At 70.6% G+C, this 54,605-nt stretch carries 57 protein-coding genes and 1 pseudogene (2 of these 58 cut by a window edge); 23 read left to right on the forward strand and 35 right to left on the reverse strand.

Annotation, left to right across the window (positions count from 1 at the left end; genetic code table 11):
- Window positions 1-462 carry the 3' portion of an outer membrane beta-barrel protein gene (locus tag AC1KAT_RS17265; protein WP_480328198.1) on the forward strand. Its footprint begins 123 nt before the window's first position, so 462 of the gene's 585 nt are visible here — the last part of the coding sequence; its start codon lies beyond the left edge, outside the window; the stop codon is at window positions 460-462.
- A 21-nt stretch (window positions 463-483) separates the two neighbouring features.
- Here AC1KAT_RS17265 and AC1KAT_RS17270 read toward each other — a convergent pair whose 3' ends face one another.
- The 5 genes from AC1KAT_RS17270 to trpE all read right to left on the reverse strand — a co-directional run bounded on the left by AC1KAT_RS17270 (window position 484) and on the right by trpE (window position 5,171).
- Window positions 484-1,200 carry a uracil-DNA glycosylase gene (locus AC1KAT_RS17270; RefSeq protein WP_480328200.1) on the reverse strand — a complete coding sequence of 239 codons (717 nt, stop codon included), beginning with the start codon at window positions 1,198-1,200 and terminating at the stop codon, window positions 484-486.
- Complete coding sequence (trpC, locus tag AC1KAT_RS17275; RefSeq protein ID WP_480328202.1) at window positions 1,197-1,985, reverse strand: indole-3-glycerol phosphate synthase TrpC; 789 nt, start codon at window positions 1,983-1,985, stop codon at window positions 1,197-1,199. Before trpC ends, AC1KAT_RS17270 begins: the two co-directional genes overlap by 4 nt.
- 85 nt (window positions 1,986-2,070) lie before the next feature.
- Complete coding sequence (gene trpD, locus AC1KAT_RS17280; protein WP_480328204.1) at window positions 2,071-3,102, reverse strand: anthranilate phosphoribosyltransferase; 1,032 nt, start codon at window positions 3,100-3,102, stop codon at window positions 2,071-2,073.
- 11 nt (window positions 3,103-3,113) lie between these two features.
- Window positions 3,114-3,698: an aminodeoxychorismate/anthranilate synthase component II gene (locus AC1KAT_RS17285; RefSeq protein ID WP_480328206.1), complete on the reverse strand. Its 585-nt coding sequence runs from the start codon at window positions 3,696-3,698 to the stop codon at window positions 3,114-3,116.
- Complete coding sequence (trpE, locus tag AC1KAT_RS17290) at window positions 3,699-5,171, reverse strand: anthranilate synthase component I (RefSeq protein ID WP_480328208.1); 1,473 nt, start codon at window positions 5,169-5,171, stop codon at window positions 3,699-3,701.
- 364 nt (window positions 5,172-5,535) lie between these two features.
- Between trpE and AC1KAT_RS17295 the strand changes: the two genes are divergently transcribed.
- Window positions 5,536-6,162: a chalcone isomerase family protein gene (locus tag AC1KAT_RS17295; RefSeq protein ID WP_480328209.1), complete on the forward strand. Its 627-nt coding sequence runs from the start codon at window positions 5,536-5,538 to the stop codon at window positions 6,160-6,162.
- A gap of 21 nt (window positions 6,163-6,183) precedes the next feature.
- On the opposite strand, the gene gph is transcribed toward AC1KAT_RS17295, so the two are convergent.
- From gph to rpe, 7 genes are all read right to left on the reverse strand, one after another.
- Window positions 6,184-6,858: a phosphoglycolate phosphatase gene (gph, locus tag AC1KAT_RS17300; RefSeq protein WP_480328211.1), complete on the reverse strand. Its 675-nt coding sequence runs from the start codon at window positions 6,856-6,858 to the stop codon at window positions 6,184-6,186.
- 20 nt (window positions 6,859-6,878) lie between these two features.
- Window positions 6,879-7,730 carry an S-formylglutathione hydrolase gene (gene fghA, locus AC1KAT_RS17305; protein WP_480328213.1) on the reverse strand — a complete coding sequence of 284 codons (852 nt, stop codon included), beginning with the start codon at window positions 7,728-7,730 and terminating at the stop codon, window positions 6,879-6,881.
- A complete protein-coding gene (locus AC1KAT_RS17310) occupies window positions 7,730-8,836 on the reverse strand; it encodes an S-(hydroxymethyl)glutathione dehydrogenase/class III alcohol dehydrogenase (protein ID WP_480328215.1) in 1,107 nt (368 codons plus the stop codon). The genes fghA and AC1KAT_RS17310 overlap by 1 nt, the downstream gene beginning before the upstream one ends.
- Window positions 8,837-8,962: 126 nt before the next feature.
- On the reverse strand, window positions 8,963-10,273 hold the full coding sequence (locus AC1KAT_RS17315; protein ID WP_480328217.1) for a phytase: 1,311 nt from the start codon (window positions 10,271-10,273) through the stop codon (window positions 8,963-8,965).
- Window positions 10,274-10,407: 134 nt separating this feature from the next.
- Window positions 10,408-10,776: a 6-pyruvoyl trahydropterin synthase family protein gene (locus tag AC1KAT_RS17320; protein ID WP_480328219.1), complete on the reverse strand. Its 369-nt coding sequence runs from the start codon at window positions 10,774-10,776 to the stop codon at window positions 10,408-10,410.
- 10 nt (window positions 10,777-10,786) lie between these two features.
- Window positions 10,787-11,422, reverse strand: a complete 636-nt coding sequence (gene queE, locus AC1KAT_RS17325; protein WP_480328220.1) for a 7-carboxy-7-deazaguanine synthase — start codon at window positions 11,420-11,422, stop codon at window positions 10,787-10,789.
- Between the two features lie 28 nt (window positions 11,423-11,450).
- Window positions 11,451-12,137 carry a ribulose-phosphate 3-epimerase gene (gene rpe, locus AC1KAT_RS17330; protein ID WP_480328221.1) on the reverse strand — a complete coding sequence of 229 codons (687 nt, stop codon included), beginning with the start codon at window positions 12,135-12,137 and terminating at the stop codon, window positions 11,451-11,453.
- A 46-nt stretch (window positions 12,138-12,183) separates the two neighbouring features.
- Between rpe and apaG the strand changes: the two genes are divergently transcribed.
- Both apaG and AC1KAT_RS17340 read left to right on the forward strand, forming a co-directional pair.
- Entirely contained in the window at window positions 12,184-12,567 is a 384-nt protein-coding gene (gene apaG, locus AC1KAT_RS17335) for a Co2+/Mg2+ efflux protein ApaG (protein WP_480328222.1), read from the forward strand.
- Window positions 12,567-14,600, forward strand: coding sequence for a site-specific recombinase (locus AC1KAT_RS17340; RefSeq protein WP_480328223.1), 2,034 nt, complete (start codon window positions 12,567-12,569; stop codon window positions 14,598-14,600). The genes apaG and AC1KAT_RS17340 overlap by 1 nt, the downstream gene beginning before the upstream one ends.
- Window positions 14,601-14,615: 15 nt before the next feature.
- On the opposite strand, the gene AC1KAT_RS17345 is transcribed toward AC1KAT_RS17340, so the two are convergent.
- On the reverse strand, window positions 14,616-14,774 hold the full coding sequence (locus AC1KAT_RS17345) for a hypothetical protein (RefSeq protein WP_480328224.1): 159 nt from the start codon (window positions 14,772-14,774) through the stop codon (window positions 14,616-14,618).
- Between the two features lie 73 nt (window positions 14,775-14,847).
- On the opposite strand from AC1KAT_RS17345, the gene mltA reads away from it, so the two are divergent.
- Window positions 14,848-15,918, forward strand: a complete 1,071-nt coding sequence (mltA, locus tag AC1KAT_RS17350; RefSeq protein WP_480328225.1) for a murein transglycosylase A — start codon at window positions 14,848-14,850, stop codon at window positions 15,916-15,918.
- A 49-nt stretch (window positions 15,919-15,967) separates the two neighbouring features.
- Here mltA and AC1KAT_RS17355 read toward each other — a convergent pair whose 3' ends face one another.
- The 3 genes from AC1KAT_RS17355 to AC1KAT_RS17365 form a co-directional block, all read right to left on the reverse strand.
- Window positions 15,968-16,468, reverse strand: coding sequence for a copper chaperone PCu(A)C (locus AC1KAT_RS17355; protein WP_480328226.1), 501 nt, complete (start codon window positions 16,466-16,468; stop codon window positions 15,968-15,970).
- Window positions 16,469-16,491: 23 nt separating this feature from the next.
- Window positions 16,492-18,663: a TonB-dependent receptor gene (locus tag AC1KAT_RS17360; RefSeq protein WP_480328227.1), complete on the reverse strand. Its 2,172-nt coding sequence runs from the start codon at window positions 18,661-18,663 to the stop codon at window positions 16,492-16,494.
- 84 nt (window positions 18,664-18,747) lie between these two features.
- On the reverse strand, window positions 18,748-19,143 hold the full coding sequence (locus AC1KAT_RS17365; protein WP_480328228.1) for a DUF2946 family protein: 396 nt from the start codon (window positions 19,141-19,143) through the stop codon (window positions 18,748-18,750).
- A gap of 51 nt (window positions 19,144-19,194) precedes the next feature.
- Here AC1KAT_RS17365 and ruvB point away from each other — a divergent pair, with 51 nt between their 5' ends.
- Window positions 19,195-20,259 (forward strand): Holliday junction branch migration DNA helicase RuvB, encoded by a 1,065-nt coding sequence (gene ruvB / locus AC1KAT_RS17370; RefSeq protein ID WP_480328229.1) that lies wholly within the window; start codon window positions 19,195-19,197, stop codon window positions 20,257-20,259.
- A gap of 30 nt (window positions 20,260-20,289) precedes the next feature.
- Entirely contained in the window at window positions 20,290-21,423 is a 1,134-nt protein-coding gene (locus tag AC1KAT_RS17375) for a hypothetical protein (RefSeq protein WP_480328230.1), read from the forward strand.
- A gap of 39 nt (window positions 21,424-21,462) precedes the next feature.
- Here AC1KAT_RS17375 and AC1KAT_RS17380 read toward each other — a convergent pair.
- The 7 genes and pseudogenes from AC1KAT_RS17380 to AC1KAT_RS17410 form a co-directional block, all read right to left on the reverse strand.
- Window positions 21,463-22,521: pseudogene (locus tag AC1KAT_RS17380) on the reverse strand (sterol desaturase family protein); the annotation flags it as partial.
- An 82-nt stretch (window positions 22,522-22,603) separates the two neighbouring features.
- A complete protein-coding gene (locus AC1KAT_RS17385; protein WP_480328231.1) occupies window positions 22,604-23,296 on the reverse strand; it encodes a histidine phosphatase family protein in 693 nt (230 codons plus the stop codon).
- Window positions 23,297-23,333: 37 nt separating this feature from the next.
- Complete coding sequence (locus tag AC1KAT_RS17390; protein ID WP_480328232.1) at window positions 23,334-23,957, reverse strand: YbhB/YbcL family Raf kinase inhibitor-like protein; 624 nt, start codon at window positions 23,955-23,957, stop codon at window positions 23,334-23,336.
- 49 nt (window positions 23,958-24,006) lie between these two features.
- The gene (locus AC1KAT_RS17395; protein ID WP_480328233.1) at window positions 24,007-24,333 is read right to left on the reverse strand and encodes a DUF1840 domain-containing protein; all 327 of its coding nucleotides are present in this window, start codon (window positions 24,331-24,333) and stop codon (window positions 24,007-24,009) included.
- On the reverse strand, window positions 24,330-25,583 hold the full coding sequence (locus tag AC1KAT_RS17400) for a class I SAM-dependent methyltransferase (RefSeq protein WP_480328234.1): 1,254 nt from the start codon (window positions 25,581-25,583) through the stop codon (window positions 24,330-24,332). Before AC1KAT_RS17400 ends, AC1KAT_RS17395 begins: the two co-directional genes overlap by 4 nt.
- A 160-nt stretch (window positions 25,584-25,743) precedes the next feature.
- Window positions 25,744-27,846 carry a putative bifunctional diguanylate cyclase/phosphodiesterase gene (locus AC1KAT_RS17405; protein ID WP_480328235.1) on the reverse strand — a complete coding sequence of 701 codons (2,103 nt, stop codon included), beginning with the start codon at window positions 27,844-27,846 and terminating at the stop codon, window positions 25,744-25,746.
- A 73-nt stretch (window positions 27,847-27,919) separates the two neighbouring features.
- The gene (locus AC1KAT_RS17410; RefSeq protein WP_480328236.1) at window positions 27,920-29,200 is read right to left on the reverse strand and encodes a cyclic di-GMP phosphodiesterase; all 1,281 of its coding nucleotides are present in this window, start codon (window positions 29,198-29,200) and stop codon (window positions 27,920-27,922) included.
- 293 nt (window positions 29,201-29,493) lie between these two features.
- Here AC1KAT_RS17410 and pcaF point away from each other — a divergent pair, with 293 nt between their 5' ends.
- Window positions 29,494-30,696, forward strand: coding sequence for a 3-oxoadipyl-CoA thiolase (pcaF, locus tag AC1KAT_RS17415; protein ID WP_480328237.1), 1,203 nt, complete (start codon window positions 29,494-29,496; stop codon window positions 30,694-30,696).
- A 48-nt stretch (window positions 30,697-30,744) separates the two neighbouring features.
- On the opposite strand, the gene AC1KAT_RS17420 is transcribed toward pcaF, so the two are convergent.
- Together AC1KAT_RS17420 and AC1KAT_RS17425 are read right to left on the reverse strand one after the other, a co-directional pair.
- Window positions 30,745-32,238: an amidase gene (locus AC1KAT_RS17420; protein ID WP_480328238.1), complete on the reverse strand. Its 1,494-nt coding sequence runs from the start codon at window positions 32,236-32,238 to the stop codon at window positions 30,745-30,747.
- Between the two features lie 76 nt (window positions 32,239-32,314).
- Window positions 32,315-33,760, reverse strand: coding sequence for an aminotransferase-like domain-containing protein (locus AC1KAT_RS17425; RefSeq protein ID WP_480328239.1), 1,446 nt, complete (start codon window positions 33,758-33,760; stop codon window positions 32,315-32,317).
- 180 nt (window positions 33,761-33,940) lie between these two features.
- On the opposite strand from AC1KAT_RS17425, the gene AC1KAT_RS17430 reads away from it, so the two are divergent.
- Genes AC1KAT_RS17430 through AC1KAT_RS17440 form a run of 3 tightly spaced genes read left to right on the forward strand, consistent with a single transcriptional unit; the run spans window position 33,941 to window position 36,061 of the window.
- Window positions 33,941-34,267 (forward strand): DUF2917 domain-containing protein, encoded by a 327-nt coding sequence (locus AC1KAT_RS17430; RefSeq protein ID WP_480328240.1) that lies wholly within the window; start codon window positions 33,941-33,943, stop codon window positions 34,265-34,267.
- Window positions 34,264-35,619: a DNA repair protein RadA gene (gene radA, locus AC1KAT_RS17435; RefSeq protein WP_480328241.1), complete on the forward strand. Its 1,356-nt coding sequence runs from the start codon at window positions 34,264-34,266 to the stop codon at window positions 35,617-35,619. Before AC1KAT_RS17430 ends, radA begins: the two co-directional genes overlap by 4 nt.
- Before the next feature lie 34 nt (window positions 35,620-35,653).
- Window positions 35,654-36,061 (forward strand): GtrA family protein, encoded by a 408-nt coding sequence (locus tag AC1KAT_RS17440; protein WP_480328242.1) that lies wholly within the window; start codon window positions 35,654-35,656, stop codon window positions 36,059-36,061.
- Here the strand turns inward: AC1KAT_RS17440 and AC1KAT_RS17445 are convergent.
- Window positions 36,036-37,544, reverse strand: coding sequence for a glycosyltransferase family 39 protein (locus tag AC1KAT_RS17445; protein WP_480328243.1), 1,509 nt, complete (start codon window positions 37,542-37,544; stop codon window positions 36,036-36,038). The two genes, AC1KAT_RS17440 and AC1KAT_RS17445, sit on opposite strands and share 26 nt — an antisense overlap.
- Window positions 37,525-38,520 (reverse strand): glycosyltransferase family 2 protein, encoded by a 996-nt coding sequence (locus AC1KAT_RS17450; RefSeq protein ID WP_480328244.1) that lies wholly within the window; start codon window positions 38,518-38,520, stop codon window positions 37,525-37,527. The genes AC1KAT_RS17445 and AC1KAT_RS17450 overlap by 20 nt, the downstream gene beginning before the upstream one ends.
- Window positions 38,521-38,603: 83 nt before the next feature.
- Here AC1KAT_RS17450 and AC1KAT_RS17455 point away from each other — a divergent pair, with 83 nt between their 5' ends.
- The 3 genes from AC1KAT_RS17455 (at window position 38,604) to AC1KAT_RS17465 (ending at window position 41,886) form a co-directional block, all read left to right on the forward strand.
- On the forward strand, window positions 38,604-40,337 hold the full coding sequence (locus AC1KAT_RS17455) for a SulP family inorganic anion transporter (protein WP_480328245.1): 1,734 nt from the start codon (window positions 38,604-38,606) through the stop codon (window positions 40,335-40,337).
- A gap of 86 nt (window positions 40,338-40,423) precedes the next feature.
- Window positions 40,424-41,248, forward strand: a complete 825-nt coding sequence (locus tag AC1KAT_RS17460) for a hypothetical protein (RefSeq protein WP_480328246.1) — start codon at window positions 40,424-40,426, stop codon at window positions 41,246-41,248.
- Between the two features lie 191 nt (window positions 41,249-41,439).
- Window positions 41,440-41,886, forward strand: coding sequence for a hypothetical protein (locus tag AC1KAT_RS17465; RefSeq protein ID WP_480328247.1), 447 nt, complete (start codon window positions 41,440-41,442; stop codon window positions 41,884-41,886).
- Between the two features lie 17 nt (window positions 41,887-41,903).
- Here AC1KAT_RS17465 and chrA read toward each other — a convergent pair whose 3' ends face one another.
- From chrA to AC1KAT_RS17490, 5 genes are all read right to left on the reverse strand, one after another.
- Entirely contained in the window at window positions 41,904-43,250 is a 1,347-nt protein-coding gene (gene chrA, locus AC1KAT_RS17470) for a chromate efflux transporter (RefSeq protein ID WP_480328524.1), read from the reverse strand.
- 5 nt (window positions 43,251-43,255) lie between these two features.
- Window positions 43,256-43,570 (reverse strand): thiosulfate oxidation carrier complex protein SoxZ, encoded by a 315-nt coding sequence (gene soxZ, locus AC1KAT_RS17475; RefSeq protein ID WP_480328248.1) that lies wholly within the window; start codon window positions 43,568-43,570, stop codon window positions 43,256-43,258.
- Window positions 43,571-43,586: 16 nt separating this feature from the next.
- Window positions 43,587-44,054: a thiosulfate oxidation carrier protein SoxY gene (gene soxY / locus AC1KAT_RS17480; protein ID WP_480328249.1), complete on the reverse strand. Its 468-nt coding sequence runs from the start codon at window positions 44,052-44,054 to the stop codon at window positions 43,587-43,589.
- 47 nt (window positions 44,055-44,101) lie between these two features.
- On the reverse strand, window positions 44,102-44,917 hold the full coding sequence (locus tag AC1KAT_RS17485) for an HDOD domain-containing protein (RefSeq protein WP_480328250.1): 816 nt from the start codon (window positions 44,915-44,917) through the stop codon (window positions 44,102-44,104).
- Between the two features lie 253 nt (window positions 44,918-45,170).
- Complete coding sequence (locus AC1KAT_RS17490; RefSeq protein WP_480328251.1) at window positions 45,171-45,812, reverse strand: hypothetical protein; 642 nt, start codon at window positions 45,810-45,812, stop codon at window positions 45,171-45,173.
- Window positions 45,813-46,098: 286 nt separating this feature from the next.
- Here AC1KAT_RS17490 and AC1KAT_RS17495 point away from each other — a divergent pair, with 286 nt between their 5' ends.
- Window positions 46,099-47,928, forward strand: a complete 1,830-nt coding sequence (locus AC1KAT_RS17495) for an ABC transporter ATP-binding protein/permease (protein ID WP_480328252.1) — start codon at window positions 46,099-46,101, stop codon at window positions 47,926-47,928.
- A gap of 24 nt (window positions 47,929-47,952) precedes the next feature.
- On the opposite strand, the gene AC1KAT_RS17500 is transcribed toward AC1KAT_RS17495, so the two are convergent.
- Window positions 47,953-48,555 (reverse strand): DUF937 domain-containing protein, encoded by a 603-nt coding sequence (locus tag AC1KAT_RS17500; RefSeq protein ID WP_480328253.1) that lies wholly within the window; start codon window positions 48,553-48,555, stop codon window positions 47,953-47,955.
- Between the two features lie 21 nt (window positions 48,556-48,576).
- Window positions 48,577-49,002: a DUF3597 domain-containing protein gene (locus AC1KAT_RS17505; protein ID WP_480328254.1), complete on the reverse strand. Its 426-nt coding sequence runs from the start codon at window positions 49,000-49,002 to the stop codon at window positions 48,577-48,579.
- Between the two features lie 218 nt (window positions 49,003-49,220).
- On the opposite strand from AC1KAT_RS17505, the gene AC1KAT_RS17510 reads away from it, so the two are divergent.
- The 6 genes from AC1KAT_RS17510 (at window position 49,221) to AC1KAT_RS17535 (ending at window position 53,045) form a co-directional block, all read left to right on the forward strand.
- The gene (locus tag AC1KAT_RS17510) at window positions 49,221-49,520 is read left to right on the forward strand and encodes a BufA1 family periplasmic bufferin-type metallophore (RefSeq protein ID WP_480328255.1); all 300 of its coding nucleotides are present in this window, start codon (window positions 49,221-49,223) and stop codon (window positions 49,518-49,520) included.
- A gap of 52 nt (window positions 49,521-49,572) precedes the next feature.
- Entirely contained in the window at window positions 49,573-50,424 is an 852-nt protein-coding gene (gene bufB, locus AC1KAT_RS17515; RefSeq protein ID WP_480328256.1) for an MNIO family bufferin maturase, read from the forward strand.
- Entirely contained in the window at window positions 50,421-51,206 is a 786-nt protein-coding gene (locus AC1KAT_RS17520; RefSeq protein ID WP_480328257.1) for an HvfC/BufC N-terminal domain-containing protein, read from the forward strand. The genes bufB and AC1KAT_RS17520 overlap by 4 nt, the downstream gene beginning before the upstream one ends.
- The gene (locus AC1KAT_RS17525; RefSeq protein WP_480328258.1) at window positions 51,203-51,730 is read left to right on the forward strand and encodes a DoxX family protein; all 528 of its coding nucleotides are present in this window, start codon (window positions 51,203-51,205) and stop codon (window positions 51,728-51,730) included. The genes AC1KAT_RS17520 and AC1KAT_RS17525 overlap by 4 nt, the downstream gene beginning before the upstream one ends.
- 68 nt (window positions 51,731-51,798) lie before the next feature.
- On the forward strand, window positions 51,799-52,413 hold the full coding sequence (locus tag AC1KAT_RS17530; RefSeq protein WP_480328259.1) for a sigma-70 family RNA polymerase sigma factor: 615 nt from the start codon (window positions 51,799-51,801) through the stop codon (window positions 52,411-52,413).
- Window positions 52,410-53,045 (forward strand): NrsF family protein, encoded by a 636-nt coding sequence (locus AC1KAT_RS17535; protein ID WP_480328260.1) that lies wholly within the window; start codon window positions 52,410-52,412, stop codon window positions 53,043-53,045. The genes AC1KAT_RS17530 and AC1KAT_RS17535 overlap by 4 nt, the downstream gene beginning before the upstream one ends.
- A 22-nt stretch (window positions 53,046-53,067) precedes the next feature.
- Here the strand turns inward: AC1KAT_RS17535 and AC1KAT_RS17540 are convergent, their stop codons facing one another.
- On the reverse strand, window positions 53,068-53,859 hold the full coding sequence (locus AC1KAT_RS17540; RefSeq protein ID WP_480328261.1) for an exodeoxyribonuclease III: 792 nt from the start codon (window positions 53,857-53,859) through the stop codon (window positions 53,068-53,070).
- Between the two features lie 14 nt (window positions 53,860-53,873).
- On the opposite strand from AC1KAT_RS17540, the gene pyrE reads away from it, so the two are divergent.
- Window positions 53,874-54,551: an orotate phosphoribosyltransferase gene (gene pyrE, locus AC1KAT_RS17545; RefSeq protein WP_480328262.1), complete on the forward strand. Its 678-nt coding sequence runs from the start codon at window positions 53,874-53,876 to the stop codon at window positions 54,549-54,551.
- Window positions 54,552-54,605 carry the 5' end (the start) of a DUF4124 domain-containing protein gene (locus AC1KAT_RS17550; protein WP_480328263.1) on the forward strand. Its footprint extends 633 nt past the window's final position, so 54 of the gene's 687 nt are visible here — the first part of the coding sequence; the start codon lies at window positions 54,552-54,554; its stop codon lies off the right edge, out of view.

A 54,605-nucleotide genomic window follows, 5' to 3' on the forward strand; every position in this document is an offset into this window, starting at 1 on the left:
TTTGATCGATTCCTGTACTCGGACGGCACGACGAAAAGCGTCAAGGCCGGCGCGCTGATCCACTTCGCGTTCGGGCTGGACCTGAACTTCGGCGGACCGTTCTCGGCGCAGGTCAACCTGGGCTACCACACCGACCACGCGAGCGGCAGCGACGGCAAATTCACGTTCGAGCGCTACCCCGTCGAGGTGCTGGGCATGTGGCGACTGAACGAGCAGGTGCGCCTGGGTGGCGGCTTGCGCTGGGCCCAGCGCGCCGAGATCGACAGCCGGGGCAGCCTGGGCGGCCGCAACGCCGAGTTCAAAAGCTCGACCGGCCTCGTGCTGGAGGGCGAGTACTTCATCAAGCCCAACCTCGGCCTGAAGCTGCGCTACGTGAACGAGAAGTACACAGACAAGGCGGCCCCGAACCGCGAGTTCAGCGGCAACCACCTCGGCGGCTTCGCCACGCTGTATTTCCGCTGAGCCGCGGCCGCCGCGCGGCGCTCAGGCGGCCCAGTCGATGGGCTGGCCGTGGGCTGTCAGAAAACGGTTCGCCGCGCCGAAGTGGCCGCAACCGATGAAGGGCACCGGCGGGCGCCGCGCCGACAAGGGGGACGGGTGATTCGCGCACAGCACCAGGTGCGGTGCGCCGGGCGGCGTCACCGACTCGATCAGGGGCGCGAAGCGCTGCGCGTGCGCGCCCCACAGCAGGTACACACAAGGCGCCGCGCGCGACGCCACGGCGCGTACCAGCGCTTCGGTCAGGGATTCCCAGCCGCGTTTGGCGTGGCTCGCCGCCTGGCCGTCCTCGACCGTGAGGCTGGTGTTCAACAGCAGCACGCCCTGCTCGGCCCACGGGGTCAGGTCGCCAGTGGCGGGCGCCGCGCCCAGGTCACGCAGCAGCTCGGCAAAGATGTTGCGCAGGCTCGGCGGCAGCCGCGTGCCGGCCGGCACCGAGAACGCCAGGCCATGTGCCTGGCCGGGACCGTGGTACGGGTCTTGGCCCAGGATCACGACCCGCACCTGCGCGAGCGGCGTCAGGTCGAGCGCGCGCAGCACCTCGGCCGGGTACACCGTCGCGCCGGCGGCCACGCGGCCCTCCACGAAGTCGATCAGCGCCCGGCCCACCGGCGAGGCGAGCCAGCCGTCGACCACCGCCCGCCAATCGGCCGGCAGGCGATCGAACTGCTTGGGCAACGGCTCGCGCAGCGACACCGTCAACGAAACAGGTCCGCCAGGGCCGCGCCGGGGTCGGCCGCGCGCATGAAGGCCTCGCCCACGAGGAAGGCGTGCACGTTCGCGTCGCGCATGCGCTTCACGTCGGCCGCACCGAGGATGCCGCTCTCGGTGACCAGCAGGCGGTCGGCGGGCACGTTCGGCAGCAGGCCGAGCGTGGTGTCGAGCGTGACCTCGAAGCTGCGCAGGTTGCGGTTGTTGATGCCGACCAGCGGCGTCTTCAGGCGCAGCGCGCGGTCGAGTTCGCGGCCATCGTGCACTTCCACCAGCACGGCCATGCCCAGCGCGTGCGCTTGCGCTTCGAGTTCGGCCATCTGGCCATCGTCGAGGCAGGCGGCGATCAGCAGGATGCAGTCGGCGCCCATCGCGCGGGCCTCGTCCACCTGGTAGGCATCGACCATGAAGTCTTTGCGCAGGATGGGCAGCGCGCAGGCTGCGCGGGCTTGCTCCAGGTACGCGGTGCCGCCCTGGAAGAACTGCGCATCGGTCAACACGCTCAGGCAGGCCGCGCCGTGGCGTTCGTAGCTCGCGGCGATTTCGGCCGGCACGAAGTGCTCGCGCAGCACGCCCTTGCTGGGGCTGGCCTTCTTCACCTCGGCGATGACGGCGGCCTGCTTCGCGGTGATCTTGGCGCGCAGGGCGCCGACGAAGTCGCGCGTGTCTTTGCGGCCTTCGGCGTCGCGCCGCACCGAAGCGGCGTCACGAAGCTTCTTCGCCGCCGCCACTTCTTCGTGCTTGACCGCAACGATCTTGTTCAGGATGTCGCTCATGACTGCCCCTCGTCCGATGAGTGCATCGCCCGAGCCCCCAGGGGGATGCGGGCCGGCTTGGGAGCGGCCCGGCGCTCGGCCCGCTTCATGCTGCAACCTTCTGCGTGGTGGCGACGAACTGCTCCAGCTTCGCGCTGGCCTTGCCCGATGCAATCGACTCGCGCGCCTGGCCCACGCCCTCGGCCACCGAAGCCGCAACGCCCGCGCAATACAGCGCCGCACCTGCATTCAGCGTGACGATGTCGCGCACCGGGCCGGCTTCGTTGGCGAAGGCCTGGCGGATCGTCGCCAGCGACGCGGCCTTGTCGGCCACGGCCAGTTCGCTCGTCTCGCAGGTCGCCATGCCGAAGTCGCGCGGGTGGATCGCGTACTCGCGCACCTGGCCACCACTCAACTCGCCGACCAAGGTTTCGCCGGCCAGCGTGATCTCGTCCAGCCCGTCGCAGCCGTGCACGACCATCACCCGCTGCGAACCCAGGCGCTGCAGCACCCGCACCTGGATGCCGACCAGGTCTTTGTGGAACACGCCGAGCAACTGGTTGGGTGCGCCGGCCGGGTTGGTCAGCGGCCCGAGGATGTTGAACAGCGTGCGCACGCCCAGCTCTTTGCGCACCGGCGCGGCGTGCTTCATCGACGCGTGGTGGTTGGGCGCGAACATGAAGCCGACGCCGGTCTCGCCGAGGCATTGCGCGACCTGATCGGGCGTGAGGTCGATGCGCGCGCCCATGGCTTCGAGCACGTCCGCACTGCCCGAGCTGGACGACACGCTGCGCCCGCCGTGCTTGGCAACGCGCGCGCCGGCGGCCGCGGCGACGAACATCGCCGCCGTCGAGATGTTGAAGGTGTGGGCGCCATCGCCGCCGGTGCCGCACAAATCGACGAGGTGCGTCTTGTCGGCCAGCGGCACGGGCGTGGCGAACTCGCGCATCACCTGCGCGGCGGCCGCGATTTCGCCGATGGTTTCTTTCTTGACGCGCAGGCCGATGGCCAGCGCCGCGATCATCACCGGCGACATCTGGCCGGTCATGATCCGGCGCATCAGCGCCAGCATCTCGTCGTGGAAGATTTCACGGTGCTCGATGACGCGGGTCAGCGCCTCGGTGTCGGTGATCGACATGGGATCGCTCCTCAAGGCTTCAGGTCGAGAAAGTTCTTCAGCATCGCGTGCCCGTGCTCGGTCAGGATCGACTCGGGATGGAACTGCACGCCTTCGAGCGGTGTCTTCGTGCCCGCGAGTTCGCGGTGGCGCACGCCCATGATCTCGCCGTCTTGCGAGGTGGACGTGACCTCCAGCACCTCGGGCCGCGTCTCTTGTTCGATGACCAGCGAGTGGTAGCGGATCACCGTGAAGTGCTTGGGCAGGCCGGTGTAGACGCCCTTGCCATCGGTGGTGATGACGTCCGTCTTGCCGTGCATCTGCTTCTTGGCGCGGATGATGCGTCCGCCCAGCGCCGCGCCAATCGCCTGGTGCCCCAGGCACACGCCGAGGATGGGCAGCTTGCCGATGAAGTGCTGCAGGGCCGGCACGCAGATGCCGGCTTCGGCCGGCGAGCAGGGGCCCGGCGACAGCACCAGCTTGTCGGGCCGCAACCCGCTGATGCCTTCGAGCGTGATCTCGTCGTTGCGCACCACGCGCACGTCTTCGCCCAGCTCGGCGAAGTACTGCACCAAGTTGAAGGTGAAGCTGTCGTAGTTGTCGATCATGAGGAGCATTTAGAAGCCCTCCTCGACGAGTTCAGCGGCGCGCAAGAGCGCCCGCGCCTTGGCCTCGGTCTCTTTCCACTCCAGCTCGGGCACCGAGTCGGCCACGACGCCGGCCGCGGCCTGCACGTAGAGCGTGCCGTCCTTGACGATGCCCGTGCGGATCGCAATCGCCACATCCATGTCGCCGGCAAAGCTCAGGTAGCCGCAGGCCCCACCGTAGATGCCGCGCTTGACGGGCTCCAGCTCGTCGATGATTTCCATCGCCCGCACCTTGGGCGCGCCGGTCAGCGTGCCGGCCGGGAAGGTGGCCTTGAGTACATCAAGGCTGGTCATGCCGTCTTTCAGCAGACCCTCGACGTTGCTCACGATGTGCATCACGTGCGAGTAGCGCTCGATGACGAACGCGTCGGTGACCTTCACGCTGCCGGTCTTGGCGATGCGGCCGATGTCATTGCGCGCCAGGTCGATCAGCATCACGTGCTCGGCGCGCTCTTTCGGGTCGGCGCTGAGTTCGGCTTCGAGGGCTTTGTCTTGCTCGGGCGTGGCGCCACGCGGGCGGGTGCCGGCCAGCGGGCGGATCGTCACCTTCTCGCCCTCGGGCGTGCGCTCTTGCCGCACCAAAATTTCGGGCGACGCGCCGACGATCTGGAAGTCGCCGAGGTCGTAGAAGTACATGTACGGCGACGGGTTCAGCGAACGCAGCGCGCGGTACAAGCTGAGCGGCGACGCGTCGAAGCGCTTCTTCAGCCGCTGGCCGACCTGCACCTGCATCATGTCGCCGGCCGCGATGTATTCCTTTGCGCGCAGCACGGCGGCGATGTAGTCGTCTTTGGCGAACTCGCGTTCGACCGGCTGCGGCGTGCTCTTCTTGACGCTCGGCGCGGTGACGCTCGACTGCAGCTTGGCGGTCAGGTCTTGCAGGCGCTGCTGGGCGCGGGCATAGGCGCCGGGCTGCGTCGGGTCGGCATAGACGATCAGGTAGAGCCGGCCCGAGAGGTTGTCGATCACCGCCAGCTCTTCGCACTGCAAGAGCAACACGTCGGGCACGTCGATGCCCCCGGGCATCTGCGTCTTGGCGAGCTTGGGCTCGATGTAGCGCACCGCGTCGTAGCCGAAGTAGCCGGCCAGCCCGCCGCAAAAGCGCGGCAGGCCCGCGCGCAACGCGACCTTGAAGCGCTTCTGGTAGTCGGCGATGAAATCGAGCGGGTTGCCCTCGTGCGTTTCGACCACCTGGTCGTCGGTCACGACCTCGGTGCGAAAGCCGCTGGAGCGCAGCAGCGTGCGCGCCGGCAGGCCGATGAACGAGTAGCGCCCGAAGCGCTCGCCGCCGACAACGGATTCGAGCAAGAAGCTGCGCGGCCCGGCGGCGAGCTTGAGGTACAGCGAGAGCGGGGTTTCGAGGTCGGCGAAGGCCTCGGCGGTCAGCGGGATGCGGTTGAAACCCTGCTGCGCCAGGTCGTTGAACTCTTGTTCGGTGATCACGTTCGGGGGCCCTCCACGGCCCGGCAGGCCGCTCAAGGGGCCCGCGTCAGATGAGATGTCGCGCGGTGGGCCGCAGGTGCTGCGGCCGGTGGAGCCAGCGGCGGCGGGCCGATGCATCAGCCCCGCGCCAGCGGCAAACAGTCAGCGCCAACGACGCCAGGGCCAGGCTCCCCGGTCGTGCGACCCCTTGATTTGTTTGCGCGCCACGAACATCCGGGCAGTCTAGCAGCCGTGCCCGGTGCGCCCGCCTCGCCGGGCGGGCGTGACTTCCTGACGCGGGCTGCGGGTTTCCCCGGGGGGCCCTCTGTCGCAGACGGGAACTGCGGCGTACCATCGCCGCCGTTCTGCCGTGAAGGAGTCCGCCATGCGCCGCCTGTTGTTGTCTGCCCTGCTCGCCTGTGCGGCGGGCCTTGCCACCTTGCCCGTCTACGCCCAGCCGGTGGAGGTGGGCGGCGTGAAGTACGAGCCGACCGTCACCGTGGGCAACGCCCGCCTCGTGCTCAACGGGGCCGGCGTTCGCTACAAGGCGATCTTCAAGGTCTACACCGCTGGCCTGTACCTGAATGCCAAGGCGGCGACGCCCGAGGCGGTGCTCGCCAACACCGGGCCGCGGCGCATCCACGTGGTGATGCTGCGCACGATCGACGCGGGCGAACTCGGCAAGCTCTTCACGCGCGGCATGGAAGACAACGCCACGCGCGACGAGTTCTACAAGTCGGTGGGCGGCATCATGAAGATGAGCGACGTGTTCTCGGCCAAGAAGAAGCTGGTGCCCGGCGAGCACTTCAGCGTCGATTGGACGCCCGGCGTGGGCACCACCATCCTCGTCAACGGCAAGCCGGCCAGCGAGCCGATCAAGGAGCCCGAGTTCTTCGCCGGCCTGCTGAAGATCTGGCTCGGCAAGTCGCCGGCCGATTCGCAGCTGAAAGAGGCCCTGCTGGGCAAGCAGCCGACCGCCACCTCGGGCAACGACGACCCGCACAAGTTCTGAGCGCCAGGGGGCGGTCGCCGTTCAGGCGGTGATCTGGTCCAGCCGGTCGAGCAGGCCGTCGCAATCGACGCCGCCCACCGGCTCGCCGTGGTTATAGCCATAGGTCACTAGCAGCACCGGGCAACCCGCCGCACGTGCGGCCCGCGCGTCGTTGCTGCTGTCACCGACCATCAGCGTCTGCGCCGCGGAGGTGCCCAGCGCCTCGCAGGTCTTGCGCAGCGGCAACGGGTCGGGTTTCTTGCGCTCGAAGGCATCGCCGCCGAAGGTGACATCAAAGAAGCCGGCAAGGCCCTTCTTGGCCAGCAGGTCGGTGGCGAAGGCGCCCGGCTTGTTGGTCAGGCACGCGAGCCGCCAGCCGCGCGCGCGCATCGCCTGCAGGCCCTCGACCACCCCCGCGAAGACCTCGGCATGCTGGCCGTTGCAGCGCTGGTAGTGGTGCTGGTAGCGCGCCCAGGCCGCCTCGTAGGCATCGCTGGGCGCGCCGACGTGCGCCAGCGTGCTGCGGATCAGGTGCTCGGAGCCTTTGCCGATGGTGTGCTCGATGAAGCCCCGGTCCACGCGCGGCAGGCCGAGGTCGTGCAGGGCGCCGTTGAGCGCGACGTCGAAGTCGCCGAGCGTGTCCACCATCGTGCCGTCGAGATCGACGATGGCGGCGCGGATCGGGGCGAGGGTGGCGGCAAAGGTCGTGGCAGTCATCAGGACGGGTGGCGTGGCGCTCAGCGCAAAGCCTGCGCGTGGTGCCGCAGGTGGTCGGCGACGACGCTGGCGATGAAGTAGTAGCCGTGGTCGTAGCCGGCGTGCCGGCGCAGCGTGAGCGGCTGGCCCGCGCTGCGGCAGGCGGCTTCGAGCAGGTCGGGGCGCAATTGCAGGTCGAGAAATTTGTCGGCCTCGCCCTGGTCGATCAGCAAGGCTGGGGCCTGGGCGCCCGAGGCGATCAAGGCCACGGCGTCGTACCGCGCCCAGGCCGTGCGGTCGTCGCCGAGGTAGCGCGCGAACGCCTTCTCGCCCCAGGGCACCTGGGCCGGCGCGCAGATCGGCGCGATGGCCGACACGCTGCGCCAGCGGCCCGGGTGCCGCAGCGCCAGCGTCAAGGCGCCGTGCCCGCCCATCGAGTGGCCGAAGAGGCCGGCGCGGTCGGCCCGCGCGGCGAAGTGCTGCGCCACGAACGCGGGCAGTTCGTCGGCCACCCAGCTTTCCATGCGAAAGCGGGTGGACCAGGGCGCCTCGGTCGCGTCGAGGTAGAAGCCGGCGCCTTCGCCGAACTCCCAGTCGCCGGTCGCGCCGTCGAGGCCGGTGGCACGCGGGCTGGTGTCGGGCGTGACGAGCATCAGGCCCAGCTCGGCCGCCACGCGCTGCGCGCCGGCCTTGATGGCGAAGGTCTCTTCGTTGCAGGTGAGGCCGGCCAGATAGGTCAGCACCGGCACTTGGCCGTGTGCGGCTTGCGGGGGACGGTAGACACCGAAGCGCATCGGCGTGCCGGTGGCCGACGACGCGTGCTCGTAGAAGCCCTGCACGCCGCCGAAGCAGGCGTGCTCACTCAGCGTCTTGATCGCCAACGACACGGCCATCAGTAGATGACCACCGAGCGGATCGACTCGCCGCGCTTCATCAGGTCGAAGCCTTCGTTGATGTCTTCGAGCTTCAGGCGGTGCGTGATCAGCTCGTCGATGCGGATCTTGCCGTCCATGTACCAATCGACGATCTTGGGCACGTCGGTGCGGCCGCGCGCGCCGCCGAAGGCCGAGCCCTTCCATTGCCGGCCGGTCACGAGCTGGAAGGGCCGCGTGCTGATCTCGGCGCCGGCCTCGGCCACGCCGATGATGATGCTCTGGCCCCAGCCCTTGTGGCAGCACTCGAGCGCCTGGCGCATCGTGGTGGTGTTGCCGATGCACTCGAAGCTGTAGTCGGCGCCGCCGTCGGTGAGCTGCACGATGGCGTCCACCACGTTCGGCACGTCTTTCGGGTTGATGAAGTGCGTCATGCCGAACTGCCGCGCCATCGCCTCGCGCCCGGGGTTGAGGTCGATGCCGATGATCTTGTCGGCACCGACCATCTTCGCGCCCTGGATCACGTTGAGCCCGATGCCGCCCAGCCCGAACACGACCACGTTCGCGCCGGCCTCGACCTTGGCCGTGAAGATCACCGCACCGACGCCGGTGGTGACGCCGCAGCCGATGTAGCAGACCACGTCGAAGGGCGCGTCGGGGCGGATCTTCGCCAGCGCGATCTCGGGCGCGACGATGTGGTTGGCGAAGGTGGACGTGCCCATGTAGTGCAGCAGCTTCTCGCCGTTGAGCGAAAAGCGGCTGGTGCCGTCGGGCATCAGCCCCTTGCCCTGCGTGCCGCGGATCTGCTGGCACAGGTTGGTCTTGCGCGAGAGGCAGAACTTGCACTGCCGGCACTCGGGCGTGTACAGCGGGATCACGTGGTCGCCGGGCTTGAGCGTGGTGACGCCGGGGCCGACGTCCACCACGACGCCCGCGCCCTCGTGGCCCAGGATGGCCGGAAACAGCCCTTCCGGGTCGGCGCCCGAGAGCGTGTAGTAGTCGGTGTGGCAGATGCCGGTGGCCTTGATTTCGACCAGCACCTCGCCGGCGCGCGGGCCTTCGAGGTCCACGGTTTCGATGGTCAGCGGGGCACCGGCCTTCCAGGCGACGGCTGCGCGGGTTTTCATCGGGGGGCTCCTTGCGGCGGCGTGGGTGGGCGCGTGCTGCGCCCAAGGGGCCGCCAGTTTAGGGGCCGTCGATGCGCGCAACGGGGTCACCCGCCGCGCGCATCCCCCATCGTCAACGCCGGCGCTTCATTCCAGCCGCAGCACCCGCTGCAAGGGCACGAACTTGAAGTTGGTGTTCTCGCGCGCTTCGCCGTCGGCGTCGAGCGCCTCGGGCGTGTTCTCGCCGTCGTGCACGACCAGCAGGCCCTGCGGGAACAGCGGGCCGAGCGCACGCGGCGTGAGCGCGGCGCCATCGGAATGCTCGGCGCCGTCGATCGCCGCGCCCTCGCCGACGCGGAAGCCGCCCACCACCCGGTGCTGGCGGCCCATGTCGTAGACGACGAAGGTGCTGTCGCCCTGGCTGGACGCGAACAGGTACGAGCCGCCCGCCGTGTGCAGGATGGTCAGGCCTTCGGCGTCGGCGCTCAGGTGCTTGCCGGCGGACTTGCGATCGCGCGGCCGGGTGCTGTAGTCGCAGGCGTACTCTTCTTCGCTCGGGTCGTAGACGCGCTGGTAGGGCACGCCGTAGGTGCGCACGCGGTCGATCAGCTGCGGCCGCGTCGGGTCGCTGAGCGCGATGCGCCAGATGCCGACCTGCTCTTGCGCGGCGTACAGCGCGCCGCTGCGGGTGTCGAACACCATGCCTTCGACCTGCGGCTGCACGCCGTCCTCGTCCTGGCAGGGCGTCCAGCTCGCACCGCGCGGCAGCGCGAAGCTCGCCGGCAGGGCCAGGCCCTGGCGCTGGCGGTAGCTCACCGTGCCCCGGCCGGTGTCGAACAGGTCCAGCACCGACAGGCGCGTGCGCTCGCGCTGGCTCACCGCCGCCATCGCGCCGCCGCCGGGCGTGGCCATGACGGCCAGACCGTAGGCGGTGGCCTGGGCGTTCACCTCGGTGGTGTTGCGGCTGAACACCCAGGGCACGGCGGTGTCGGTGACGTCGCGCAGCGGCGGCCGGTCGGTGTAGCCGTACTGGGGGTCGATGCGGTACAGGCGCAGCGTGTCGCGGCCGCGGTCGGTCACCACCGCCAGGTCGATCAGCTCGCCGGCGAGGCGGAAGCCTTCGACGATGTCCACGTTGTTGAAGCGGCCCGGCGCATCGCCCGCACGCGGCGGCGTCGGCGCGGCGATGCGCTGCAGCGTGCGCCCGTCGAGGCCGAAGACCGCAAGGCCGCCTTCCTTCAGCGTGCCCAGCACCAGGCTGCGCGCCGGGTTGCCGGGGTGCACCCAGATCGCCGGGTCGTCGGCGTTGGCGCGCCCACCGGCGTCGTCGTCGAAGAAGGCCGCCGTCTCGTGCGAGGCGGTGGCCACGGAGCGGATCTCGGGGGCGGCCTGGGCCGGCAGGCTGACCAGCGCCACGGCAGCGGCGCCCAGCAGGGCACGAAGGGACAACAGACGCATGGGACGTTCTCGCTCAGGGGGATCGACCGGCAGGTTCGCCGGGGCCGGGCGCGAGTCTGCGAAGCCCCGGTGACCTGCGCATGAATGCCCACCCCGGCGGTGGGGGCATGGGGCCGGCCCTCCCGGCGCGGCCCTCAGCCCAGGCGCAGCGTGCAGCCGTCGCCGGCCTGCTCGCGCCACACGCGCACGCGGGCCAGGCCGGGCACGTGGGGCTGCAGCTGCTCGGCGATGAAGCGGCACAGGCCTTCGAGCGTCGGGAAGGCGAGGCCCGGCACTTCGTCGAGCAGGTGGTGGTCCAGCCGGTCGCGCACGCCTTCGATGGCGCGGCGCAGGTGGGCCACGTCGATCACCATGCCGCTCTGCGGCGAGGGCTCACCCACCACGGCGATCTCGGCCTGGTAGGTGTGGCCGTGCACGCGCCGGCTGGATTCGGTCTCGATCTCGCGTTCGAGCGTGTGAGCCGCTTCGAAGAAGAAGCGCTGGGTGACTTCGTAAGAGCTCATCGGGAAAGGGCTATCGGATGCCCGTCAGCTTGTGCATCTGCACGCTCAGGCGCCAGGCCGGGCGCTGCATGCAGTGGCGGATGGCCCATTGCGTGTTCTCGCGGGCGAGCAGGCCATCCATCGGCTGCACGAAGCGGTTCTCGAAATCGAGCGATTCGAGCCGGGCCCAGTCGAGCCCGTCTTGCGGCACCACGACCTTCAGCTCGTGGCCGCGCGTCTGCGCGAGCGGGTTGCCGGCCTTGGGGCTGACGCAGATCCAGTCGAGGCCGGGCGGCGCGGGCAGCGTGCCGTTGGTCTCGACGGCGATCTCGAAACCCTGCGCATGCAAGGCGTCGATCAGGGCGACATCGACCTGCAGCAGCGGCTCGCCGCCGGTCAGCACGACCAGGCGCTGGCCGTCCGCACCGGCCGGCCACTCGCTCGCGATGGTCGCGGCCAGTTCGGCGGCGGTCGGGTACTTGCCGCCGCGTGTGCCGTCGGTGCCGACGAAGTCGGTGTCGCAGAACGTGCAGGCGGCGCTGGCGCGGTCTTCTTCGCGGCCGCTCCAGAGGTTGCAGCCGGCGAAGCGGCAGAACACCGCCGCACGGCCGGCGTTCGCGCCCTCGCCTTGCAGCGTGTAGAAAATCTCTTTGACCGAATAGGTCATGCGATGCCCTGTCGGCCCTCGGGGTCGATCAACGCGCCAGCTCGGCGCGCATCGCGTCGATCACGGCCTTGTAGTCGGGCTTGCCGAAGATGGCGCTGCCGGCCACGAAGGTGTCGGCGCCGGCGTCGGCGATCTCGCGGATGTTGTCCACCTTCACGCCGCCGTCGATTTCAAGGCGGATGTCGCGGCCGCTGGCGTCGATGATCCGGCGCGCGGCCTGCAGCTTCTTGAGTGCCGAGGGAATGAAGCTCTGCCCCCCGAAGCCGGGGTTCACGCTCATCAGCAGCACCAGATCGACCTTGTCGATGACCCATTCGAGCACGTCGAGCGAGGTGGCCGGGTTGAACACCAGCCCGGCCTGCTTGCCCTCGCCCTTGATGATCTGCAGCGTGCGATCGACGTGCGCGCTGGCGTCGGGGTGAAAGCTCACGAGGTCAGCGCCCGCTTTGCAGAAGGCCTGCGCCAACGCATCGACCGGCTGCACCATCAGGTGCACGTCGATGGGCACCGGGCGGCCCTCGCGCGTGACCGCGTGCTTGCGCAGCGCCTCGCAGATCATCGGCCCGAAGGTCAGGTTGGGCACGTAATGGTTGTCCATCACGTCGAAGTGGATCCAGTCGGCGCCGGCGTCGATGACGCTGCGGACTTCGTCGCCGAGGCGGGCGAAATCGGCCGAGAGGATGCTAGGCGCGATGCGGTAGGTGGGCTGGCTCATCCCCTGATTTTAGGAGGCCACTGCCCGCTCCCTAGAATCGCCCGCCATGTCACAAGCCCCCCGCGCCCACTTCGATTGCCGTGTCTCGGTGCGCCACCTGCCCGAGCAGTCGCAACCCGAGATCGGTGCGCACGCCTTCGCGTACACGGTGACCATCCGCAACACCGGCTCGGTGGCAGCGCAATTGATCGCCCGGCACTGGGTGATCACCGACGCCAACGGCCGCATCGAAGAGGTGCGCGGCCTCGCGGTGGTGGGCCAGCAGCCGCTGCTGCAGCCGGGCGAGCGCTTCGAGTACACGAGCTGGACGCGCATCAACACGCCGCAAGGCAGCATGCACGGCACCTTCTTCTGCTTCACCGAAGACGCCCAGCCTTTCGACGCGGAGGTGCCTGAGTTCATGCTGGCCCTGCCGTCCGCGCTGCACTGATGGCGGGCTGGTTCGACTGGCTGCGCCGCCCCGCCGGTGCCTGGGACCTGAGCGCGCTGCTCAACGCAGCCGACCCGAACACGAGCCTGCCCGAACGGCACCTGTGGCTGGTGCGCCTGCTCGAATGGCTGCGCCACGCACCGCTGCCGCACCAACAGACGCCCACGCCGGTGCTGCGCCTGCGGCATGTGCTGAATGTGCTCGAGCGCCACCCCGAGCACCGCACCCGCGTCGCCACACTGCTGGCGCGCATGTGGCGTGAGTTGGACGTGGCCGCGCTGCTGGCGGACTTCGGCTTCCCGCCGCGCATGGACCTGAGCGGCGAGCTGGGCCAACGGCTGCGCCTGCGCGTGATGCCGGCCACGCCCGACACGCGCGACCTCGGCGACCTGTTCAACCTGTTCTTTCCCGCCGCGAGCGACGCACAGTGGCTCGACGCGCTTGACGAAGACACCGTCACGCGGCTCATCACGCTGCTGACGCCGGTGGAAGCCCACGAAGCCGGCGCGCCGGCCCCGGCCACACCCGCGCCCGACTGGCGCACGCCGTTTCTGGACGCCATCACCGTGCTGGCCAGCGCGGTGCACGCCTCGGGCTTCTCGCCTTACCTGCGCAAGCGCATGAGCCCCGAGCTGCTGGTGGACGCGCCCTTCCGCCAGCTGCCGCGCGTGGCCGAGCGCCTCCGCGAGCTGGCCGAAGCCCGCGACGCTGCGGCACTGGTGCAAGAAGCGCAGTACCTGCGCGCCGTGCTCGAAACCTGCCGGCGCTGCGCCGACAGCGTGCACGAACACCTCGAAGAACACGGCGTGTCGGTGGACGTGGTGTTCGAAGCCGACCAGCTGCGCCTGCGCACGCTGCGCATCGAAGAGCTGATCAACTGCATCCTGAGCCCGCACCCCGGCATCGAGACCACGCGCCTGCTGGCCGCGCTGGTGCGCATGGCCGACGAACGGCGCAGCGTGCGGGCGCTGTTCGCGCGCCACTACTCGCTGCTGGCGCGCAAAGTCGCCGAGCGCAGCGCCGAGACTGGCGCGCACTACATCACACGCGACCGCAGCGCCTACTGGCAGATGCTGCGCGCGGCGGCCGGGGGCGGCGCGGTGCTGGCCGGCACGACCTTCATGAAGTTCATCGTGCTCGCGCTGGGCCTCACGGCCTTCTGGGCCGGCTTCTTCGCGGGCGTGAACTACGCGGTGAGCTTCGTGCTGATCTACCTGCTGGGCTTCACGGTGGCGACCAAGCAGCCGGCGATGACGGCCCCGGCAATGGCCGAGAAGCTGGCCGACGTGTCCGACGACGCGGCGGTCGAGGGCTTCGTCGATGAGGTGGCGCACCTGATCCGCTCGCAGTCGGCGGGGATCATCGGCAACCTGACGCTGGTCGCACCGGTGGTGCTGCTGGTGCAGTGGCTGTGCACGCTCGCCTTCGGCCAGCCGCTGGTCGGCATGGACAAGGGCGAGCACGTGCTGGAATCGCTGACGCTGCTGGGCCCCACGCCGCTGTACGCGGCCTTCACCGGCGTGCTGCTGTTCATCAGCTCGCTGATCGCCGGCTGGGTCGAGAACTGGTTCGTCTGGCACCGGCTCGACAGCGCCATCGCCTGGAACCCGCGCATCGTCGCCCGCCTGGGCCCCAGCCGTGCGCAGCGCTGGGCCGTGTACTGGCGCGAGAACATCTCGGGCTTCACCTCGAACATCTCGCTCGGCCTGATGCTGGGCCTGGTGCCGGCGGTGGCGGCCTTCTTCGCGCTGCCGATCGACGTGCGGCACGTGACCCTGTCCACCGGCCAGGTCGCGGCGGCCGCCGGCGCCGAAGGCTGGTCGATCCTGCGCGACAGCGCGTTCTGGTGGTGCGTGGCCGGCATCGCGGTGACCGGCTTGCTGAACCTGAGCGTGAGCTTCTTTCTCGCGTTCAAGGTGGCGATGCGCTCGCGCGGTATCCGCCTGAACGACCGCAGCCGCATCTACCGCGCCGTGCGGCGCCGCCTGTGGCAGCGGCCGATGTCGTTCCTCGCGCCGCCGAAGAAGGCCTGAGCGGCGGCGGGGCCGTCAGTCGTCGCCGCCGTGGCCACCACCGTTTGAACCGTCCCCAGCGCCGGGCGATCCGTCCGGCCGTTCGCCCTTGCGTCGCCCCGAGAACATGGTCCACCACACGATGAGCAACAAGATCAAGAGCGCGCCCAAGGCTTCGAGAAGGATCAGGCCCATCGGTGGTGTTCTCGGTCGTGTGCGGGGTTGGGGAAGCGCGGCGATTCTAGGAGCGCTCGCCGCCTGCGCGGTGGTGCCGCTGCCGTCCCCCGCGCCCGCCCCGCCGCCGCCCACGCTGACGCCCAGCGCAGCACCGGCCCCCACCATCACCCGCGACCGCGCCCGCTGGGTCGCCGCGACCTGGGCCGAGCTGCCCGGCTGGGAGGCCGACGCCCTGACCGACTGGTGGCCCGCCCTGCTGCGCGGCTGCGCCCGGCCCGCGCTCGACTGGGCCCGCGTCTGCCGCGACGCGGCCGGCTTCACGCCGACGTCAGACGCGGCCGCCCGCGCCTGGCTGATGCAGCGCGTGCAGCCCTGGCGCGTCGAGTCGCCCGAGGGCGCGGCCGAGGGCCTGATCACCGGCTACTTCGAGCCCTTGATCGAAGCCAGCCGCACGCCGCGCGGCGCGTTTCGCATCCCGCTGCACGCGGCGCCGCCCGACCTGAGCCCCGGCACGCCCTACTGGACGCGCCAGCAGCTCGACAGCCTGCCCGCCGCGCAAGCCGCGCTGCGCGGGCGCGAGATCGCCTACGTGGACGACCCGCTCGACGCGCTGCTGCTGCAGATCCAGGGCTCGGGCCGCCTGCAGCTCACCGAAGCCAACGGCACGCGCCGCCTGCTGCGCCTGGCCTATGCCGGCCACAACGAGCACCCATACAAGTCGGTCGGCCGCTGGCTGATCGACCAGGGCGAGCTGAAGCCCGAACAGGCCTCGTGGCCCGCCATCAAGGCCTGGGCGCGGCAGAACCCCAAGCGCCTGAACGAGATGCTGTGGCAGAACCCGCGCGTGGTCTTCTTCAAGGAAGAGCCCCTGCCCGACCCTTCCCAGGGGCCGCGCGGTGCGCAAGGCGTGCCGCTGACCCCCGGCCGGTCCATCGCGGTGGACCCGCTCAGCGTGCCCTACGGCGCCCCGGTGTGGCTGGACACCACCGAGCCGCTGTCGGCCACGCCCCTGCGCCGCCTGGTGATGGCGCAGGACACCGGCAGCGCCATCGTTGGCGCCGTGCGGGCCGACTACTTCTGGGGCTGGGGCGACCCCGCCGAGCAGCAGGCCGGCCGCATGAAGCAGCCGCTGCGCATGTGGGTGCTGTGGCCGAAGGGCTGAGGGCTTGGGGCGAGTCCCGGCGCGCATCCCCGCCGAGGAACGAACCCCCTCAATGCTTGTGATCGTGCGCCGCCTCCGCCGGCTTGCCGGCTTCGGCCTTCGGCGCCTCGACCGCCAGCTCGACCTTCACCTCGCCGGCGCGTTCGAACTTCAACACCAGGGGCACGCGCTCGCCCGCCTTCAGCGGCGCCTTCAGCCCCATCAGCATCAGGTGCAGGCCGCCCGGCTTCAGCTCGACGGTCTGCCCGGCGGGGATCTCGATCGCCGAAACCTCTTGCATGCGCATCACGTTGCCGTCCATGCGCATGCTGTGCAGCTCGACCGACTTCGACACCTCGGCGCGCGCCGACACCAGCCGGTCGGCCGTCGCGCCCTTGTTGGTGAGCTTCAGGTAACCGCCGCCCACCGGTTGCCCGGCCACGGTCGGCTTGGCCCAGGGGTGGCCGATGTGGATCTCGCCCACGTCGTAGCTGTGGGCCTGGGCCCAGGCCAGGGCGGTGGTGAACAAGGCGGCAGCGGCGGCGCGCAGGAACAGGGTGCGGGAAGTCATCGGTCGGTCCTTCAAAGGGGGGTTCAGAGGTCGTAGCGCAGCTCGGCGTGGAAGGTGCGCTGCGTGTAGGGGTGGAAGGCCCAGTAGCGGGCGTTGTTGAGGTTGTCGATGCCGAAGGCGGCGCTCCATTGCTTGTCCAAACGCAGGCGGGCGCGCAGGTCGCTCACCCAGAAGCGGCTGAAGCCGGTGTAGGCATCTTCGTTCACGTCGCTGTTGTCGAGTTGCCCGTACTGCCGCCCGCTGTAGCGCGAGCCGAACGTGAACTGCCAGGCGTCGTCCATGCGCCAGGTGGCGACGAGGTTGGCGCGCCAGCGGGGCACGCGCGGCTGCCAGCGGCCCACGCTCGCGGGGAAGGCGTCGTTGCGCACGATGCGCGAGTCGGCGTAGGTCAGGCTGGCGCTGAGGTCGAGGCCGCGCAGCCCGGCGTTGTCGGCCTGGCCTGCGAGTTCGAGGCCGCGGGTGCGGACGGCATCCACGTTCTGGATGCTGGTGACGTTTTGCGTGCTGGTCTGCGTGTACAGCGCGTCTTCGGTGCGCTCGACGAACACGGTGGCACGCAGCAACCCGGTGGGCAGCGCGTGTTCGGCGGTCCACTCGCTGGTCCACGAGCGTTCGGGGCGCAGCGCGGGGTTGTGGTTGCGCACCTGGTAGGCCTCGGTCAGCGTGGGCACGCGCACCGCGCGGCCGAGCGAGGCCTTGAGCGTCCAGTCGTCGGCGACCTGGTGCGCGAGCGCGGCCTTGGGCGACAGCCAGGCCTCGTCGCGCGCGGCGAAGTCCACCGGCGAGGCCGTGGCGGTGCTCACGTAGGCCCCGTCGGTCGCCCGCCAGTGCTCGGCGCGCAGGCCCAGCACCGCGCGCCAGTCGGGGGTGATGCGCCAGGCGTCTTGCCCCCACAGGCTGCGCAGGGTGCTGCGGCCCTGGTAGCGCGTGTTGTCGGGTGTGGCGCCGCTGCGGTCGATGGCGGTGCGCAGCGCAAAGGCGTCTTGCTGCGCCCCGAACTCGACGGTGTGCGCCGCCTGGGGCCGCCAGATGCCCTTGAGCGCGAGCGTGTGCCAGCCGCTGCCGTCTTGCGTGGTGATGCCGGGCTGGGTGGCGCCGCCGCTGGGCAGGCCGGTGGTGGCCGAGCTGAGGCGGTCGTCGCGGTAGCGGTAGTGGCTGGCGGCGAATTCCCAGTCGAACCGGGCGCGGGTGTGGCGCTTCAGGCTCAGGCCCTGGGCGACGTGTTCGAGCTGGCTGCCGCTGGGCGCGAAGGCGGTGCCGGGCGTGAGCGCGGCGCCGGTGGCCGCATCGCGCAGGTACGACGTCCCCACGCGCTGGTTGTCGCTGTGCCAGTGGGCCAGCGTGTAGCTGGCCGTCAGCGAATCGCCGAAGTCATGCGCGAGCTTGAGCTTGGCGTGGTCTTGCACGGTGCGGGTCTGGCCAGTGTCGCCGGTGATCCACCACGTCTCGCCGCGCGGGTTGCGGCCTTCGAAGGCGCCGGTGCTCGTCCCGGCCGGTGGCGTGGTCGTGGTCACGAACGACAGGGGGTGGCTGCGGCTGTGCAGGCGGCTGGCGTTGACCCACCAGGCCCACGCGCCCTCGCGGCCCCCGAGCGCGGCCGACAGCGCACCGCCGCCGAAGTCGCCGCGGGTGGCGTACTGCTGGTAGCGCTGCGTGAAGCCCTGCAGCTTGAGGTGCGCCTCGAAGCGCGCGGGCATGCGGGTCACGTAATCGACCACCGCGCCCGCCGCGTTGCCGGGGTAGGCGGCCGAGAACGGGCCGTAGAGCACGTCCACGCGCTCGATCTCTTCGGGCGTGACCAGCCCCCAGCGCGGCGTGTAGCTCGCCCCGTTGCCCAGCAGGTTGGACAGCAGGATGCCGTCGGCATACACCAGCGAGCGCGCGCTGTTACCGGTGCCCGAGGCACGCGTGGCGAGTACGGCGTGGTCGTGGTCGCCGATGTAGCGCTTGCGCACCAAGAGGCTGGGCAGGTACTTCAGCGCGTCTTCGGCGTCGGTGGCGTTGACGGTGTCACGCACCTGCGCGCCGGTGAGACCTTCGGTGGTCGTCGGGATTTCAAGCGGCAGCGTGGTCGGCCGGCCACCGGTGACGGTGATGCGCTCCAGCGTGTGCTGCGGGGCGTGGTCGGCCCAGGCGGGCATGGGGGTGGGCAGCGCGGCCAACAGCAGCGCGCCCGGTGAGAGCAGTCGATTCACGAGAAACAGTCCTGAACGCCCGGCTTGGCACCGGGCCTGGCGAACGGGGCGGTGCGCGCAGGCAACACCCCTCACGGCAACGCGTCAGGACAGCGAAGGCGGGCCGTGTTTCAGCCGCGCGAGCCAGGCGGCGTCGGCATGGTGCGGGTCGGTGCGGTGCAGCACAGGCGGCGCCTGGGCCGGCGGGCGCTGCGTGAAGACGGTGGCCACCGGCCGGGGCGCATCGACCCAACCCGCCAGCGCGCTCAGCGCACAGGCCTCGCCGCCGTGGGCCTGGGCGTCGTGGCCGTCGTTGGGGACGGGCGCGCCGTCGGCGTCGAGCACGACGGTGGAAACGCCGTACACCGTGCACACCTCGACCAGCCGGAGCCCCTGCGCGTCGGCCGAGGCCACCGCCAGAAACGGCATCGCAGCCTTGAGCAGCAGCGCGAAAGCCACGGCCCAGAAGGCGAAACGGTGATGGCAGGCCCGGCGAAACATGGGGCGCGATTGTGCCTGCGTTGGCGAAGGGGCTGGTGATAATCCCAGCCCATGAGCATCCAGACCGACGACTTTTCCCCGGCGCGTCGCGTCGTGAGCGCCGCCCCCACGTCGCCGAACGAGGAAGCCATCGAGCGCGCCCTGCGGCCCAAGGGGCTCGCCGAGTACGTCGGTCAGGCCAAGGCGCGCGAGCAGCTCGAAATCTTCATCGGCGCGGCCAAGAAACGCCACGAGGCGCTCGACCACGTGCTGCTGTTCGGCCCGCCCGGCCTGGGCAAGACCACGCTGAGCCACATCATCGCCAACGAACTGGGCGTGAACCTGCGCCAGACCTCGGGCCCGGTGCTCGAAAAGCCCAAGGACCTGGCCGCGCTGCTGACCAACCTCGAGAAGAACGACGTGCTCTTCATCGACGAAATCCACCGGCTGAGCCCGGTCGTCGAAGAGATCCTCTACCCCGCGCTCGAGGACTACCAGATCGACATCATGATCGGTGAGGGCCCCGCGGCCCGCTCGATCAAGCTCGACCTGCAGCCCTTCACGCTGGTTGGCGCCACCACGCGCGCCGGCATGCTGACCAACCCGCTGCGCGACCGCTTCGGCATCGTCGCGCGGCTGGAGTTCTACACGCCCGACGAGCTCGCGCGCATCGTGCACCGCTCGGCCGGCCTGCTGAACGTGCCGACCGACACCGAAGGCGCCTTCGAGATCGCCCGCCGTTCGCGCGGCACGCCCCGCATCGCCAACCGCCTGCTGCGCCGCGTGCGCGACTACGCCGACGTGAAAGGCGACGGCCGCATCACGCAGGCGCTGGCCAACAAGGCGCTGGCCATGCTCGACGTGGACCCGCAAGGTTTCGACGTGATGGACCGCAAGCTGCTCGAAGCCGTGATCCACCGCTTCGATGGCGGGCCGGTCGGGCTCGACAACGTGGCCGCCGCCATCGGCGAAGAGCCCGGCACCATCGAAGACGTGATCGAGCCCTACCTCATTCAGCAGGGCTACCTGCAGCGCACGCCGCGCGGGCGCATCGCCACGCTGGCGGCGTTTCGCCACCTGGGCGTGGCGCCGCCGAAGGGTGGCGCGCTGGGCGCGGGCGACCTGTTCGAGGGCTGAGGGCCGAGCGAGGCGCCTATCCACACCGCCATGCACGACCCCGACCCCACCGACGACCCATGGGCTGCCGAAGCCGCGCGCGAAGCGGAAGACGCGGCCCGCAAGGCCGAGCCGCGGCCGGCGCTCGCGCCCGATGAGTTTCTGGCCTGGCGCGCACCACGCCTGGGCACGGCCAACCCCCAGCGGCTGGACCACCCGCTGTGGCACTGGCTGGTGCGCACCCGCTGGTCGGCCTACAACGCGAACAACCTCTTTCACGGGGCGTCGTCCATCGGCGAGGGGCCGATGTGGTGCTTCGACCGCTTCGGCCAGAGCGAGACCGCCCTGCCCGACGGCCGCGTGCTGCACATCGGCGGCGAGCACGAAGACCACTACGACCCCGACTTCTTCATCTACAACGACGTCACGGTGATCCAGCCGGACGGCACGATCGCCATTCACGGCTACCCGCGCGAGGTGTTTCCGCCGACGGACTTCCACAGCGCAACCTGCGTCGGCGACGCCGTCTTCGTGATCGGCTGCCTGGGCTACCTCGCGCAGCGCGTCGTGGGGGCGACGCCGGTGTTCCGGTTGGCGCTCGACTCGTGGCGCGTCGCCCCGGTCGAGACCCAGGGCGACGCGCCGGGATGGATCTACAAGCACACCGCCACCCTGTCGAGCGACGGCGCATCGATCATCGTCAGCGGCGGCCGGCTGTGGCAGGGCGATGACCGACCGAACATCGAGAACATCGACAGCTGGGCCCTCGACCTGTCGAGCCTTGCGTGGACGCGCCTGACCGCACGCGACTGGCAGCGTTGGACGTTTCGGCGCACCGACCGCCGGGCGCATCGGCTGTGGGACGTTCGGCAGGAACTCTGGAACCAAGAGCACGCCCACCTCGGCATGGAAAGCTACTGGCGCCACGACGCGCCGCCGGACTTCGAGGCCCTGGCGTCCCTGTATCGCGTCGATGACGCAGCGCCGCCGCCGACCAAGGGGCCGGAGCACAACATCTTCCGCGTGCAGATCGACGGCGTGACGGTGCGCTTCGAAGAAGAGCACGGGCAGGTCGGCGTCATCGTCGAGGGCCGCTTGCCCGACGCGCGCCTGGCCCAGCTGCAGCAGCGCACCCTCGCGGCCTTGGAGCGCCTGGAGGGCAGCCCCTGGGACATCGTCAGCTGAGCACCGCCGCGTCGCCCGCCACGGCCTTCAGCGCGCCGCCCCCTCGCTGACCCGCCCGGCCGCCCACAGGCCCAGCACGAGGGCCGCCACCGCGGCCAGCTGCGTCGGCAACGCGAGCACGTGCGCGTTCCACAGAAACAGCGTCGTGCCGCCCAGCACCGCCACGAACAGCCCCCCGGCGAACCAGGCCGACGCACCGCGCAGCGGCGGGTCGAAACGCTGCACCGCGGCGATGTCGAACGCGGGCTTCGGGTCGGCCGCGGCCACGTCGGCAGGCCGCCAGCCGGGGTGCTTGACGAACACCCGCAGCTTGTCGGTCCAGCGCCGGGTGTGCCACGCGTCGCGCAGCAGCTCGCCATAGAGCCGCAGGTTCGCGGTCAGCGGGTTCCAGCTGCGCAGCGGTGCGCGCGTGCCGTACACGCAGGGCTCGGCGTCGTCTTCTTCGGCGAATGTGCCGAAGAGGCGGTCCCACACGATGAAGATGCCGCCGAAATTCTTGTCGAGGTAGCGCTCGTTGACGGCGTGGTGCACGCGGTGGTTGCTGGGCGCGCAGAACCAGCGGTCGAACCAGCCCAGCTTGCCGATCTGCTGCGTGTGCACCCAGTACTGGTACAGCAGGTCGATCAGGCCCACCACGGCAAACACCAGCGGCGGAAAGCCCATCACCGCCATCGGCAGGTAGAACACCCAGCCGAAGAGCCAGTAGCTGCTCGGCTGGCGCAGCGCGGTCGAGAGGTTGTAGTCCTCGCTCTGGTGGTGCACCACGTGCGCGGCCCACAGCACCGCCACCGTGTGGCCGAGCCGGTGGTGCCAGTAGTAGAGCAAGTCGTACAGCACCAGCGCCACCGCCCACACCCACCACGCATCGGCTGGCAGCTGCGTGAGCGCGAAGCGCTCGTGCACCACGGCATAAAGGCCGAGCGTGAAGAAGACCGTGAGCACACCCACGAGCTGGCTCATCACGCCGAGCCCGATGCTGTTGAGCGCATCGTTGAGCCGGTAGGTGTTGCGCCCGCGCCGAAGTCCGACCCAGAACTCCAGCGCGATCAGCAGCAGGAAGACGGGCGTGGCGAGGACGATGGTCTGCGCGGGGGTCATGGGCGTGATGGTGACGCACAGGCACCGGCCCGCGCTCAGGGCCATCCCGCAGCGCGTGCACGAACGCACGCGCCCGGCGCTTTCAGGCCGCGTGCCCCACTGCCCCCGGCCGGCCCGGGGCGGTGGCGGTGTCGCCGTCGCTGAACTCGTCGCGCGGGCCGTGGTCGAGGTGCTGGGTGTCGCTCCAGCCGATCAACGAGAAGCCCTCGCTCGTGAACAGCAGGCGGTTGATGCTGGCGTTGCCCAACTGCCACGAGCGCGGCGCCTGCAGGTCGATGCGCGTGGCGGCGCGGTACAGGCAGTCCATCACGCCGCCGTGGGCGACGAGCGCGATGGTCTGGCCGGGGTGGGCCGCGGCCAGACGCTGTGCGGTGGCGACCACGCGCTCGAAGAAGCCACGCAGGGTTTCGCCGCCGGCGGGGCCGAACTCGGGGTCGCGCTTGCGCCAGCGCATCGACTGCTCGGGCCAGCGCGTTTCGATCTCGGTGAAGGTGTGGCCCTGGAACTCGCCGAAGCCGCGCTCGCGCAGGCCGGTGTCGGTGACGATGGGCACGCCGGCCGCCTGCGACACGGGCTGCGCGGTCTGGTAGGCGCGCTGCAGGTCGCTTGAATACACCGCGGCAATCACCTCGTCGGCCAGCGCGGCGCGCAACCGCCCGGCCTGCCAGAAGCCCATGGCGTTGAGCGGGATGTCGAGCTGCCCCTGGATGCGGCTGTCAGCGTTCCAGGCGGTTTCGCCGTGGCGGATGGCGAGCACGCGGGTCGCTTGCTCCATCACCGGGCACCCGGCCGATGAAGGGTGACGCGCGCCATCACGCGAGCCGCTTGTTGAGCGTGTAGACGCCGACGAAGCTGGCCTCGGCCAGCACGTGCGGGCGGATGGCTTCGCGCACCTGCGGGCCGGTGAACACGCCCTCGACCGGGGCCCTGGCCACGTCCAGCGCATAGAGCGTGAACACGTAGTGGTGCAGCAGCGAGTCGTTGAAGGGCGGAAAGCAGCCGTCGTAGCCGAAGTACTGCCCCGCGTTCTGCGGGTCGCCGGCGAACCAGCCGGTGTAGTCGTTCAGGCCATGGCGCGCGCCGTGCAGCGTGGCCGGGCCGGGCTTGCCTTTGGCGGTGAAGCCCTTCGAGAACTCGCCTTCGCGAATTTCGCGCACGCTGGCGGGCATATCCACCAGCACCCAGTGAAAGAAGTCGACGCGCGGCAGGTCGCCGGGCACTTCGCGGTCGGTCTTGTTGACGTCGTCGCCTTTGCTCGGCACATCGCGGTCGTGCCAGATGAGCGCGAACGACTGCGTGCCTGCGGGCACATCGCTCCAGGCGAGGTGCGGGCTGAGGTTGTCCGAGAAGGTGGGGCCGTCGGGGGTCAGCTTGCCAGCGGCGTATTTGGCGGGAATGCGGGCCCCATCGGCCCAGCTGTCGCTCCAGAACTTCATGTGGCGGTCGTCCTCTTGGTGGTGGTTCTTGTGGGATGGCTCGGTGCGTTCACACGCCCCACACGATGTCGTGGCCAGCGGCCTGCGCGCGCTTCATCAACTCGACTAGGGGCCAGGCGCGCTGGCGCAGCGACACACCTTCGGGCGGCGGCAGCTTGCGGCCCTCGGCAGCGGCTTCGGCCTCGGCCTGGCGGCGCGCTGCTTCTTCGGCCAGCACCGCCTGCTCAATGGCCTGTGTGGCCGCGGGCATCGCGGCGGGCTCGATGATGCCGGTGGCGGCCGGCTCTTTGCCGATGAGCCGCAGCACGGTGTCGCCGTGCGGGCCCATCATGATCACGTCGGCACCGGACTTCGATTTGAACTTGTAGAGGCTCATCGATACATGTACTCGCGGTTGAACGGGAACCGCGATTGTGCGCCGCGCATCGGGCCGTCCTGCACATTGCCACTCGGGCGCGCGGCCAGCATCTGGAAGAGCGATATCCAACCCTGCTCGAAGGCCATCGCACAGCCCGCCAGGTAGAGGCGGTAGGCGCGCACGACGGTTTCGCTGGTGAGGTGGCGGGCACTGGTGAGCTGCGATTCGAGGCCGTCGCTCCAGGCCCACAGCGTCTTGGCGTAGTGCGGGCGCAGGTTCTCGGTGTCGAGCGGCTCCAGGCCGCTTTCGGCCAGGGTCTTGAGCACGTGTGACACGTGCAGCAGCTCACCGCCCGGGAAGATGTAGCGCTCGATGAAATCGCCGATGCCCGCCCCCAACGGGTCGTTGCGCGTGTTGCTGGCGGTGATGCCGTGGTTCATCAACAGACCGCCGGGCTTGAGCAGGCGATGAATCTTTGCGAAGTACGCCGGCAGTTGCACATGGCCCACGTGCTCGAACATGCCCACCGATGCGATGCGGTCGTAGGGCTCGTCTTCGGGCAAGGCGCGGTAGTCGCGCAGTTCCATCGTGACGCGCCCGCGCAGCCCACGTTCGTCGATCAGGCGGTTGACGTGCGCATGCTGGTTCCTCGACAAGGTGATGCCCTGCGCCTTGACGCCGTAATGCTCGGCCGCCCACAGCAAGAGGCCGCCCCAGCCAGCGCCGATGTCGAGGAATCGCTCGCCCTCGCGCAGCATCAGCTTCTTGCAGATGTGGTCGAGCTTGGCCTCTTGGGCCTGCGCGAGCGCCATCTGTGGCTCGCGCCAGTAGGCGCACGAGTACACGCGCCGCGCGTCGAGCCACAGCGCGTAGAACTCGTCGGACACGTCGTAGTGAAACTGGATCTGCCGGGCATCCACCTCGGCCTGGTGCGCTGCGCGCGAGTGCGCGGCGCGGCGCAGCCGCTGCCACCATGCGAGCAGCGGGCTCGCGGTCTCGGGGGCGGTGGGGTCGCGCGCGACCATGCGGGCGGCGATGTCCATCACGTCGCGGATGGAGCCGTCGATGTCGAGCTTTTCTTCGACGTAGTCTTGCGCGACGCGGCCGATCTGGCCGGTGGCGATGTGCGTGAGCGGTGCCAGCTCGCGCAGCCGCAGTGTGACCTTGGCATCGGCGTTGCCGAGGCGGCGCCCCCCGGGCAGCACCACCGCCATCGGCACGTTCAGCGCATCGACCTGCTGTTCGAGGGTGCGTTCAAGTGCGTTCATCTCGGCCTTTCGCAGCGCCGCCCGGCCCGCCTGGGGCTCGGTCCAGGGCGCATGGGTCACTCCCCTGACGTGCCGAGAATGTAGAAAAACACATATCCCCGCACACATTGCGGGCTATGCATCCGCCGTGCCCGCCGGGGTGGCGGGCACGGGCACCGGCTCAGGGGCTGACCAGGCGGATGAGCGGTGCGGGGCCCGAGGGGCGGGTGATGCGCGTCTCGAAGCTGGGCGCGTCGAGCGCGGGGGCGTAGAGGAAGCCCTGGAACTCGTCGCAGCCCGCTTCGACCAGGAACTGGCGCTGCAGCTCGGTCTCGACGCCCTCGGCGATGACGCGCAGGTTCATCGCGCGGCCGAGTTGGACGACCGCGTGCACGATGGCCGCGTCGCTGTCGTCGTCGGGCAGGTTCTTGATGAAGCTGCGGTCGATCTTGAGGCGGCTGATCGGGAAGCGCTTCAGGTACCCCAGGCTCGAATAACCGGTGCCGAAGTCATCGATCGCCAGCATCACGCCCAGGTGCGCGAGCGCCTTCAAACGGTGCAAGGCGTCTTGCGCGTCGTGGATCAGGATCGACTCGGTCAGCTCCAGTTCGAGCATGTAGGGCGGCAGGTCGGCCGCCTGCAGCGCGCTGGCCACGCGCCCGACGAAATCGGGCTGTTGGAACTGCAGCGCCGACACGTTGATCGACACCGGCATCTGCAAGCCGCTGTCGCGCCACTCGACCGCCTGCGCGATGGCCTGCGTGAGCACCCAGTCGCCGATGTGCACGATGAAGCCGCTGGCCTCGGCGATGGGGATGAACTCGCCCGGCGACACGTCGCCCAGCACCGGGTCTTTCCATCGGATCAGCGCCTCGGCACCGATCACCAGGCCGCTCTTCAGGTCGATCTGCGGCTGGTAGTGCAGCCGGAAGTGCCCGCACACCAGCGCCTGGCGCATGGCGTGGTCGAGCTTCATGTGCGAGCGCGGGTCGGCTGGCTCCTGGCCCTCGTGGAAGCGGAAGCTGCCGCGGCCCGAGTCCTTGACCTTGTGCATGGCCGTGTCGGCGCGGCGCATCAGCTCGTCGAGCGTGTTGCCGTCTTGCGGGCACAGCGCAATGCCGATGCTGCAGGTGACGGTGAAGCCCATGGAGTCGAAGCTGAAGGGCAGCAGGAAGGCATCGAGCACCCGCCGCGCGGTGGCCTCGGCACCCATCGCGTCGGCGTGGTGCACCAGCAGCACGAACTCGTCGCCGCCCAGGCGGGCCACGGTGTCCACGCCGCGCAGGCAGGCCTTGATGCGCTCACTCGACTCGATCAGCACGCGGTCACCGACTTCGAGGCCCAGCGTGTCGTTGATGTGCTTGAAGCGGTCCACGTTGAGCACCATGAGCGCGAAGGGCTGGTGATCGCGCTGCGCCATCGCCAGCGCGAACTCGACGCGGTCGGCCAGCAGGTGCCGGTTGGGCAGTCCGGTGAGCGCGTCGGTGTACGACAGCTCTTCGATGCGCTGGTGCGCAGCGAGCCGCTCGGTGATGTCGCGGAACGAATACACCCGCCCGATGGGCTGGCCGCGGCTGCATTGCGGCAGCGTCACGCGTTCGAGCACGCGACCGCCGTGCAGCGTGAAGACGTCGGTGCTTTGCAACAGGCTCGCCTCTTGAATGGCGGAAAGCCGGCGCGTGTAGTCGTCGGGGTCGGCCACGCTGCGGCGCATCCACGCGAAGACGGCCTCGTCGTGGCCTTGCGCGAGCATCTCTTCGGGCATGCCCCAGAGCTGCGCGAAGTGGCGGTTGAAGCCGCGGATCTTGCCGGCCAGGTCGGTCACGAGGATGCCGTCGGCGGTCGATTCGAGCGTGGCGCGCAGTTCGGCCACGCGTTGTTCAAGCGACTCTTCGGCCGCGCGCTGGGCGCTGCGGTCCTGCATCGCCACGACCAGCAGTTCGGCCGGCAGCGAGGCGTCGGCCACCTGCGCGCGGCTCACGCGCCGCGTGACCGGCACGATGCGGCCGTCGAAGCGGCACACCAGAGTCTCGGACAGGATGTGGTCGCTCTGCCCGGCGGCGACCTCGTCCCAGAAGGCCAGGTCTTCGGGCGTGGCGCTCAGCTCCGAGGCGAGCCGGCCCAGCAGCGACTTGACCGAAGTGCCGAGCAACTGGCCCGCGGCGCGGTTGGCCGCGACGATGCGCAGGTCGCCCGCATGCACCAGCCACACGGCGTCGAGCAGGCCGTCGATCAGGGCCTGCCAGCTTGCGGCGGCGGTGAGGGGCTTGCGCGCGGTGCTCATCGGCGGCCTCTGCGCGCCGCGCGCCCCGCGGTCAGCGAGCGCCGGCACGACGCCGACACGCCGCGCGCGCGGTTCACGCCGCCAGCTCCAGCGGGGCCGGTGCCGGCTCGAAGAAGTACCCGATGCGCAGGCGCGGGGACAGGTAGTTGATCGACTCCGTGGGCAGCTGCTGCGGCTTGATGCTGCGGCGAATGCCCAGGCGCGGGTCGGCTTCCAGGTCGAGCAACACGGCTTCGTCGCGCGGCACGCGGGCCTCGTGCACCAGCACGCGCGGCTTGAGCGGCCGGTTCGAGTTGACCGACATCACCATCGCGTAGCGGTCGTCGGTGAGCTGCACGGTCGAGCCCGGCGGGTACACGCCCATCATCTTGATGAAGGCGCCGAGGATGGCCGTGTCGAACTTGCTCTTGCCCTGCGCGAACAGCAGCGACAGCGCTTCGTGCGGCGTCAGCGCCTTCGAGGGCACGTGCGGGTTGCACAGGTTGTCGTAGCGGTTGACCAGGGCCACGATGCGCGCGCCCGGGCTCATGCGGTCGCTGTTGATGCGCAGCGGAAAGCCGGTGCCGTCGGCATGCTCGTGGTGCTGGCCGATGATCAGCGTGGCGCCGGGCTTCAGGCCCATCTTGCGCGCCAGGTTCACGCCGTGGGGCACGTGCTCCTGGTAGAGGTGCAGCTCGGCCTGCGTGAAATGGTCTTCGCGGTGGCGCACGCGATCGGGCAGTTCGATCTTGCCCACGTCGTGCATCAGGGCGCCCACGCCCAGGTCCATCATCTCGGCGTCGGACAGGCCGAAGGTCTTGCCCATCAGCAGCGCAATCACCGCAACGTTGACCGAGTGCATCGAGGCCTTGTCGCCGGCCGCATCGGTCAGCAGGCGGATGCACATGTCTTCCTTGACGAGCAGCTTGTCCACCAGCGCCCGCGTCAGCGCCTCGGACTGCTCGCCCGCTTTCTCGGGCTGCACCGGCACCATGTCCACCGCCTGCTTGCAGGCGCGGGTGGCTTCGGCGAACTGCCGTTCGCACAGGTGCAGGGCCGCCCGCTCAGCGGCGAGCCGTTCGCGGTAGAGGCGCTTCTCGCGCGCTTCGGGCGACTCGCTCGCAGCGGCGGCCGCGGCAGCGGCCTGCGCCGCCTGCTGAGCAGCCAGCGCTTCGGCCGGGTCGGGGTCGCTCTTCTCGGGGGCCCAGCGCACCTGGGCCACGCCCAGCTTGCGGATCGTGACGATCTGATCGGCCGACGTCACCTTGAAGCTGGACAGCGGAAACGGGTGCGCCATCCAGCCCATGTCGAGATGAATGAACATCCCGATGCGCAGGCTCTGAACGTCGATGAGCGGAAGGTCGTTGTCTTTCATGTCGGTCGTAGCGCACCCCGGTCGTGGCCGGGGCGTTGGTCCCAACGCATTTCGGCAAAGGCTCTGCCGGACTTGAATTGATTATGTCGAGCACCAGTTTCTGGAAGCACTGCTACTTCTGACAGGCTGACAGCTTTTTCCGGGCCTCGGGGGCCTCGATCCGTGACGGAGTTGGCGCCTGGATCACAGCGATAAGATGCCCGCCTTCGGGCCCGCCGCCAGGCGGCGGTACGGCTGCGTACTGCCGTACCGGCTGGGCCGACGCTTTTTTCCTGATCTCTGGAGACGACCCCATGACCCAAGCCTTCATCTGCGACGCCATCCGCACCCCCTTCGGCCGCTACGGCGGCGCGCTGTCGTCGGTGCGCACCGACGACCTGGGCGCGGTGCCGCTGAAGGCGCTGATGGCCCGCAACCCGAAGGTCGATTGGGCCGCGGTGGCCGACGTGATCTACGGCTGCGCCAACCAGGCCGGCGAAGACAACCGCAACGTGGCCCACATGTCGAGCCTCTTGGCCGGCCTGCCGGTCGAGCTGCCCGGCGCCACGCTCAACCGCCTGTGCGGCTCGGGCATGGACGCGGTCGGCACCGCCGCCCGCGCCATCAAGTCGGGTGAGGCGCAGCTGATGATCGCCGGCGGCGTCGAGAGCATGAGCCGCGCGCCCTTCGTGATGCCCAAGGCCGAGTCGGCCTTCAGCCGCAGCAACGCCGTGTACGACACCACCATCGGCTGGCGCTTCGTCAACAAGCTGATGAAAGAGATGTACGGCGTCGATTCGATGCCCGAGACGGCCGAGAACGTCGCCACCGACTTCAAGATCGAGCGCGAAGCGCAAGACCGCATGGCGCTGGCCTCGCAACTGAAGGCCGTCGCCGCCCAGAAGAGCGGCTTCTTCGACAGCGAGATCGTGCCGGTCACCATCGCGCAGAAGAAGGGCGACCCGATCGTCGTCAGCAAGGACGAGCACCCGCGCGAGACCTCGATGGAAGCGCTGGCCAAGCTCAAGGGTGTGGTGCGCCCCGACGGCACCGTGACCGCCGGCAACGCCTCGGGCGTGAACGACGGCGCCTGCGCCCTGCTGCTGGCCACCGACAGCGCCGCTGGCAAGTACGGCCTGACCCCGCGCGCCCGCGTGGTCGGCATGGCCACCGCCGGCGTCGCGCCGCGCATCATGGGCTTCGGCCCGGCCCCGGCCACCCGCAAGGTGCTGGCGCAGACCGGCCTGACGCTCGACCAGATGGACGTGATCGAGTTGAACGAAGCCTTCGCCGCCCAAGGCCTCGCCGTGCTGCGCGACCTGGGCCTGAAAGACGACGACGCCCGCGTCAACCCGAACGGCGGCGCGATTGCGCTCGGCCACCCGCTGGGTGCCAGCGGTGCGCGCCTGGTCACCACCGCCATCAACCAGCTGCACCGCAGCGGCGGCCGCTACGCGCTGTGCACCATGTGCATCGGCGTCGGCCAGGGCATCGCGCTGATCGTCGAGCGCGTCTGACCCGCGCTCACGCGCGTCGCACGAAGCCCCGGTTCGCCGGGGCTTTTTTCATGGCGCGACCGACTCCAGTCTGGGCACGCGGTCGAACCAGGGCTCGGCGCGCTCCAGCTGCCCGGCCAGCCGGAACAGCAGGCCTTCGTCGCCGATGCCGCCGGTCACTTGCACGCCCACGGGCAGGCCATCGGCCGTGTGGTGCAGCGGCACGCTCATGGCCGGCAGGCCGAGCAGGTTGGCGAACGAGGTGAAGGGCACGTAGCCCAGCATCTCTTCGCGCCGCTGCCGGGCCATCGGGCTGCGCATCAGGGCCTGGCGCTGGCCGAGTGCCAGGCTCATCTGCGCCATGGCGTTCTGCCAGGCCGGCGTGTGCAGCGCGCCCAGCGGCAGCCGGGCCTGCGACACCACCGGCGTGAGCCACACGTCGTGCCGCTGGCGGAAGGTCGTCCACCCCTGCTGGTGGACCTGCCGGCGGTGCTGCGAGGCCAGCAGCTCGACCGCGCCGATGCGCCGGCCGATGGCGGCGGCCAGGCGCGTGTCGGGCTCGAAGTCGGCGGCGGCGCAGCCGGTCAGCGCGCGCACCTCTTCGACCATGGCGGCGCTGACCGTGAACATCAGGGTCATCACGTCTTCGTAGAAGGCGGGCCAGTCGAGCGCGGGCTCGGCCTCTTCGACCGCATGGCCCAGCGCGGCCAGCCGCTCGGCGGCGTGGCGCACGGCGGCCACGTTGTCGGCATCGACCGGCGTGGCGGCGGGCGAGCGGGTGCTGAAGGCGATGCGCAGGCGGCCGGGCTCGCGCGGCACTTCGTCGAGATAAGGCCGCTCGGGCGGGGCGATGTGGAAGGGCGACGCGGCCGTCGGGCCGTGGGTCGCGTCGAGCAGGGCCGCGCTGTCGCGCACCGAGCGCGTCAGCACGTGCTGCACGGCCGTGCCCTGGGCCAGCTCGGCCAGGTCGGTGCCCCAGGGCGTGCGTGCGCGGCCCGGCTTGAAGCCGAACAGGCCGCACAGCGCGGCGGGGATGCGGATCGAGCCGCCGATGTCGTTGCCACCGGCCAGCGGCACGATGCCGGCCGCCACCGCCGCGCCCGCGCCACCCGACGAGCCGCCAGCCGAGAGCCCGTGCCGCCAGGGGTTGTGCACCGCGCCCCAGTGGCGCGACTCGGTCTGCGGCTTGAGCCCGAACTCGGGCGTGTTGCTCAGGCCGATCGGCACCAGCCCGGCCTGCAGCCAGCGCCGCGTGATCTCGGCATGCGCCTGGGGCACGAAGCCGCGCAGAGAGCGGCTGCCGCCCGCGGCGGGCACGCCGGCGTGCTCTTGCTTGAGGTCCTTGAGCAGAAACGGCACGCCGGCAAACGGCCCGGCCAGCGCTTCGCGGCTGCGTGCGGCGGCCAGGTCGTCCATGCGCGTGACGACGGCGTTCAGGCCGGGGTTCACCGCCTCCAGCCGGGCCTGCGCCACGGCCACCAGCTCGCGCGCCGACACCTGCCCCTGCGCCACCAGCGCGGCGAGCCCCAGGCCGTCGTGTCGCCGGTACTCGTCGAAGTTCATCCGCCCGCCCCCTCGAAGTGTTCTGAGCCGCCCACGATACGGCCCCGGCCGTGGGTGCGGTGGGCGAGGTGCCGGCTCAGCCGCCGCGCCGCGCCTGCTCGGCGACGATCTCACCCAGGCGCTTGACGCTCGCTTCGAGCCTGGGCGACCACGGGTCGCCGTAGTGCATGCGCAAAAAGTGGTCGAAGCGGTGGCTGCAGCTGAAGGTGGCACCCGGGGCGCAGCCGATGTGCTCGCGCCGCGCCTGCTCGAACACCTTGCGCGAGTCCACCTGCGGCGGCATCTCGATCCACAGCATGAAGCCGCCCTGCGGCCGGTTGAGCTTGCAGCCGGCCGGGAAGTGCCGCGTCACCGCATCCGACAGCTGCTGGCACTGCAGCTTGAGCGCCGCGCGCAACTTGCGCATGTGGTGGTCGTAGCCACCGTCGCGGATGAACTCGGCGATCACCTCCTGCTGCAGCATCGAGCCGGTGATCGAGGTGTGAAACTTGTGCGACTGCGCCGCCTTGAAGTGACGGCCCGGGGCCATCCAGCCGACGCGGTAGCCGGGCGCCACGGTCTTGGTGAAGGCCGAGCACAGGATCACGTCGTCGTGCGTGTCGAAGCTCTTGAGCACCGGCGGGCGCTCGTCGCCGAAGTAGGTCTCGCCGTAGATGTCGGTCTCGATCAGCGAGAAGCCGCGTTGGGCCGACAGCTTGACCAGACGCTTCTTGCTTTCCACCGGCATCAGGCTGCCCAGCGGGTTGTGGAAGTTCGCCAGCACCACGCAAGCCTTGACGGTGCCGCGCTGCTGGGTGGCGAAGTCGAGCGCCTCGACCGAGATGCCCTCGCGCGGGTGCGTCGGGATCTCGATCGAGCGCATGCCCAGGCTGCGGATGATCTCCAGCAGCATCCAGTAGCAGGGCGACTCGACCGCGATGGTGTCGCCCGCCTGCGCCACCGAGCGCAGCGCCAGGAAGATGGCCTCGGTGCCACCGTGCGTGAGGATGATCTCTTCGGGCCGCAACCGCACGCCTGCGCTGACCGTGCGGCGCGCAATCTCTTGCTTCAGGGCCGGGCTGCCGGTGACGAGGTAGCGCGACGCGTACTCGGGGTGCAGGCGGTTGATGCGCGCCATCAGGTGGCGCAGCTTGGCCTCGGGCAGCAGCTCGCGCGCGGGCATCGGGCAGAACGAGGGCGCGGCCTCGGGGTCGTCGGCGCCGAAGAGAAACTCGCGCGTCAGGTCGTCGGGCGTGACGAAGCCGGGGGCGCTCATGCGCGTGTCGATCTCGGGCTCGGGCAGCGGCTCGTGGCGCCGCGCGACAAAGTAGCCCGACTTGGGCCGCGCCTCGACTAGCGACTGGTTCTCGAGCCAGCGGTAGGCGAGCGTCACGGTGGACGCGCTCACCCCGTGTTGCTGGCACAGCTGGCGCACCGAGGGCAGCCGGTCGCCGGTGCGCAGGCTGCCACCCTGGATGGCCTGGGCGAGTTCACCCGCAACGCGGTGGTAGAGCGGGTGTCCAAGCTCGGCGGGCGTGTTCATCCGGTCGATTGTGGCGAGGCTCCAAGCCCCATGACAGATACAGAACCCGTCCGTCCGGACCAACACAGATGGCGGCACCCCGATCTGTGCGGTGACAGTCTGGCCGGTGCTGCATGTGGCGGGCGCGGCGCCTCGCGAGAACACTGTGGGGCCTCGAACGACCTTTTCCGGAGGCCCCCGATGTTCCGCTTCTCGTCCCCCGTCACCCTGCAACTCACCCGCGGCGAAGTCATCGCCTGGCCGAGCCAGTCGGGCGCGAACGTGAAAGTGGTCGCCGGCTTGGCCTGGATCACCCGCAGCGGCGACTTCGACGACCACGTGCTGCACGCCGGCCAGTCGATGGCGCTGGCACGCGGCGACGGCGCGGTGATCAGCGCCGAGCGCGGCGAGCTGGTGCTGCGCTTCGAGGCGCAGCCGGGGTGGCACACCGCGCTGGGGCGCCTGGCGCGACGGCTGCGGCGGCTCCTGCCGAGGCCGCGCCACGCGGCCGCCACAATCGCCGGGTGAGCAAAACCAAATCCCTCTACACGTGCAGCGAGTGCGGCGGCACGAACCCCAAATGGCTGGGCAAGTGCCCGCACTGCGGTGCCTGGAACACGCTGGTCGAGTCGATCGCCGAAGCGCCCGGCAAGAACCGCTTCCAGTCGCTGGCCGGCGCGCAGCCGGTGGCGACGCTCTCTGAGATCGAAGCGACCGATGTGGACCGCCAGCCGACCGGCATCGACGAACTCGACCGGGTGCTGGGCGGCGGCATCGTGGCCGGCGGCGTGGTGCTGATCGGCGGCGACCCGGGCATCGGCAAATCGACGCTGCTGCTGCAGGCGCTCGACGCACTTTCGCAGCGCATGCCGGCGCTGTATGTCACCGGCGAAGAGTCGGGCGCGCAGGTCGCGCTGCGCTCGCGCCGGCTCGGGCTCGAACGCTCGCAGGTGCGCGTGGTGGCCGAGATCCAGCTGGAAAAAATCGCCGCGACCATCGAGGCCGAGCAGCCGGCGGTGTGCGTGATCGACTCGATCCAGACCGTCTATTCGGACCAGCTCGCCTCGGCGCCCGGCTCGGTGGCGCAGGTGCGCGAGTGCGCGGCGCAGCTCACGCGCATCGCCAAGAGCAGCGGCACGACCATCGTGCTGGTCGGCCACGTGACCAAAGAAGGCGCGCTGGCCGGCCCGCGCGTGCTCGAACACATCGTGGACACGGTGCTGTACTTCGAAGGCGACACGCACAGCAGCTTCCGCCTGGTGCGCGCGATCAAGAACCGCTTCGGCGCGGTCAACGAGATCGGCGTGTTCGCGATGACCGAAAAAGGGCTCAAGGGCGTCGCCAACCCGAGCGCGATCTTTCTCTCGACGCACGGCGACCCGGTCGCCGGCTCGTGCGTGCTGGTCACGCTCGAAGGCACACGGCCGCTGCTGGTCGAAATACAGGCCCTGGTGGACAGCGGCGGCCCGAGCCCGCGCCGCCTGAGCGTGGGCCTGGACCGCGACCGGCTGGCGATGATGCTGGCGGTGCTGCACCGCCATGCGGGCATCGCGTGCTTCGACCAGGACGTGTTCGTCAACGCCGTCGGCGGTGTGCGCATCGGCGAGCCGGCGGGCGACCTGGCGGTGATGCTGGCCATCCAGAGCAGCCTGCGCGGCAAGCCGCTGCCACGCGGCTTCATCGCCTTCGGCGAGGTCGGCCTGGCCGGCGAGGTGCGCCCCGCACCGCGCGGGCAAGAGCGCCTGAAAGAAGCCGCCAAGCTGGGCTTCAGCGTCGCCATCGTGCCCAAGGCCAACGCGCCGAAGAAGGCCCCCGAGGGCCTGACGATCCACGCGGTCGAGCGCATCGAGCAGGCGATCGACCTGGCGCGTGGTCTGTGACGCGGCGGCACCCGTTGGACCCGACCTTCGGCCAATGACTCCTTCGCCTTCGCCCTCGACTGCGACGGCCTCGTCCTGGCGCGGCGGCCTGTGGCGCTACGCCCTGGTCGGCGCGGTCAGCACCGCGGCGCACTACGCGCTTCTGGCGCTGTGTGTCGAGTCGGGCTGGCTGCCGGCGGCGCCGGCCTCGGGGCTGGGCGCGGTGCTCGGCGCGCAGGTCGCCTACCTCGGCAACCGCTGGTTCACGTTTCGCCACGCGGGCTCGCTGGGCGCGTCGTGGATGCGCTTCCAGCTCATCGCGGCGGTCGGGGCGCTGCTCAACATGGGCATCGTCGGCGCGGGCGTCGCGCTCGGGGCGCACTACCTCGTCGCCCAGGTGATCGCCACCGCGCTGGTGATGGCGGTCACCTACCAGCTCAACCGGGTGTGGACTTTCCAGTGAGCGCGGCGGCCGGCCGGCGCAGGTAGAGCCGGTAGGTCACGGGCGGCAGCTCGCGGCCCCAGGCGCGTTTGTGCGGGCTGACGGTCAGCGCCGCGTCGGGCGCGACCTGCGCGGCCAGCACCTGGCAAGCGGCGTCGTCGTCGCGGCAGACGATCAGGGCGCCCTCGCTCGCCAGGCGCTCGGGCGTGATCCACGGCGTGAGCTTCGGCAGGCCGGGGTGCCACCAGTGCACCGCGTCGTCGCCATAGAACGCGACCGAGGCCGACTCGGCGTGGCTGCCAGCGACGATGCGCAGCGGCTGGCCCGTGTGCGCGCGCCACACGGCCCGCGCGGTGGCGGCCAGCTCGGCGCGCGGCTCGGCGCCCAGCGGCCGGGCCTTGCGCGCGTCTTGCCAACCCGCCCCGGCCGACAGCACCAGCACCAGCCCCCAGTACACCGCCAGCACCCACAGCGTGCGGCGCGGCTCGAAAGCGATGCCCTGGGCGCGCACGGCCGCCAGCCACAGCACCGTCACCGCGTACCACTGCGCCATGCCCCACACCGAGGCCATCTCGGTGCGGCCGAGCGCCGCGATGAGCGCCGCCGCGAGCAGCGGCGCGAAGGCCAGCCACCACAGGTCGGCCTGTCGCCCGGGCCGGCCGATGCTTGCGAGCGCGGCGCGGGCCGCCGCGAGACGCTGGCCGCGGGTGGCCAGCAGCGCCAGCAGCGCGAGGCTGGGCAGCAGGTAGAGCGCCTGCGCGACGCTGTACTTGGCAAAGCGCAGCAGCGCCGCCCCCAGGCTGCCGCTGCCGCGCTCGGCCGCGTAGCCGAAGGTCGCGAAGCCGTTCTGCAGCTGCCACAGCGCATGCGGCGCCAACACCAGCGCGCCGACCGCGATGGCGAGCCAGGGCCCCGGGCCGCGCAGCCGCGCGCGCCAGGCCGGGCGCGCCAGCGTGCTGAGCGCGAAGGCCACGACCAGCACCACCGTGAAGTACTTGCCCAGCACCGCCAGCGCGGTGAACACGCCGCAGACCACCGCGTGGCGCAGCCGTCCGCCCTGCATCAGCGCCACGTAGCCGTACGCGGCCCAGGCCCAGGTGGACAGCAGCACCGCGTTGGCGTTGAACTTGATCGCCAGCGCCGTGTAGAGCGGCGACACGGCCAGCACCAGCGTGGCCACGGTGGCCTCGTCGCGTAGCAACACACGGCGCGCGAGCATCGCCACGCCGGCAAGCCCGGCCGCCGCATTGACGGCCGCGAGCGCGAAGTAGGCGAGGTCCACGCGCGGCAAGACGCTGAACCACGCCGCCGTCACCCAGGCGAACAGCGGCGGGTGCTTGGCATAGCCCGCCTGCCACTCGATGCCCCAGACGTAGTTCTCGACCATGTCGCCGGGCACGTCGAGGTTGCCGCGCGCCAGCCAGGCGGCCAGCGTCCACACCAGCGCGTGCAGCGCCAGCAGCAGCGCGACCGGCGGCAGCCGCTCAGCCGCGCGGGACGTCATCGCGCGCGGCCTGGACCACTTCGTCGATCACGAACAGCGGCCGGCGCTTCGACTCGATGTAGGCGCGCCCGATGTACTCGCCCAGTACGCCCAGGCCGATCAGCTGCAAGCCGCCGAGGAAGAGCACCGCGGTGATCAGCGAGGCGTAGCCCGGCGTGTCCACCCCGACGATGAGCACGCGCGCGACGATCACGCAGGCGTAGATCAGCGCCAGCGACGCGATGGCCGTGCCGAGGTAGGTCCAGATGCGCAGCGGCGCGGTGCTGAAGCTCGTGATGCCTTCGAGCGCCAGGTTCCACAGCTTCCAGGGCGTGAAGCGGCTCGTGCCCAGCTCGCGCTGCGGCCGCACGTATTCGACGGTCGCGCTCCTGAAGCCGGCCCAGGCGAACAGGCCCTTCATGAAACGCCGGCTCTCGGGCAGGTTGCGGATCACCTCGACCACGCGCCGGTCCATCAGGCGAAAGTCGCCCACGTTGTCGGGCAGCTTCACGTCGGCGGTGAGCCGGTTGTGCACGCGGTAGAACCAGCCGGCGGACGTGCGCTTCATCAGCCCGTCGCTGCTGCGGTCGCTGCGCCGCGCCAGCACCACCGGGAAGCCCTCGCGCCACTTGGCGACCATCTCGACGATCAGCTCGGGCGGGTCTTGCAGGTCCACGTCCATCGGGATCACCGCGTCGCCGCGCGCCTGGTCGAGGCCGGCCGACAGCGCGGCCTCTTTGCCGAAGTTGCGCGACAGCACCACCACGCGCACACGGGCGTCGTGCGTGACCATCTCGCGCAGGCGGGCCAGGGTGTCGTCGCTGCTGCCGTCGTCCACGAACACGAGTTCGAAGCGCAGGGCTGGTAGGCCTTCGAGCACGCCACGCACGCGCTCGTAGAACACCCACACGCCGTCGGCCTCGTTGAACACGGGCACCACGAGCGACAACAAGGGCAAGGACTCGGTGGACGGCACGCGCGGGCTCGAAGTTTGCACGGGCCGGATTCTGGCCCATCACAATGCCCCGAGGCTGCTGTCGCGCCTGCCGCGCGGCGCCCCTTGCCCTTGTCGCCCACGCCATGAACCCTGTCGATGCCGGTCGCCCCGGCCTGAGCTCTTCGCTGCGGCGCTACCGCGAGCTGGCCCTGCGCGACGACCTCGTGGCCGCGTTCATCGTCGCGGTGCTGCTCATCCCCCAAGGCCTGGCTTACGCGCTGCTCGCCGGGCTGCCACCGCAGGTGGGCATCTTCGCGAGCCTGCTGCCGGCGGTGGCCTACGCGGCGCTGGGTTCCAGCAGCGCGGTGGCCGTGGGCCCGGCGGCGCTGCTGGCGCTGATGACCGCGCAGGGCATCGCGGCGGCGTCCACCCTGCCCGGCGCGACGCCAATGGGCGCGGCGCTGGTGCTGTCGCTCGAAGTCGGGCTGATGCTGGGCGTGGCGGCGCTGTTCAAGCTCGACGCCCTGGCCTCGCTGCTGAGCACGCCGGTGCTGCAGGGCTTTTCGACCGGCTCGGCCTTCGCCATCGGCCTGTCGCAGCTGCCCGCGCTGCTGGGCAGCCCGGCGCGTGGCTCGAACGCGCCCGAGGTCGTGCTGAGCTGGTGGCGCAGCGGCCACTGGGGCCACGCGGCCACCGCCGCGTTCGGTCTCGCGGCCTTCGCGGCCCTGTGGCTCGCACGCCGATACGCGCGCGGGTGGCTCGCGCGCTGGCTGTCGTCCGACCGCGCGCTGCTCGCGTCGCGCTGCATGCCGCTCGTGGTGATCGGGCTGGCCATCGTCGGCGCGCTCGCGCTGGCGGCCGACACCCGTGGCGTCGCCCTGGTCGGCGAGCTGCCTGCGCTGGCGCTCGTCTTCACGCCGCCCCCGCTCGACGCGGCCCTGTGGATGCGCCTGCTGCCCAGCGCGGCCTTGCTGGCGCTGGTCACCTTCGTCAGCCACCTGGCCGTGGCCGAGTCGCTGGCCTTGCAGCGCGGCGAGCCCATCGACGGCCGGCGCGAGCTGGCCGGGCTGGCCGCCGCCAACCTGGTGGCCGGCGTCAACGGCGGCATGCCGGTGGGCGGCAGCTTCTCGCGCAGCGCGGTCAACGCCGAAGCCGGGGCCCGCACGCGCGCGGCCGGGGCCTGGGCCGCGCTCTTCGTCGCGCTGGCCATGCTGCTGCTGGCCGTGCCCCTGGCCTGGCTGCCGCGCGCCGTGCTGGCCGCGACCATCGTGGTCGCGGTGATGACCATGGTCGAGTGGCGCGCCTTCGCCGAAGCCTGGCGCTACTCGAAGCCCGAAGCCGTGGTGATGGGCGTGGTGGCGCTGCTGACCTTCGTCGAAGGCGCGCACTGGGCGCTGGCGCTCGGCGTGGCCGCGTCGATCGCGCTGATGCTGCAGCGCACCTCGCGCCCGCACGCCGTGGTGGTCGGGCGCCTGCCCGGCACCGAGCACTACCGCAACGTCACGCGCTACCAGACCGAACAACACCCCGGCGTGGTCGGCATCCGCATCGACGAAAGCCTGCTCTTCACCAACGCCCGCCAGCTCGCCGGCGTGGTGACCGACTACCTGCTCACGCGCCCCGACACCCGCCGCGTGCTGCTGCAGATGTCCGCCGTCAACCACATCGACTTCAGCGGCCTCGAAGCGCTGCGCGGCCTGCAGCAAGGGCTGGCCGAGCGGGGCATCCGGCTCGACGTGTCCGAGGTCAAGGGCCCGGTGCTCGATGCACTCAAGGCCAGCGACTGGACCCGCTGGTTCACCGGGCGGCTGTTCGTCAGCCATCACCAGGGCGTGATGGACGTGGGCCGCGATCCGGGCACTCCCCCCTGTGCGTGATCGATCCACCGGGACGAGCGCCCTACAGTGCGGGGCCACGCCCCGAGGGGCGTGCCGACCATTCCAAGATCCACCCAGGGAGCCCCATGAACGCATCACCCACCCTCGACCTGCTGGTGTCGCTGCTCGACCACGACGCCTCCGACGCGCAAGCCTTCGAGGCCCTTCGCCAGCGCTTTCTCAATGAGTTGCTCGGCCTGCCGATCTGGATCGCCGGCACCCGCGAGCCGCAGCCCGGTGGCAACCAGGTGGCGCTGCAACTGAGCATGAAGCAGGGCGACGATGGGCGCCTGAAGCTCGCCGTGTTCCTGGCCGATCCGGGTGAGTCGGAGCCCTCATTCGAAGGCGAGTTGCACCACCTCTTCGCGCTCGCCGAAAAGCAGCGGTTCGATGTCTGGCTCATCGACGGTGAGCAAGAGCTCGCGCTGTCGCATGAAGGGCTGCTGCGGCTGCGCGACCTGCGAACCTGGGGCAGCGCCGGCATTCCGATGACCGAAGAGGAGGTGCTGGCATTTGCCAGCGCCGTGCGGGGCTTCGCCTCGCAGGCCTACCAGTACGCACGCCAGCAGCCCGATGTCCGGCGCCTGCACGTGGCGTCGATATCGACGCGTGGCGCGAAGGCCATGCTGGGCATCTGGCTCGATGCAGACGGCGCCGACGCGCACAGCACCGCGCTGCTGGCGCTGAGCGAACAACACCTGCGCCCCGGCTGGCGCACGGTGGTCACGCACGGTGATGACGCCAAGGAAATCGGCGATGCCCTGCAAAGCGCACCGGCCTGCTACGACCGGGCGCGCGACAGCGGTTGGTGGGCCGGCATCAAACGCCGCTTTGACGAACCGGCCGTGCCGCTGATCGAGTTGAACATCATCGGCCGCGACGAAGAGCTCGCCAGCGCCACGACACCCTGAGCGCCCGAGGCTCGGGCACACCGGCGCATCCACCCCTGATCACGCGCATGGCCTCTTTTGCACCGACGCACGCCCATGGGACCGTGCCTGTTCTGCACCCACTCCGCCGGGTGCTGCCCGCGGCTGCCGCCGCGCTGCTTGCCCTGGCGGCGGTGCCCTCGTGGGGCCAAAGCGAAGCTGCCGCGCGCCCTGTGCTGTCACCCCGTGGCTACGGGCCTGTGAAGATCGACGCGCGGGTGCGCGACCTGCTGCGGCAAACGGGTTGGCGGCCCATCGTGATCGAAGACAACAACCAGCCCGAGAGCCGTTGCTTTCGGCTGCGCTTCAAGCAACTGCCCGGCGTGACCCTGCTCGCTTCGGCCGAGTCGGGGCAGCGGCTGGCTCGCGCGAAGTTCATGATGGTGCAAACGCGCGACCCGCTCGTGCCCAATACACGCGGCCTCCAGGTGGGTGACGGCGCGCGCCGGCTCCAGCGCCTCCGACCGACCCCACTGCCCGACGGGCGGTATGTGCTCTGGGAGAAAGGCCGCTTCTCCGTGGACCATCAGTTGAACCTGTCGTTCCGGGTGAAAGCGGGCCGCATCGCCAGCGTCAGCGGGGGCCGGGCCTACAGCGAGAGCTGCTACGACGACCCCTGACACGCGCGCAGGCCAGTTCAGCCGAGCAACCAACCCCGCAACAGCCCCACCGCCGCGCACGCGCCGATCACCCCGATCACGTTCGCGTTGAAGCGCATCAGCGCGACGCCCGCCGCCACACCCAGCAGCGCCGAGGCCCAGTCGAAGGCGCCGGTGAAGCCTTGCGGCCACAGCACGTGTTCGGCGAAGAAGATCGCCAGGCTCAGGATCACGCCGACCACGGCCGCCGTGATGGCGGTCAGCGGGGCTTGCAGCCGCACCTGGCCGTGGGTGGATTCGACCACCGGCCCGCCGGCGAGGATGAACACGAACGAGGGCAGGAAGGTGAAAAAGGTGACCACGCCGGCCGCGAGCGCGGCGCCGGCCAGCAGCTGGTCGGGGCCCAGCACCTGTTGCGTCCAGCCGCCGACGAAGGCCACGAAGGCGACCACCATGATCAGCGGGCCGGGGGTGGTTTCGCCAAGCGCAAGGCCGTCGATCATCTGCGGCGCGCTCAGCCAGCCAAAGTGCTCGACCGCGCTTTGCGCCACGTAGGGCAGCACCGCGTAGGCGCCGCCGAAGGTCAGCAGCGCAGCCTTGGTGAAGAACCAGCCCATCTGCGCCAGCGTGCCCTGCCAGCCCACGCTGGCGACCAGTGCGCCCATCGCGCCGGCCCACAGCAGCAGGCCGACCGCGAGCACACGCGCCAAGCGCATGCGCGTGAAGCGCGCGTGGGCCGGCGTCGGGCTGTGGTCGTCGATCACCGCCGGGCGCTGCGTGCCCTTGGCGCCGCCATGGCCGCCCACGCCCTGAAAGGCCTGCGGCACGACGCGCTGGGCGATCACCCCCAGCAGGCCCGCGCCCAGCACCACGGCCGGAAACGGCAGCCCCAGCACCTGCAGGCCCACGAAGGCCAGCGCGGCGATGCCCCACAGCAGCGGGTGCTTGAGCGTGCGTTTGCCGATGCGCCAGGCGGCGGCGATGACCAGCGCGGTGACGGCCGGCTTGATGCCCCACAGCACCGCGGCGACGGCGGGCGTCTGCCCATGCGCCATGTACAGCCACGACAGCACGACGAGCAGCGCGAGCGAGGGCAGCACGAACAAGGCCCCGGCGGCAATGCCGCCGCGCACGCCGTGCAGCAGCCAGCCGATGTAGGTGGCGAGCTGCTGGGCCTCGGGGCCGGGCAGCACCATGCAGTAGTTGAGCGCGTGCAGGTAGCGCCGCTCGGAGATCCAGCGCCGGCGCTCGACCAGCTCTTCGTGCATCAGCGCGATCTGCCCGGCCGGGCCACCGAAGCTGATGCAGCCGAGCTTGAACCAGAAGCGCAGCGCCTCGCCGAGGGTGGGGGTGGGTGGCGCGGCGGAGGGGGCCGCCGCCGGCACCGCGTTCAAGCGATCACCGCTTCATCGACGCGGCGTTCGCCTCGGGTGTCCACCCAGCCGAGACCGAGCTTGTCGCCGGCCTTGGCGGCCTTGAGCGTGAACTGCAGGAAGGGGTTCTTCGACACGCCGGTGCCGCAATGCACGGTGAGCACCGGCCGGCCGTTCAGCGTGACCTTCACTTCGGTGATGTGCCAGGCGGGCACCGGCTTGCCGGCCTCGTCCTTGCGCTGGCCGGATTCCATCTCGTGCGCCAGCAGCGCACGCACGATGGCGCTGCCGTTGGCCTGGGCCTGGGCGCGGATTCGGGTGGGTTCGGTCATGGAGGGTCGACCTTCCTTAGGCGTTGCCACAGCCGGTGAGCGTGACCCGCACGTCTTTCTGTGCGAAGACGATGCGGCCATCGGCCAGCCACGCGACGGCGTAGACGTTCGAGCTTTGCGCCATCTTCACGCGCAGGCTGAAGCTCGCCTCGACCGCGTCGCTCAGTTCGTACAGCGCGATCAGCACGTTGGGGTTCTTCTCGATCAGCAGCGCCATGCGCCGCACGCCGGGCAGCGTGCTGCTCAGCGACATCTGCACCTGCGAGCCGTTCTCGGCGATGTCGGGGGCCTGCAGGCGCACGTCGGCGCTGGGGGTGGGGCGGGCGCTGCCGAGCGCCTGGTAGGCCTGGGCCAGCGTGTCGGCGTCGAACGCGGCGCGCGGCACCGGGGCTTGTGCCGCAGCCGGCACGGGCAGCGCACCGATGCCGGCCAGCAAGGCGGCGACGGTGGCACTGTGGTTCAGAAACTCGCGGCGGCGGGGCATGCGGGGCTCCGGCAGGAAGACCGCCGGATTGTGCCGCCGCCGGGGGGTCAGTCGTCGGCCTGGGCGTTCTCGATCTGCTCTTGCACCTTGCGGGCGCCGCGCAGCACCAGCGTCTGGTCGAGCATGGCCTGCGGAGCAACGGCCTGGGCGACGGCTTCGAGGCTGTCGGGGTCGTTCATCAACGCGTTGGCCAGCGCCGACAGCGCGCAGATCGCGCGGCGCGGGGCCTGCGCAGGCAGTTCACGCAGCGCGTTCACGCGCACGTGGTGGCGCACGCTGGCGACCGCCGCCGGCCCCAGGCCCCAGCTTTCGCACAGGGCGGCGCCCAGTGCGTCGTGGCTGACGCCGAAGGCTTCGTATTCGCGTTCGACCAGCTCGACGTCGTTGGTCACCGAGGCGATCAGGGGCTTGTAGACCTCGGGGGCGTGCTTGAAGAGCACGGCCTTGCCGCATTCTTCGAACAGCCCGGCCGAATGCGCGCCCCAGGGGTCCACGCTCAGGGCCTGGCCGATGCGGCCCATCAGCAGACCACGCACGCTGGCGCGCTGCCACATGGGTTCGAGCTCGGGCGCGGGCGGGAAGACCGCGCGCAGGCCCATCTCGAAGGTGACGGCCGCGATCTCGCGCGTGCCGAGGTAGGTGACGGCCTGCTGCACGCTTTGCACGCGTCCCTTCAGGCCGTAGAGCGACGAGTTGACCGCCTTCAGCACCGCAGCGGCCAGCGCCATGTCGGTCTCGATCAGGTGCGCGAGGTGCTGCATGTTGACCTCGTCCTCGGCGAGCAGCAGCGACAGCTTCACCAGCGACTCGGGCTGGGCCGGGACGTCGATGTTCAGGGAGCGCAGCTTCGGATCGACAGGCATGGCGATGGGCGGGTCAGGTCGCAGGACAAACAGGAGGTGCGCGGTCTTCGACACCTTTTGAGCGTGACCCATCGTAGTCACCTGGGCGGGCCCGTGGTGTGAAGAACAACGCGGGAAACCCGGGCTTTTCAGTTGCTTACGCCCGCACGCCAAACGTCGGCCGGTGCCGGCGTCGGCCGGTGCCGGCCATCGCCCACCCGAAAAGGCCAACGCCCCGCCGAAGCGGGGCGTTGCGGGCGCGCGGCCGAGGGCGTCAGAAGCGGTAGTTGACGCCGAAGCTCAGCTGCGGGATCGCCTTGATCTTGCCGACGCCATCGCGCAGCTCGGCCGTTTCGCGGTCGATGTCAGCCTGGCTGGCGTTGCTCAGGGTCGGGCCGGTGGCCGTGGCGGTGACCTTGGCCTTGCCGATGCTGGCGCCCAGGTCGAAGTGGAAGCCGAAACCCTCGCCCTTGGGCTGGTGGCCGTAGCCGATGCCGATGAAGGGCGTGGTCTTCGGGTACTCGATCCGCACATTGAAGCGGTCGCCGGCGGCCAGCACGTAGTTGGTGCCGCCGATGTTGATGGTCTGGCCGGCGCCGTCGGCCACGAGGTCGATCTCGACCTGGTTGAAGGTCACGCCGCCGGTGACGCGCCAGCCTTCGGTGAAGAACCAGTCGGCGAACAGCCCGGTGCGGTTGTACTTGGCGCGGGCGTCGTAGGTGATGCCTTCTTCTTGCTCGCGGGCGGTCTTGCTGCCCAGGCCGGCGAAGTCGCCACGCACCGTGACCGAGTCCGAGATCGGCTGGGCGTACCCGAGCATCACGCCGTGCGTGCCGATGCCGGTGTAGACCTCGCCCGCGTGCGCGCTGCCGATGCAAACGCCGCACAGGGCCAGCGCCGTCCAGAGGTTCTTCATGGGGGTTGTCCTTTTGAGGTGAAGTGAGCGCGCCCCTCGGGCGGCCGAAAAATCATTCTAGGAATCGCCCCCGCATCCGCAATGAGACAAATGGCCGATGACGGCCGTGCTTTTTTGCGATCCGTCACGTGCGCGGCCGTGGTGTGACGCTGTGCGCAAGTCGCGCGTCATACGATGCGGCCCTTCGGTGACGCGCTGATCGCGGACACGCGCCACCGGCGGCCTCTGACAGCCTGCGGCGCGTCGGGCGGCTACCGTGACCCGCAGCTTCGCTCTCCACCGACCCGTGCCGCCACCGACCCTGCCCAGCGCCCGCCCCGCCATCCCGGGCGACCCCGTGCGTGTTCCCCTGCTCAAGCGGCGCCCGCGCATCCCGACGCTGTCGATGGCCGCGTGGCGGCAGTTCTACGCGGTGGCCAAGCCGTATTGGATCGGCGACCAGCGCCGCGCGGCCTGGGCGCTGATGGCCGCGCTGATCGTGCTGATGCTGGCCGAGACGCAACTGGCCGTGCTGCTCAACGACCGCAGCGGCGAAATGATGTCGGCGCTCGCCGCGCAAGACGACGACCGCTTCTGGGCCGCGGTGCGCGCCTGCCTGCTGGTGATCGTGTTCGCCGTGCCGATCTACGCGTTTTATTACTTCATGCGCGACGCCTTCGGCAACCATTGGCGACGCTGGCTGACCGGGCGCTTCCTCGACGGCTACCTCGAAGCGCGCAAGTACTACGAGCTGACCGGCAACCCCGAGATCGACAACCCCGACCAGCGCATCAGCGAAGACATCAACAGCTTCACCGGCCGCTCGATCCACTTCTTGCTGATCTTCCTGGGCGCGGCGATGCAGCTCGTGGCCTTCAGCGCCGTGCTGTGGTCGATCTCGAAGCCGCTGGTGGCCTTTCTGGCGGTGTATGCCTTCTTCGGCACGGTGGTGGCGTTGTGGGTGTTCGGCACGCCGCTGATCCGGCTGAACTTCTGGCAGCTGCGCCGCGAGGCCGATTTCCGGTTCGGGCTGATGCGCCTGCGCGAAAACGCCGAGGCCATCGCCTTCTACCGGGGCGAGCGTCAGGAGCGCTCGCACATCGACCGCAATTTCGGCGAGGTCTACGACAACTACAAGCGGCTCATCAAGCGGCAGTTCGCGCTCAACCTGTACCAGCGCGCGTTCAGCCAGCTGACGCTGGTGGTGCCGAGCGTGATCCTGGCCGAAGGGGTCCTGTCGGGCGACCTGGAGGTCGGCCGCGCGGTGCAGGCCGGTGGCGCCTTCGTCGCGGTGCTGAGCGCGGTCGCGCTGATCGTCGACAACTTCGAAAGCCTCAGCCGCTTCGTCGCCGGCATCGACCGATTGCATGCGCTGTCGAAGCTGGTGCTGCCGGGCATGGCGGCGCGCACCAAGCCGCCGAAGCCGAAGGGCAGGGCCACCGCGCCGACCGCCGAACCCTTGCCGCGCATCGAGCGACGCGAGGGCGAGCCGCTCGCCTTCGACGCCGTCACGCTGTACACGCCGCAGGGCGAACGCCTGCTGGTGCGCGAGCTGACGCTGGCCCTGCAGCCCGGCGAAGGCCTCCTGATCTGCGGCGTGAGCGGCTGCGGCAAGAGTTCGCTGCTGCGCGCGGTGGCCGGCCTGTGGGGCACGGGCAGCGGCGTCATCCAGCACCCGCCGCTCGACGAGATGCTCTTTTTGCCGCAGCGGCCCTACATGCAGGCCGGCACCTTGCGCAGTCAGCTCATTTACCCGGGCACGCAGACGACGCTGAGCGACGCCGAGCTGCACCAGGTGCTCGACGACGTGAAGCTGCCCGGCCTGGCCGAGCGCGTGGGCGGCCTCGACGCGGTGCAGGACTGGGAAAAGCTGCTCTCGACCGGTGAGCAGCAGCGCCTGGCCTTCGCCCGGGTGCTGGTGCGCAAGCCGCGCATCGCCATCCTCGACGAAGCGACCAGCGCACTCGACGGTGCCAACGAAGCCGCCCTCTACGAACGCGTGCGAGCGCTCGGCACGACGCTGATCAGCGTGGCGCACCGCTCGGCCGTGTTGCGCCACCACAGCCAGGTGCTGCACCTGTCCGGCGGTGGTGCGTGGGAGGTGCTGCCCGCCGCCGGCTACCGCTTCGACGACTGAAGGAGGCGCGGCGCCTGCTTCGGGTCAGCGCATCGCCCGGCCCGCCAGACGCAGCATGTCGTCGAGCGCGTTGCCATCGCCGTTCATGTCGAGCATCGCGCCGAGGCCGCCGGCCGGGGCGGCGCCCGCGGCCGAGCCGCCGCCGGTCAGTCCCCCGAGCAGCCCGCCCAGCAGGCCGCCCAGCCCACCGCCGGCCCCGCCGGCCTGGAGCCCGCCGCCCCCGGCCTGCTGGCGGGCCATGAAGCCGGTCACCAGCATGGCCAGCATCGGCAGCATCTTCTTCAGCAGCGCGGGGTCGAGGCCAGTCTGGGTCGAGGCGTTCTGGGCCACCGTGCGGCTCACGTCCTTCGAGCCGAAGATCTGCCCGAGCACGTTGTCGCCCGGGCGTGTGTCGGTCGGCTGCGGCGACAGCACCTGGTCGAGCAGGCCGCCGCCGCCCAGTTGGCCGAGCAGGTCGCCCAGGCCACCGGGGCCGGCCGGCCGCGTCTGCGCCTGTTTCTTGAAGCCACCCAGGATGGCGGGCAGCAGCGCTTCGGCGCCCTGGACCGCCTGGGTTTCGCTGACGCCCAGTTCGTGCGCCATCGAAGAAAGCCCGCCCGTCTGGGCGAGCAAGTCGGTGAGTTGCATGGTCGTCTCCGCTGGCGAGGGTCAGTCGAGCAGTTCTTTCGGCACGTTGCCGCCGTTGGCCGCGATGTGCGCGAGCACGTTCTTGTGCAGCCACATGTTCATTTGCGCAGAGTCGTCCATCAGTTCGGGTGGGCAGTACAGCTCTTTGGCCAGCTCCTTGCGCGCGGCCAGGCTGCTGTCGATGTCCAACAGCTTGAGCAGGTCGACGATCGAGGTGCGCCAGTTGAGTTTTTGCGGGCTCGCGGCAGCGCGCTTTTCCAGCTGTGCCACCACGTCGACGACTGCGATCGGGTTGACCACCGGCTCCGCCGGCGCGCTGGGCGCTGCGGCGGCAGCAGTGGGGGCGGTCGGGGCCGCGGCGACGGGCGCGGTGGGGGTGGGCGGCACAGGGGCGGTCTTGCCGTCGCCGATGCCCAGTTTGCCGAGGATGTTGCTGAAAAAGCCCATGGGTGCGCTCCGGTGGATGAGCGGGCCATCGTATCGGCGCGGTGGCGCCGCGCCATGACGGCGCAATGACCCTGCACCCCGCAGGGCCGGCGCGCGCGGCGGCCTGCAGCAAAAAAGAATTCGCGGCGCTGTAACCCACCCGGCCCCACCGGCGATTCACCGAGGGGCGGGCCTGACGCGCGCCCTCTTTCCACCCATTCGCCACCCAGGAGCCCTTGATGTCCCAAGCCCTCACCACCCCCACCGCCGCCGCCTTGGCCCTCGCCCTCGGCGCCGCGCTGACGTTGGCCGCCGCACCTGTGCAGGCCGCTGAACAAGAGAAGTGCTACGGCGTGGCACTGAAAGGCAAGAACGACTGCGCGGCAGGCGCCGGCACCACCTGTGCCGGCTCGTCCAAGCGCGATTTCCAGGGCGACGCCTGGGCGTACGTGGCCAAGGGCAGCTGCGAGAAGACGGCCTCGAAGACCTCGCCGACCGGCATGGGCCAGCTCAAGGCCTTCAAAGAGAAGAAGGCCTGACCGGGACCGGCCCCACACCCGCCCCCTCCACCCGCGCGCAGAGTCGCCGCCCATGAGCGCCCCCGTCGGCATTGGCCTGAAGGACGTGCACGTCGCGCAGATCCTGCAAGGCGGCGCGTCGCTCGACTTCTTCGAGGTGCACGCCGAGAACCACATGGTGGCCGGCGGGCCGAGGCAGCGGCAGCTGGAGCGCATCCGCGCACAGTGGCCGCTGTCGGTACACGGCGTGGGCCTGTCGCTGGGCGGCGAGGGCCCGCTCGACGCACGGCACCTCGCGCGGCTCGCGGCGGTGGTCGAACGCTTCGAGCCGCGCTGGGTGTCCGAGCACCTGGCCTGGTCGCGGGTCGGCGACACCTGCCTCAACGACCTGCTGCCGGTGCCTTACGACGCCGCCACGCTGGCCCGCGTGTGCGAACACGTGGACCAGCTGCAGACCCGGTTGCGCCGCCGCGTGCTGGTCGAGAACCCCAGCACCTACCTCGCCTTCGAGGGCTCCACGATGAGCGAAGGCGAGTTTCTGGACGCGCTGGTGCGGCGCACCGGCTGCGGCCTGCTGCTCGACGTGAACAACGCGTATGTGAGCGGCGTGAACCAGGGGCTCGACCCCTGGGTGCTGATCTCCGCATTGCCGGCCGACGCGGTGGGCGAGATCCACCTGGCCGGCTTCGCCGAAGACCGAGACGCCAACGGCACACGCCTGCTGATCGACCAGCACGGCTCACCCGTCGACACCGCCGTGTGGGCGCTGTACGAACGCACGCTGGCGCGGCTGGGCCCGGTGCCCACGCTGATCGAACGCGACCACGACGTGCCGCCGCTCGCGGTGCTCAATGCCGAGGCCGCCCAGGCGCGGGCGGCGCTCGGGCGTGCGTCGGCCCTCGCCCGCGAAGAGGCCTTGCCGTGAACGCTGACGTCACCGCCGCATCGCCCCAGGCCGGCTTCGCCGCCGCCCTGCTCGACGCGGCCCGGCCGCTGCCCGCCGGCCTGTGCGCGCCCGCCGGCGGCGATGTGGCCTCGCGCTTCGCGGTCTACCGCAACAACGTCGTCGCCTCGCTGACGGCCGCGCTGGGCGACACCTTTCCGGTCGCGCGCCGCTGGGTCGGCGGCGAGTTCTTCGACGCGCTGGGGCGGGCCTACCTCACGGCCCACCCGCCGACCTCGCCGGTGCTCGCCGAGTACGGCGAGGGCTTCGCCGACTGGCTCGACGGCTTCGAGCCAGCGCGTGCCGTGCCCGCGCTGGCCGACATCACCCGGCTCGAATGGGCGCGCGTGCACGCCTTCCACGCCGACGATGCGCCCGCGCTCAGCGCGGCGCAATTCGCCGCGCACGGGGCCGACCCGGCCACGCTGCCGCAGGCGCGGGTGCGCTGGCACCCGTCGTGCCAGCTGCTCGCCTCGCGCTGGGCCGTCGCCACGCTGTGGGCGGCACACCAGACCGAAGGCGAACCGCCGCCGGTCGAGATCGACCACCCCGAGGCCGCACTCGTGCTGCGCGACCCGGCCGACACGGTGTGGGTCGTGCCCGTCGCGCCCGAGGCCGTCGCCTTCTACCGCGCGTGGATGGCCGGGCAGCCGCTCGGCGCCGCCTGCGCGCAGGCCGGCGACTCGCTCGACCTGGCCGCCGCCTGGGCCCCCTTGATTCGCCACGGCGCGCTCGTCGCCTGGCTCACCGGAGACACCGCATGAACGACGCCACCTGGCCCCCCCCGCCGACACCCGCCCCGCGCACCGGCCTGGCCGGGCGCCTCGCGCAAGTCCACCGCGCCTTCGCGGCGCTGCCCGAATCGGCCATCGCGCTGCTGGCGCGCTTTTCGATCGCCGCGGTGTTCTGGAAGTCGGGCCAGACGAAGGTCGAGGGCCTGGCGATCGACCTCGTCGAAGGAGAGTTCACGCTCGGCTGGCCGCGCCTGGCCGAGGGCACGGTCGAACTCTTTCACGACGAGTACGCGCTGCCGCTGCTGCCGCCCGAACTCGGCGCGGTGCTGGCCGCCACCGGCGAACACGTGCTGCCGGTGTTGCTGCTGCTGGGGCTGGCGACGCGGCTGTCGGCCTTCGGGCTGCTGGGCATGACGGCGGTGATCCAGTTCCTCGTCTACCCCGGCGCCTACCCGACGCACGGCGTCTGGGCGGCCGTGCTGCTGTGGCTGATGGTGCGCGGGCCCGGCATGGTGTCGCTCGACCACCTGATCGCCCGCCGCTGGGGCCGGTGATGAATCTGGGCGCGGTGGCCTCGGGCATGGCGTGGACCAGCCCGCAGGCGCATCAGAATGCGCGGGCCATGCCGAGCCTCGCCCGCCCCCTCGCCCCACCGGCCACTGCGCCGGCGCCGCCCGCGCCCAGCCCCGCGCAGGCCTTCGAGGCGGTGCTGCACCCGCTGTGGCTCCGGGCCCAGGCCGGCGACGAGGCCGCCTACCGCGAGGCCTTGCAGCGCCTGGCCACGCGCCTGCGGGCCTACCTGCGCCGCCGGCTGCAGGCCGCGCCCGACGAGGTCGAAGACCTGCTGCAAGACACCCTGCTCGCGCTGCACCTGCAACGTGGCACCTGGGACCCGGCCGTGCCCGTCAGCGCCTGGGCACTGGCCATCGCACGCCACAAGCTGGTGGACCTGTGGCGCCGGCGCGGTCGCCGCGAGGCCTTGCACGACCCGCTCGACGGGCTCGACGAAGCCGAGCAGCCGGCCGCGCCCGAGGCCGAAGCGTCCGCGCCACGCGACCTGGGCGTACTGCTCGAAGCCCTGCCCGCCGCGCAGCGCGACGCCATCGTGCTGACCAAGATCGAAGGCCTGTCGGTGACCGAAGCCGCCGCGCGCACTGGCGCGAGCGAGTCGGCCATCAAGGTGCAGGTGCACCGGGGGCTCAAGAAGCTCGCGGCCCTGGTGAGAGGTACGCCGTGAAGACGCACGATTTGATCGACCTGCTGGCGCGTGGCGCCGGCCCGGCCCCGCGCGCGGTGGCGGCGCGCCGCCTCGTACCGGCCGGCCTGGCCGGCGTGGTGCTCGCCGCCGTGCTGGCCGTGGCCGCGCTCGGCCTGGTGCCGCGCGAGATGTTCGCCACGCCCGCGCCCTGGTTCAAGTTCGCCTATGGCGGCGGGCTGGCCGTGGCGGCGGCCTGGCTGGCAGCGCGGCTTGCACGGCCGGCCGCGAGCGTGGCCGCACCGGTGCGCGCAGTGACGGCGGTGGGGCTGGCCGTGCTGGCCCTCGGCCTGGCCGATTGGTTTGGCGCGCCCGCGACCGAACGCACCCGTGCGCTGCTCGGCCACTCGTGGGCCGAATGCCCGTTCAACGTGCTGGTGCTGTCGCTGCCGGCCCTGGCCGGGGCGCTGTGGGCGCTGCGCGGCCTGGCGCCGACGCGTCCGCGCGCGGCAGGCTTGGCGGCGGGCCTGATGGCCGGCTCGCTCGGCGCGGTGGCTTACGCGTTGTCGTGCACCGAGGCGGCACTGTCGTTCATCGCGCTCTGGTACACGCTGGGCATCGGCCTCAGCGCCGCGATCGGCGCCGCGCTGGGGCCGCGCGTGCTGCGCTGGTGATCACAGCCCGGCGAGCGGCTGGCTACAGGCTGAAGTCGTAGTCCACCGTCAGCGGCGCATGGTCGCTGAATTTCTGATCTTTGTAGATCGCCACGCGGCGCGCGGTCTCGGCAAAGCCCGGCGTGGCCAAGTGGTAGTCGAGGCGCCAGCCCACGTTCTTGGCATAGGCCTGGCCGCGGTTGCTCCACCACGTGTAGGCGGCGTCGGTGGCGGTCGGCTCCAGGCGGCGGTACACGTCCACGAGCCCGACCTCGTCGAGCGTGTGCGTCATCCACGCGCGCTCTTCGGGCAGGAAGCCGCTGTTCTTCTGGTTGCTCTTCCAGTTCTTGAGGTCGATTTCCTTGTGCGCGATGTTCACGTCGCCCACCAGCACGAACTCGCGCTCGGCCTTGAGCTTGATCAACTGCGGCGTCATCAGCGCCAGGAAGCGAAACTTCGCCAGCTGCCGGTCTTCGCCGCTCGACCCGCTCGGGAAGTAACAGCTGATCACGCTGAACTTGCGCCCGGGTTTGTCGAAGCGCAGCTCGACGTAGCGGCCTTCGGCGTCGAATTCGCCGGCGTCGAAGCCGACCACCACGTCGCTGGGCGCATGCCGCGAATACATCCCGACACCCGAGTAGCCCTTCTTCTGCGCATAGTGGAAATGCCCGGTCATGCCGGCCACCGCATCGAGGCGCCCAGCCACGTCCGCGGCCTGGGCTTTGACCTCTTGCACCCCCATACAATCTGCGCCCACTTGTTCGGCCCAAGGCACGAAGCCCTTGTTCGCCGCTGAACGGATGCCGTTCAGGTTTAAAGAAACCAGCCGAAACACCGAAAGCACTCCCGATGAGCCCGACCGCCACGACCGACTCGCTCGCCCAGGACTTCGTGAAGTTCTCGGTGCAAGCGTCCGTGCTGCGGTTCGGTGAATTCAAGACCAAGGCCGGGCGCATGAGCCCGTATTTCTTCAACGCCGGCCTGTTCGACGACGGCGCCAAGCTGGGCCGCCTCGCAGAATTCTATGCAGCGCGCCTGCTGGCCTCGGGCATCGAGTTCGACATGATCTTCGGCCCCGCCTACAAGGGCATCACGCTGGCCGCTGCCGTGGCGATCGAACTGGCCCGCCGCGGCTGCAACGTGCCCTACGCCTACAACCGCAAAGAAGCGAAAGACCATGGCGAGGGTGGGACGCTTGTCGGCGCGCCGGTGGCCGGCCGCGTTCTCATCATCGACGACGTCATCTCTGCGGGAACCTCGGTGCGTGAATCCATCTCCATGATCCGGTCGGCCGGCGGCACACCCTGCGGTGTGGCCATCGCACTCGACCGTCAAGAGAAGGCCACCGAGAACGGGCAAGATGCGCCGTGGTCGGCGGTGCAATGGGTCGAGCAGCAGCTCGGCCTGAAGGTCAGCGCGATCGCCACGCTGACCGACTTGCTGGCTTACCTGAACAGCAACGCCGATCCGTCGCTCGGCGAACACGTGGGCCGCGTCGCGGCCTATCGGGACCGATACGGGGTGTAGATGAACCACAGATGGATCGCACAAGGGTTGTTGAGCGCCGCGCTGCTGGGTGCA

The organism is Piscinibacter sp. PDB5-1 (assembly GCF_056676035.1).

Coding starts and splice junctions, on each gene's coding strand:
- trpC (WP_480328202.1), bottom strand. CDS start 1,985: ATGAGCGACATCCTGAACAAGATCGTTGCGGTCAAGCACGAAGAAGTG.
- trpD (WP_480328204.1), bottom strand. CDS start 3,102: ATGTCGATCACCGACACCGAGGCGCTGACCCGCGTCATCGAGCACCGT.
- AC1KAT_RS17285 (WP_480328206.1), bottom strand. CDS start 3,698: ATGCTCCTCATGATCGACAACTACGACAGCTTCACCTTCAACTTGGTG.
- AC1KAT_RS17295 (WP_480328209.1), top strand. CDS start 5,536: ATGCGCCGCCTGTTGTTGTCTGCCCTGCTCGCCTGTGCGGCGGGCCTT.
- gph (WP_480328211.1), bottom strand. CDS start 6,858: ATGACTGCCACGACCTTTGCCGCCACCCTCGCCCCGATCCGCGCCGCC.
- fghA (WP_480328213.1), bottom strand. CDS start 7,730: ATGGCCGTGTCGTTGGCGATCAAGACGCTGAGTGAGCACGCCTGCTTC.
- AC1KAT_RS17310 (WP_480328215.1), bottom strand. CDS start 8,836: ATGAAAACCCGCGCAGCCGTCGCCTGGAAGGCCGGTGCCCCGCTGACC.
- AC1KAT_RS17315 (WP_480328217.1), bottom strand. CDS start 10,273: ATGCGTCTGTTGTCCCTTCGTGCCCTGCTGGGCGCCGCTGCCGTGGCG.
- AC1KAT_RS17320 (WP_480328219.1), bottom strand. CDS start 10,776: ATGAGCTCTTACGAAGTCACCCAGCGCTTCTTCTTCGAAGCGGCTCAC.
- queE (WP_480328220.1), bottom strand. CDS start 11,422: ATGACCTATTCGGTCAAAGAGATTTTCTACACGCTGCAAGGCGAGGGC.
- rpe (WP_480328221.1), bottom strand. CDS start 12,137: ATGAGCCAGCCCACCTACCGCATCGCGCCTAGCATCCTCTCGGCCGAT.
- apaG (WP_480328222.1), top strand. CDS start 12,184: ATGTCACAAGCCCCCCGCGCCCACTTCGATTGCCGTGTCTCGGTGCGC.
- AC1KAT_RS17340 (WP_480328223.1), top strand. CDS start 12,567: ATGGCGGGCTGGTTCGACTGGCTGCGCCGCCCCGCCGGTGCCTGGGAC.
- AC1KAT_RS17345 (WP_480328224.1), bottom strand. CDS start 14,774: ATGGGCCTGATCCTTCTCGAAGCCTTGGGCGCGCTCTTGATCTTGTTG.
- AC1KAT_RS17355 (WP_480328226.1), bottom strand. CDS start 16,468: ATGACTTCCCGCACCCTGTTCCTGCGCGCCGCCGCTGCCGCCTTGTTC.
- AC1KAT_RS17365 (WP_480328228.1), bottom strand. CDS start 19,143: ATGTTTCGCCGGGCCTGCCATCACCGTTTCGCCTTCTGGGCCGTGGCT.
- ruvB (WP_480328229.1), top strand. CDS start 19,195: ATGAGCATCCAGACCGACGACTTTTCCCCGGCGCGTCGCGTCGTGAGC.
- AC1KAT_RS17375 (WP_480328230.1), top strand. CDS start 20,290: ATGCACGACCCCGACCCCACCGACGACCCATGGGCTGCCGAAGCCGCG.
- AC1KAT_RS17385 (WP_480328231.1), bottom strand. CDS start 23,296: ATGGAGCAAGCGACCCGCGTGCTCGCCATCCGCCACGGCGAAACCGCC.
- AC1KAT_RS17390 (WP_480328232.1), bottom strand. CDS start 23,957: ATGAAGTTCTGGAGCGACAGCTGGGCCGATGGGGCCCGCATTCCCGCC.
- AC1KAT_RS17395 (WP_480328233.1), bottom strand. CDS start 24,333: ATGAGCCTCTACAAGTTCAAATCGAAGTCCGGTGCCGACGTGATCATG.
- AC1KAT_RS17400 (WP_480328234.1), bottom strand. CDS start 25,583: ATGAACGCACTTGAACGCACCCTCGAACAGCAGGTCGATGCGCTGAAC.
- AC1KAT_RS17405 (WP_480328235.1), bottom strand. CDS start 27,846: ATGAGCACCGCGCGCAAGCCCCTCACCGCCGCCGCAAGCTGGCAGGCC.
- AC1KAT_RS17410 (WP_480328236.1), bottom strand. CDS start 29,200: ATGAAAGACAACGACCTTCCGCTCATCGACGTTCAGAGCCTGCGCATC.
- pcaF (WP_480328237.1), top strand. CDS start 29,494: ATGACCCAAGCCTTCATCTGCGACGCCATCCGCACCCCCTTCGGCCGC.
- AC1KAT_RS17420 (WP_480328238.1), bottom strand. CDS start 32,238: ATGAACTTCGACGAGTACCGGCGACACGACGGCCTGGGGCTCGCCGCG.
- AC1KAT_RS17425 (WP_480328239.1), bottom strand. CDS start 33,760: ATGAACACGCCCGCCGAGCTTGGACACCCGCTCTACCACCGCGTTGCG.
- AC1KAT_RS17430 (WP_480328240.1), top strand. CDS start 33,941: ATGTTCCGCTTCTCGTCCCCCGTCACCCTGCAACTCACCCGCGGCGAA.
- AC1KAT_RS17440 (WP_480328242.1), top strand. CDS start 35,654: ATGACTCCTTCGCCTTCGCCCTCGACTGCGACGGCCTCGTCCTGGCGC.
- AC1KAT_RS17445 (WP_480328243.1), bottom strand. CDS start 37,544: ATGACGTCCCGCGCGGCTGAGCGGCTGCCGCCGGTCGCGCTGCTGCTG.
- AC1KAT_RS17455 (WP_480328245.1), top strand. CDS start 38,604: ATGAACCCTGTCGATGCCGGTCGCCCCGGCCTGAGCTCTTCGCTGCGG.
- AC1KAT_RS17460 (WP_480328246.1), top strand. CDS start 40,424: ATGAACGCATCACCCACCCTCGACCTGCTGGTGTCGCTGCTCGACCAC.
- soxZ (WP_480328248.1), bottom strand. CDS start 43,570: ATGACCGAACCCACCCGAATCCGCGCCCAGGCCCAGGCCAACGGCAGC.
- soxY (WP_480328249.1), bottom strand. CDS start 44,054: ATGCCCCGCCGCCGCGAGTTTCTGAACCACAGTGCCACCGTCGCCGCC.
- AC1KAT_RS17485 (WP_480328250.1), bottom strand. CDS start 44,917: ATGCCTGTCGATCCGAAGCTGCGCTCCCTGAACATCGACGTCCCGGCC.
- AC1KAT_RS17490 (WP_480328251.1), bottom strand. CDS start 45,812: ATGAAGAACCTCTGGACGGCGCTGGCCCTGTGCGGCGTTTGCATCGGC.
- AC1KAT_RS17500 (WP_480328253.1), bottom strand. CDS start 48,555: ATGCAACTCACCGACTTGCTCGCCCAGACGGGCGGGCTTTCTTCGATG.
- AC1KAT_RS17505 (WP_480328254.1), bottom strand. CDS start 49,002: ATGGGCTTTTTCAGCAACATCCTCGGCAAACTGGGCATCGGCGACGGC.
- AC1KAT_RS17510 (WP_480328255.1), top strand. CDS start 49,221: ATGTCCCAAGCCCTCACCACCCCCACCGCCGCCGCCTTGGCCCTCGCC.
- bufB (WP_480328256.1), top strand. CDS start 49,573: ATGAGCGCCCCCGTCGGCATTGGCCTGAAGGACGTGCACGTCGCGCAG.
- AC1KAT_RS17525 (WP_480328258.1), top strand. CDS start 51,203: ATGAACGACGCCACCTGGCCCCCCCCGCCGACACCCGCCCCGCGCACC.
- AC1KAT_RS17530 (WP_480328259.1), top strand. CDS start 51,799: ATGCCGAGCCTCGCCCGCCCCCTCGCCCCACCGGCCACTGCGCCGGCG.
- pyrE (WP_480328262.1), top strand. CDS start 53,874: ATGAGCCCGACCGCCACGACCGACTCGCTCGCCCAGGACTTCGTGAAG.